Annotated in this window: 51 protein-coding genes and 2 pseudogenes (2 of these 53 running past the window's edge); 21 read left to right on the forward strand and 32 right to left on the reverse strand. The window is 68.9% G+C overall.

All coding sequences use genetic code 11. From position 1 onward, the window contains the following. Positions 1-894, forward strand: the final stretch of a protein-coding gene (locus tag QE449_RS04765) for an MDR family MFS transporter (RefSeq protein ID WP_307109678.1). The gene continues 990 nt to the left of window position 1, outside the view; only the last 894 of its 1,884 coding nucleotides appear in the window; its start codon lies off the left edge, out of view; it ends in the stop codon at positions 892-894. A gap of 189 nt (positions 895-1,083) precedes the next feature. Here the strand turns inward: QE449_RS04765 and QE449_RS04770 are convergent, their stop codons facing one another. The 10 genes from QE449_RS04770 to QE449_RS04815 form a co-directional block, all read right to left on the reverse strand. After that, entirely contained in the window at positions 1,084-1,551 is a 468-nt protein-coding gene (locus tag QE449_RS04770) for a heme-binding protein (protein ID WP_307108309.1), read from the reverse strand. Beyond that, positions 1,548-2,600, reverse strand: a complete 1,053-nt coding sequence (gene mgrA, locus QE449_RS04775; RefSeq protein ID WP_027504684.1) for an L-glyceraldehyde 3-phosphate reductase — start codon at positions 2,598-2,600, stop codon at positions 1,548-1,550. Before mgrA ends, QE449_RS04770 begins: the two co-directional genes overlap by 4 nt. Before the next feature lie 12 nt (positions 2,601-2,612). Continuing rightward, positions 2,613-3,224: a bifunctional 4-hydroxy-2-oxoglutarate aldolase/2-dehydro-3-deoxy-phosphogluconate aldolase gene (locus tag QE449_RS04780; protein ID WP_027504685.1), complete on the reverse strand. Its 612-nt coding sequence runs from the start codon at positions 3,222-3,224 to the stop codon at positions 2,613-2,615. Continuing rightward, the gene (locus QE449_RS04785; protein WP_027504686.1) at positions 3,212-3,955 is read right to left on the reverse strand and encodes an IclR family transcriptional regulator; all 744 of its coding nucleotides are present in this window, start codon (positions 3,953-3,955) and stop codon (positions 3,212-3,214) included. Before QE449_RS04785 ends, QE449_RS04780 begins: the two co-directional genes overlap by 13 nt. 34 nt (positions 3,956-3,989) lie before the next feature. Next, the gene (locus QE449_RS04790; protein WP_027504687.1) at positions 3,990-4,889 is read right to left on the reverse strand and encodes a sugar kinase; all 900 of its coding nucleotides are present in this window, start codon (positions 4,887-4,889) and stop codon (positions 3,990-3,992) included. Then, entirely contained in the window at positions 4,882-6,387 is a 1,506-nt protein-coding gene (locus QE449_RS04795) for a tripartite tricarboxylate transporter permease (protein ID WP_027504688.1), read from the reverse strand. Before QE449_RS04795 ends, QE449_RS04790 begins: the two co-directional genes overlap by 8 nt. Continuing rightward, positions 6,384-6,863 (reverse strand): tripartite tricarboxylate transporter TctB family protein, encoded by a 480-nt coding sequence (locus QE449_RS04800; RefSeq protein ID WP_307108310.1) that lies wholly within the window; start codon positions 6,861-6,863, stop codon positions 6,384-6,386. The genes QE449_RS04795 and QE449_RS04800 overlap by 4 nt, the downstream gene beginning before the upstream one ends. Before the next feature lie 26 nt (positions 6,864-6,889). Next, entirely contained in the window at positions 6,890-7,924 is a 1,035-nt protein-coding gene (locus tag QE449_RS04805) for a tripartite tricarboxylate transporter substrate binding protein (RefSeq protein WP_231476220.1), read from the reverse strand. Positions 7,925-8,188: 264 nt separating this feature from the next. Next, positions 8,189-9,685 carry a molybdopterin-dependent oxidoreductase gene (locus QE449_RS04810; protein ID WP_197027739.1) on the reverse strand — a complete coding sequence of 499 codons (1,497 nt, stop codon included), beginning with the start codon at positions 9,683-9,685 and terminating at the stop codon, positions 8,189-8,191. 13 nt (positions 9,686-9,698) lie between these two features. Then, positions 9,699-10,997, reverse strand: a complete 1,299-nt coding sequence (locus tag QE449_RS04815) for a D-arabinono-1,4-lactone oxidase (RefSeq protein ID WP_027504692.1) — start codon at positions 10,995-10,997, stop codon at positions 9,699-9,701. 53 nt (positions 10,998-11,050) lie between these two features. Here QE449_RS04815 and QE449_RS04820 point away from each other — a divergent pair. Beyond that, positions 11,051-11,170 (forward strand): annotated as a pseudogene (locus QE449_RS04820) (TetR/AcrR family transcriptional regulator); the annotation flags it as partial. A gap of 248 nt (positions 11,171-11,418) precedes the next feature. On the opposite strand, the gene QE449_RS04825 reads toward QE449_RS04820, so the two are convergent. Beyond that, the gene (locus tag QE449_RS04825; RefSeq protein WP_307108311.1) at positions 11,419-11,631 is read right to left on the reverse strand and encodes a hypothetical protein; all 213 of its coding nucleotides are present in this window, start codon (positions 11,629-11,631) and stop codon (positions 11,419-11,421) included. A 53-nt stretch (positions 11,632-11,684) separates the two neighbouring features. Between QE449_RS04825 and QE449_RS04830 the strand changes: the two genes are divergently transcribed. Then, positions 11,685-12,821: an amino acid deaminase/aldolase gene (locus QE449_RS04830; protein ID WP_307108312.1), complete on the forward strand. Its 1,137-nt coding sequence runs from the start codon at positions 11,685-11,687 to the stop codon at positions 12,819-12,821. 6 nt (positions 12,822-12,827) lie between these two features. On the opposite strand, the gene QE449_RS04835 is transcribed toward QE449_RS04830, so the two are convergent. Then, the gene (locus QE449_RS04835; RefSeq protein ID WP_307108313.1) at positions 12,828-16,241 is read right to left on the reverse strand and encodes a bifunctional RecB family nuclease/DEAD/DEAH box helicase; all 3,414 of its coding nucleotides are present in this window, start codon (positions 16,239-16,241) and stop codon (positions 12,828-12,830) included. A gap of 30 nt (positions 16,242-16,271) precedes the next feature. Next, the gene (locus QE449_RS04840) at positions 16,272-17,225 is read right to left on the reverse strand and encodes an alpha/beta hydrolase family protein (protein ID WP_307108314.1); all 954 of its coding nucleotides are present in this window, start codon (positions 17,223-17,225) and stop codon (positions 16,272-16,274) included. An 89-nt stretch (positions 17,226-17,314) separates the two neighbouring features. Between QE449_RS04840 and QE449_RS04845 the strand changes: the two genes are divergently transcribed. Then, complete coding sequence (locus QE449_RS04845; protein WP_307108315.1) at positions 17,315-17,926, forward strand: alpha/beta hydrolase; 612 nt, start codon at positions 17,315-17,317, stop codon at positions 17,924-17,926. A 2-nt stretch (positions 17,927-17,928) separates the two neighbouring features. Here QE449_RS04845 and QE449_RS04850 read toward each other — a convergent pair whose 3' ends face one another. Both QE449_RS04850 and QE449_RS04855 read right to left on the reverse strand, forming a co-directional pair. After that, complete coding sequence (locus QE449_RS04850) at positions 17,929-19,503, reverse strand: molybdopterin-dependent oxidoreductase (RefSeq protein WP_027504698.1); 1,575 nt, start codon at positions 19,501-19,503, stop codon at positions 17,929-17,931. 122 nt (positions 19,504-19,625) lie between these two features. Beyond that, entirely contained in the window at positions 19,626-21,416 is a 1,791-nt protein-coding gene (locus QE449_RS04855) for a long-chain fatty acid--CoA ligase (RefSeq protein ID WP_307108316.1), read from the reverse strand. Between the two features lie 146 nt (positions 21,417-21,562). Between QE449_RS04855 and QE449_RS04860 the strand changes: the two genes are divergently transcribed. Then, positions 21,563-23,257, forward strand: a complete 1,695-nt coding sequence (locus QE449_RS04860) for a DEAD/DEAH box helicase (protein ID WP_307108317.1) — start codon at positions 21,563-21,565, stop codon at positions 23,255-23,257. A 42-nt stretch (positions 23,258-23,299) separates the two neighbouring features. On the opposite strand, the gene QE449_RS04865 is transcribed toward QE449_RS04860, so the two are convergent. Continuing rightward, positions 23,300-24,586, reverse strand: a complete 1,287-nt coding sequence (locus QE449_RS04865) for an MFS transporter (RefSeq protein WP_081821135.1) — start codon at positions 24,584-24,586, stop codon at positions 23,300-23,302. A gap of 431 nt (positions 24,587-25,017) precedes the next feature. On the opposite strand from QE449_RS04865, the gene QE449_RS04870 reads away from it, so the two are divergent. Further along, positions 25,018-27,309 (forward strand): bifunctional diguanylate cyclase/phosphodiesterase, encoded by a 2,292-nt coding sequence (locus QE449_RS04870; RefSeq protein WP_222631621.1) that lies wholly within the window; start codon positions 25,018-25,020, stop codon positions 27,307-27,309. A gap of 4 nt (positions 27,310-27,313) precedes the next feature. Here the strand turns inward: QE449_RS04870 and QE449_RS04875 are convergent, their stop codons facing one another. Beyond that, positions 27,314-27,925: a histidine phosphatase family protein gene (locus QE449_RS04875; protein WP_051613109.1), complete on the reverse strand. Its 612-nt coding sequence runs from the start codon at positions 27,923-27,925 to the stop codon at positions 27,314-27,316. Between the two features lie 98 nt (positions 27,926-28,023). On the opposite strand from QE449_RS04875, the gene QE449_RS04880 reads away from it, so the two are divergent. Both QE449_RS04880 and QE449_RS04885 read left to right on the forward strand, forming a co-directional pair. Next, on the forward strand, positions 28,024-29,199 hold the full coding sequence (locus QE449_RS04880; RefSeq protein ID WP_027504702.1) for an acyl-CoA dehydrogenase family protein: 1,176 nt from the start codon (positions 28,024-28,026) through the stop codon (positions 29,197-29,199). 11 nt (positions 29,200-29,210) lie between these two features. Further along, positions 29,211-30,371 (forward strand): acyl-CoA dehydrogenase family protein, encoded by a 1,161-nt coding sequence (locus QE449_RS04885; RefSeq protein ID WP_027504703.1) that lies wholly within the window; start codon positions 29,211-29,213, stop codon positions 30,369-30,371. 58 nt (positions 30,372-30,429) lie between these two features. Here QE449_RS04885 and QE449_RS04890 read toward each other — a convergent pair whose 3' ends face one another. From QE449_RS04890 to QE449_RS04925, 8 genes are all read right to left on the reverse strand, one after another. After that, entirely contained in the window at positions 30,430-31,404 is a 975-nt protein-coding gene (locus QE449_RS04890) for a 2-hydroxyacid dehydrogenase (protein WP_307108318.1), read from the reverse strand. Further along, complete coding sequence (locus tag QE449_RS04895; RefSeq protein WP_307109679.1) at positions 31,401-32,714, reverse strand: enolase C-terminal domain-like protein; 1,314 nt, start codon at positions 32,712-32,714, stop codon at positions 31,401-31,403. The genes QE449_RS04890 and QE449_RS04895 overlap by 4 nt, the downstream gene beginning before the upstream one ends. 268 nt (positions 32,715-32,982) lie before the next feature. Continuing rightward, positions 32,983-33,699, reverse strand: coding sequence for a sulfite exporter TauE/SafE family protein (locus QE449_RS04900; RefSeq protein ID WP_307108319.1), 717 nt, complete (start codon positions 33,697-33,699; stop codon positions 32,983-32,985). Between the two features lie 10 nt (positions 33,700-33,709). Next, positions 33,710-34,741: an ABC transporter ATP-binding protein gene (locus tag QE449_RS04905; RefSeq protein ID WP_231476221.1), complete on the reverse strand. Its 1,032-nt coding sequence runs from the start codon at positions 34,739-34,741 to the stop codon at positions 33,710-33,712. Beyond that, on the reverse strand, positions 34,713-35,732 hold the full coding sequence (locus tag QE449_RS04910; protein ID WP_307108320.1) for an ABC transporter ATP-binding protein: 1,020 nt from the start codon (positions 35,730-35,732) through the stop codon (positions 34,713-34,715). Before QE449_RS04910 ends, QE449_RS04905 begins: the two co-directional genes overlap by 29 nt. After that, positions 35,729-36,712: an ABC transporter permease gene (locus QE449_RS04915; RefSeq protein WP_307108321.1), complete on the reverse strand. Its 984-nt coding sequence runs from the start codon at positions 36,710-36,712 to the stop codon at positions 35,729-35,731. Before QE449_RS04915 ends, QE449_RS04910 begins: the two co-directional genes overlap by 4 nt. Before the next feature lie 11 nt (positions 36,713-36,723). Beyond that, positions 36,724-37,650 carry an ABC transporter permease gene (locus QE449_RS04920; RefSeq protein ID WP_027504709.1) on the reverse strand — a complete coding sequence of 309 codons (927 nt, stop codon included), beginning with the start codon at positions 37,648-37,650 and terminating at the stop codon, positions 36,724-36,726. Positions 37,651-37,722: 72 nt separating this feature from the next. Further along, positions 37,723-39,270, reverse strand: coding sequence for an ABC transporter substrate-binding protein (locus QE449_RS04925; RefSeq protein WP_222631613.1), 1,548 nt, complete (start codon positions 39,268-39,270; stop codon positions 37,723-37,725). Positions 39,271-39,640: 370 nt separating this feature from the next. Here QE449_RS04925 and QE449_RS04930 point away from each other — a divergent pair, with 370 nt between their 5' ends. Continuing rightward, complete coding sequence (locus tag QE449_RS04930; protein ID WP_307108322.1) at positions 39,641-40,660, forward strand: 2-hydroxyacid dehydrogenase; 1,020 nt, start codon at positions 39,641-39,643, stop codon at positions 40,658-40,660. Next, positions 40,657-41,043, forward strand: coding sequence for a universal stress protein (locus QE449_RS04935; RefSeq protein WP_027504712.1), 387 nt, complete (start codon positions 40,657-40,659; stop codon positions 41,041-41,043). The genes QE449_RS04930 and QE449_RS04935 overlap by 4 nt, the downstream gene beginning before the upstream one ends. Positions 41,044-41,074: 31 nt before the next feature. Here the strand turns inward: QE449_RS04935 and QE449_RS04940 are convergent, their stop codons facing one another. From QE449_RS04940 to QE449_RS04960, 5 genes are all read right to left on the reverse strand, one after another. Further along, positions 41,075-41,968 (reverse strand): LysR substrate-binding domain-containing protein, encoded by an 894-nt coding sequence (locus QE449_RS04940; RefSeq protein WP_027504713.1) that lies wholly within the window; start codon positions 41,966-41,968, stop codon positions 41,075-41,077. Between the two features lie 33 nt (positions 41,969-42,001). Continuing rightward, complete coding sequence (locus tag QE449_RS04945; protein WP_056441958.1) at positions 42,002-43,264, reverse strand: glucarate dehydratase family protein; 1,263 nt, start codon at positions 43,262-43,264, stop codon at positions 42,002-42,004. Next, entirely contained in the window at positions 43,261-44,214 is a 954-nt protein-coding gene (locus QE449_RS04950; protein ID WP_222631604.1) for a 5-dehydro-4-deoxyglucarate dehydratase, read from the reverse strand. Before QE449_RS04950 ends, QE449_RS04945 begins: the two co-directional genes overlap by 4 nt. Positions 44,215-44,353: 139 nt before the next feature. Continuing rightward, complete coding sequence (locus QE449_RS04955; RefSeq protein WP_307108323.1) at positions 44,354-45,952, reverse strand: aldehyde dehydrogenase (NADP(+)); 1,599 nt, start codon at positions 45,950-45,952, stop codon at positions 44,354-44,356. Between the two features lie 184 nt (positions 45,953-46,136). Next, positions 46,137-46,934, reverse strand: coding sequence for a TspO/MBR family protein (locus tag QE449_RS04960; protein WP_051613111.1), 798 nt, complete (start codon positions 46,932-46,934; stop codon positions 46,137-46,139). Positions 46,935-47,296: 362 nt separating this feature from the next. On the opposite strand from QE449_RS04960, the gene QE449_RS04965 reads away from it, so the two are divergent. The 9 genes and pseudogenes from QE449_RS04965 (at position 47,297) to QE449_RS05000 (ending at position 52,808) form a co-directional block, all read left to right on the forward strand. Next, a complete protein-coding gene (locus tag QE449_RS04965; RefSeq protein ID WP_027504718.1) occupies positions 47,297-47,854 on the forward strand; it encodes an alternate-type signal peptide domain-containing protein in 558 nt (185 codons plus the stop codon). Positions 47,855-47,903: 49 nt separating this feature from the next. Beyond that, entirely contained in the window at positions 47,904-48,464 is a 561-nt protein-coding gene (locus tag QE449_RS04970) for a hypothetical protein (RefSeq protein WP_027504719.1), read from the forward strand. Continuing rightward, positions 48,461-49,021, forward strand: a complete 561-nt coding sequence (locus QE449_RS04975) for a signal peptidase I (protein WP_307108324.1) — start codon at positions 48,461-48,463, stop codon at positions 49,019-49,021. The genes QE449_RS04970 and QE449_RS04975 overlap by 4 nt, the downstream gene beginning before the upstream one ends. Before the next feature lie 8 nt (positions 49,022-49,029). Continuing rightward, entirely contained in the window at positions 49,030-49,578 is a 549-nt protein-coding gene (locus QE449_RS04980; protein ID WP_155956947.1) for a hypothetical protein, read from the forward strand. Positions 49,579-49,660: 82 nt separating this feature from the next. Beyond that, positions 49,661-49,987, forward strand: a pseudogene (locus QE449_RS21420) (signal peptidase I); the annotation flags it as partial. Positions 49,988-50,051: 64 nt separating this feature from the next. Continuing rightward, positions 50,052-51,095 (forward strand): hypothetical protein, encoded by a 1,044-nt coding sequence (locus QE449_RS04985; protein ID WP_307108325.1) that lies wholly within the window; start codon positions 50,052-50,054, stop codon positions 51,093-51,095. Positions 51,096-51,173: 78 nt separating this feature from the next. Then, complete coding sequence (locus QE449_RS04990; RefSeq protein WP_307108326.1) at positions 51,174-51,680, forward strand: DUF664 domain-containing protein; 507 nt, start codon at positions 51,174-51,176, stop codon at positions 51,678-51,680. A 62-nt stretch (positions 51,681-51,742) separates the two neighbouring features. Beyond that, positions 51,743-52,294 carry a hypothetical protein gene (locus tag QE449_RS04995; protein WP_307108327.1) on the forward strand — a complete coding sequence of 184 codons (552 nt, stop codon included), beginning with the start codon at positions 51,743-51,745 and terminating at the stop codon, positions 52,292-52,294. A 46-nt stretch (positions 52,295-52,340) separates the two neighbouring features. Beyond that, a complete protein-coding gene (locus tag QE449_RS05000; RefSeq protein ID WP_222632966.1) occupies positions 52,341-52,808 on the forward strand; it encodes a phosphoribosyltransferase in 468 nt (155 codons plus the stop codon). A 10-nt stretch (positions 52,809-52,818) separates the two neighbouring features. On the opposite strand, the gene QE449_RS05005 is transcribed toward QE449_RS05000, so the two are convergent. Both QE449_RS05005 and QE449_RS05010 read right to left on the reverse strand, forming a co-directional pair. Then, positions 52,819-54,129, reverse strand: coding sequence for an MCE family protein (locus QE449_RS05005; protein ID WP_307109680.1), 1,311 nt, complete (start codon positions 54,127-54,129; stop codon positions 52,819-52,821). A gap of 66 nt (positions 54,130-54,195) precedes the next feature. Next, a complete protein-coding gene (locus QE449_RS05010; protein WP_056441992.1) occupies positions 54,196-55,224 on the reverse strand; it encodes an NADPH:quinone reductase in 1,029 nt (342 codons plus the stop codon). 98 nt (positions 55,225-55,322) lie between these two features. Between QE449_RS05010 and QE449_RS05015 the strand changes: the two genes are divergently transcribed. Both QE449_RS05015 and QE449_RS05020 read left to right on the forward strand, forming a co-directional pair. Continuing rightward, positions 55,323-56,969, forward strand: a complete 1,647-nt coding sequence (locus QE449_RS05015) for an alkaline phosphatase (protein WP_222632964.1) — start codon at positions 55,323-55,325, stop codon at positions 56,967-56,969. 45 nt (positions 56,970-57,014) lie between these two features. Continuing rightward, on the forward strand, positions 57,015-57,671 hold the 5' portion of the coding sequence (locus QE449_RS05020) for a rhodanese-related sulfurtransferase (protein WP_307108328.1). It continues 192 nt past the right edge of the window; only the first 657 of its 849 coding nucleotides appear in the window; the start codon lies at positions 57,015-57,017; its stop codon lies off the right edge, out of view.

Consider the following 57,671-nt stretch of genomic DNA (forward strand, 5'->3'; position numbering starts at 1 on the left):
TGGAAGCCCTTCATCGTCACCGGTTCCTTCCTGCTGGTCATCGGCTTCGGACTGCTCGGAACTCTCGATCACGCCACCAACCTGTGGCTCGTGGGCGTCTTCATCGCCATCGTCGGCCTCGGTACCGGCATGCTGATGCAGAACCTGGTGCTGGCCGTGCAGAACACCGTGAGCGTGCAGAACATCGGTGCGGCATCGTCCACCGTCGCGTTCTTCCGGACGTTCGGTGGCGCCATCGGCGTCTCGGTTCTGGGATCGGTCCTCGCCACCCGCGTCGCCGACAACTCGGCCTCCGGACTCGCCGCCCTCGGTGTCCCAGCCGGCTCCAACGGCGGCGGCACCCTGGACATCGGATCGCTGCCCGACCCGATCGCCGCGGTCATCCGTACCGCCTACGGTGACGCCACCGGACGCATCTTCCTGATCGCCGGGTTCGTTGCACTGGTCACCGTGCTCGCGGTGCTGTTCATCCCGAACCGCCCGCTGCGCACCACGATCGACCTGAAGCCTCAGGGTGAGCAGGCCGTGCCCGTCGAGGACTCGGACGTGCAGGGCGAGACCGCCGTGGACATGCAGAAGGACGAGGCTCGCACCGACACCGCGGACACCACCGAGATCGCACCGGTGACCGCTCCCGTCGGCAAGCACGAGGCCGCGGAGGGCTTCCGCACCGTTCGACGGACTGAGCACCGATGCCCGCGACCGGCTGCTGTCGCTGCTGCTGCCCAAGCCCGCGGAGACCCTCGACGCACTCGAGGAGGCCGAGGTGCTGCGCGCCGAGGTCGCCGAGCTCCAGCAGGAACTCGACTCCAAGATGCTGAGCTTCGACGCCGTGTGCGAACGACTGCGCCGGTTGGGTCTCAGCGAGGACCAGATCGCTCGCGTTCTCGGTGACGTCCACGTGCCGGACGTGCACTCGCGATTCGACGCCTCGCACAACTAGTTCGACGACGACAGAGCGGACGCACCCGATTCGGGTGCGTCCGCTCTCTCGTGCGTGGGGTGCACGGGTTCCGTGATGTGCACACCCCTTCTATCCGGCGGACGAGGGTGTGCGGCGCGGGAACCTGTGTGCGCGAGCGCTCATCGGCTCAGTGCGTACTCCCGCAGCTGCTCCACGACGAACGCGTGATCGTCGCGGTGCGGTAGACCCGAGACGCCCGCGTACCCGACGACTCCGACGCCGTCCACCCGCAGCGGCAGCACTCCACCCGCGGCGGCGTGCCTCTCGGCGGGCAGGCGCGACTGCGAATCGAAGTCGCGGCCGGTGGCGGTGAAGAACTCGAGCACGCCCAGCGAGCTCCGCCCGTACCTCGTGGCGGTGTTGGTCTTGCGGGTCAACCAGTCGTCGCTCTCCGGATACGACCCCGGCAGAGCTGTGTGGAACGCCCGCTGGTGGCCGTGCACGACGCCGATGACGAGGGGGAGCCGACGCGTCGCCGCGGCCTCGCGCATCCGGCAACCGAGAGCCCAGGCGTCTTCCAGGTCGAACGAGGCGAAGCTGACCGCGGTCTCGTCGGCGATCACCGCGGCGAGTTCCGGGGTGCTCATGCGGTAGACGAGGCGAGCCAGATGTTCAGACCGCCGTCGACGGCGTACTCGTCGATGTCGGCGAGATCCTGATCGCTGAAGGGCGGGCTGTCGAGGGCTGCGACGCTGTCCGCGATCTGCGACGGCCGGGACGCACCGACGAGCACCGAGGAGACCTGTCGGCGACGCAGCACCCAGGCCAGCGCCATGTGCGCCAGCGACTGTCCGCGCCGCTCGGCGATGCCGTTCAGTGCCGCGACGTTGCCGAGGTTCTCCTCCGACAGCATGCCGTCACGCAGGGTCTTGCCCTGAGTCGCGCGGGATCCCTCGGGGATGCCGTCGAGATACTTGGTCGTCAGCAGACCCTGCGCCAGGGCAGAGAACGCGATGCAGCCGATGCCCTCCGCGTCCAGCACGTCCAGAAGTGACGGAACTCCCTGCTCCACCCAGCGATTGAGCAACGAGTACGACGGCTGATGGATGGCCAGCGGCGTGCCGAGATCCCGGAGAAGAGCTGCCATCTCGACGGTCCGCTCCGCGGAGTAGGACGAGATGCCCGCGTACCGTGCCTTGCCCGAGCGCACCGCGGTGTCGAGTGCACGGGCCGTCTCCTCGAGCGGGGTGTTCGGATCGAACCGGTGGCTGTAGAAGATGTCGACGTAGTCGAGCCGCAGACTGGTCAGCGAGTGGTCGAGGCTGCCCAGCAGGTACTTCGCACCACCGCCGCGGCCGTACGGTCCGGGGAAGAAGTCGTATCCCGCTTTCGTGGAGACGACGATCTCATCGCGGAGTGTCGCGAAGTCCTCGGCCAGGATGCGGCCGACGTTCTTCTCCGCGGAGCCCATCGGCGGGCCGTAGCCGTTCGCGAGGTCGAAGTGGGTGATGCCCAGATCGAATGCGCTGCGGATGATCTCGCGCTGTTTTTGCAGTGGCGTGTCGTCGCCGAAGTTGTGCCACATACCGAGTGACACGGCAGGCAGCAGGAGGCCCGAGGTCCCGACGGGCCGGTAGGCCATCGAGTCGTAGCGGGTCGACGCCGGGGTGTAGGCGTCACGGAGCAGGGAGGGCATGAAGGAGGGCTCCTATCGGGTGAGGGAGAGGTCTTTCAGAAGGGCGATCTGGGTGTCGTCCTCGAGGGCGGACCCGACGGCGACGACGTCGGCGCCGGCGGCGAGATAGTCGGGGGCGTTGCGGGCGTTCATGCCGCCCGTCGCGACGAAGCGCATCGCGGGGAAGGGGCCCTTCATCGCGGCGAACCAGCCGGCGCCCAGGACGGATGCGGGAAACGCTTTGACCCATCCGAGCCCGAACGCGGCCGCTGCCTGGACGTCGGTCCCGGTGGCGACACCGGGAAGGTGCGGCATACCGGCGTCGATGCTCGCCCGCGCGACGGCGGGGTCGAAGCCGGGAGCCACCGTGAAGGCGGCACCCGCCTGCTGTGCCGTCCGCACGAGGTCGGGAGTGACCACCGTCCCCGCCCCGACGGTCATGCCGCGCTCGGCTCCCGCACTCACCACCGCGGCCAGGGCGTCCACCGCGGCGGCGGACTGCACCGGCACCTCGATGCAGGTGATGCCGGCGTCCCAGCCGCGCTGGGCGAGCGCGACCGACCGCGCGGGGGAGAACCCCCGCAGAATGGCCATCACGGGTCGCGACGAGAACGCGTCGTCGAACCAGTCGTTCACGGTCTCCATCCGAGCTCCTTCGACACGTTGTCGGTGACTGCCCGGAGGTCGGGCAGCAGTTTCTGCAGGGCGGCGAGGTCCGCGCGCCCCTTCAGCGAGGTGATGGACACCGCCGCGACGACGCGATCACTCGCGTCTCGCACGGGCATCGCCACACAGTTGACGTAGTCCTCGTACTCGGCGTCGTCCACCGACCAGCCGCGCTCGGCGACGACTCGCAGTTCCTCGTCGAACTGCTGCCGCGAGGTGATGGTGGTGGCCGTGTGTCGCGAGAAGTCCGCGCCGTCGAGCACGGCATCGACCACCTCGGGGTCCTGGAATGCCAGTACCGCCTTGCTGACGCCGGCCGTGTGAAGGCACACGGGAGCGCCGATCTGGGAGAACAGCTTGATCATGCCGGGTTGTTCGATCTTGTCGACGTAGATGATGCGGCCGCCGTCCAACTGAGCGAGATGCACTGTGTGCGAGCATTGTTCACCCAGTCCGACCAGATACGGGCGAGCGGTGTTCGCGAGGTCGAACTGGTCACGCGCAGCGTGAGCCAGCCCGGCGATGCGGTACCCGACGCCGTACTTCCCGTCGGCCCGCTTGCGGGTCAGGCCGTGGTCGGTGAGGGTCTGCAGCACCCGCAGTGCCGTCGACCGGTGGATGTCGAGATGCGCCGCGACCTCGCTCTGGGTCCGCGGCTGGACGGCGACGAACTCCAGGATCTCGACCGCTCGTTCCACGCTCTGCGACATCGTTCACGCTCCTTCGACTGTGGGGCTCGTGCCGTCAGGCATCGAGCGCTGCTGCGGGGACGAAGTCGGTGGTGCTCGACAACGCTCTCGAGGCGAGATCGTGCCCCATGGACAGCCTGCCGTGTGCGTCCTTGCCTGCACGCAGTCCGGACAGGTATCCCGCCGCGAACGCGTCACCGGCCCCGACCACCTCGACCACCTCGACGGTGTGCGCCGGTACGAAGACGTCGCCCGACAGGGTGAACTCCGTGGCACCGACGTCGCTGTCCTTGATCACCACCGTTCCCGACGTTCCGACGAGGGAGGCGATCGACCGGGCGTCCTCGGTGCCCCACAGGTCGGCAGCCTCGTCGCGGCCGACGAAGACGATGTCGGCGCGTCGGGCCAGATCGAGCAGGATCGGCGCGGCCCGCTCACGCGACCAGACGCCGGGCCGGTAGTTCACGTCGAACGACAGGATCGTCGACGTGCCGGCGCAGAGGTCGAACAGTCGATCCGTCATTGCCGCACACGTCGGCGACAGCCCCGCGGTGATACCGGACGTGTGGACGACGTCGGTCCGATGCAACGGCAGTCCGTCCAGAGTCGCCGGGGACATGCGCGACGCAGCAGAGCCCCGCCGGTAGTAGTGGACGGTGGTGACACCGTCGTCCGGGTCCTTGAAGTACACGCCGGTGGGCGCGTCCTCGCGGACGGTGACGTGGGAGGTGTCGACGCCGTGGGACGCGATGGCGTCGACGATGCGACGGCCGAGCGGGTCGGCACCCACCGCGCTGGCCCACGACACCTCGTGTCCCAGTTCGGCCAGGTAGAGAGCGACGGTCGATTCGGCCCCGCCCATGTGCAGGGTGAACAGATCCGCCGTGTGGAGTGGGGTGGCGTCGACCGGTGCGACGAGCGTCATCGTCTCTCCGATGCAGAGGAACTCAGGCATCGACGCTCTCCTTCGGGGCGCGGGTGCGACTCTTCTTCAGGCCGGCACGCAGGTACGGGCCGACGACGGCCAGCGCGCTCAGCATGAGCAGACCGACGGCGATACCGCTGGTGTAGATGCTCGCGGCGCCGTCGATGAGGAACGCCCGACGGATGTTGCTCTCGGCCAGCGGACCCAGGATCAAGCCCAGGACGAGCGGACCTGCCGGAAAACCGTTGCGTCGCAACACCAGTCCGAGTAGCCCGAAGACGAGCATGAGTCCGACGTCGAATGCGCTGTTCTGCACCGCGTAGGTCCCGACCATGCAGAAGGTGATGATGACGGCCCACAGGTACTGCTGCGGGAGGTCGAGCAGCTTCACCACGCCGCGCATCCGGACGAGTGCGAGAGCGAGTGCACCGAACGTCGCGAGCAGCATGATCGCCGCGAGGCTGTAGACCAGGTCGGGGGAGTCGACGAACAGGGCCGGGCCCGGCTGCAGGCCCCAGATGACCATCGACCCGATCATGACCGCCATCACCGCGTCGCCTGGAACACCCAGTGCCAGTGTGGTGGTGACCGATCCGCCCATGGTGGCCGTGCTGGCGGTGTCCGCGGCCGCCAGGCCCTCGAGTGAGCCCTTCCCGAACTTCTCGGGATGCTTGGACGCCCGCCGAGCCTGGTCCCACGAGACGATTCCGGCGATGTCGCCGCCCGCCGCGGGGACCACACCGACCACCGACCCGACGCCGGATCCGATGAGTGCCGGCTTGAGAAGCTCACGGCGCTCCGCCTTGGTCGGCCACCACTTTCCGAGCTGTGTGATCGGTGCGGGGAGTAGACCGGGGCGGCGGCAGATCATCTGATTGAACACCTCGGCGATGCCGAACAAGCCGACGATCGCCGCGATGAAAGGTATGCCGGAGCTCAGTTCGTTCAGTCCGAAGGTGAAGCGGCCGTCGCCGGTGATGGGATCGCGGCCGATGGCCCCGAGTCCGAGGCCGAGGATGCCGGCGAACAGACCCTTCACGACGCGCCCACCCGAGACGCCGATCATCATCGTCATGCCGAACACCACGAGGGCGAACATCTCGGCCGGCCCGAACCGGAGTGCCACACTCGCGATGGGTTGTGCGGCGAAGACGAGGATGCAGATGCCCACCACGGATCCGATGGCGGACACGAGCGCCGAGCTCGTCAGTGCGATCCCGGCCCGCCCCTGCTTGGCCATCGGGAACCCGTCGAAGGTGGTGGCGATCGACGCCGGGGTGCCGGGCGTGTTGATGAGGATGGACGGCACCCGATCGCCGAACTGGGCGGCGACGTAGATCGACAGGAGGACCGAGAGGCCCTGCAGCGGTTCGAGAGTGAGCGTGAAGCCGGCCGCGAGTGCGACTGCCATCGCCGCGGTGATGCCCGGCACGGCACCGACGAGTGTGCCGAGCAGGATGCCGATGAGAAGGCACAGCCCGATGCTGGGGTCGAGGAGGGCGCTCAGTCCCTCGCTGACGGCGCTCACAGCGGCACCTGCAGGAGCATGCCGAAGATCACCCAGAGAACCGCCGTGGTGACCACCGGGAACACGAGGAGCGCCTTGATTCCTCGGCCGCCGAAGATCGCGACGAGCGCGGCGAGCAGCACCACGGTGACGACCCGGAAGTCGAGGTACTGCCAGGCGGTGCCGTAGACGACGATGACCAGCAGCGTCGCGGTGAGGGCGACACCGCCCGATCGGGTCATCGCGGCCTCGTCGGAGACGATGCGTCCCGTGAAGGCCTGCACGACGAGGACGAGTCCTGCGATCACCATCGAGATCGCGAGCGCGGTGGGCCACCAGCGCGGACCGAAGGCCTGCCCCTCGCGGGCGAGATCGATGTTCCGTGCGGCGACGAACAGGGCGCCGCCGACGAGGGCCACGACGACGCCGATGACCGCTTCGTAGGTGCGGCTCGTGTGCCGCACGTCCTCCTCGGAGGAGTCGCCCGGGATCGTCACGGACGAATCCGTCAGGTCGTGCGTCGTCATTCCTGTGCCGCCAGATCCGCGAATCGATCCGACTCGGATCCGACGAAGGTGGTGGTCTCGTCCGCGGAGCGGTACAGCGGCAGGTTGCCGCCGGACTCGATCAGATCGATGTACTCGTCTGTCGCGGAGGCGCTTTCGATGGCGTCCTCGATGCGGGTGGCCACGCCGTCGGGCAGGCCGGTCGGCGCCGCGATGACGGCCCAACTGCCGATCACCACGTCCTGACCGAGCTCGGTGGCGGTGGGGACTCCCGGCAGCGCGGGGGCGGGCTCCTCGGTGAAGACGGCGAGAACGCGGAGTCGCCCGTCGGCATGAGCGGGTGCCGTCTCTCCGATCCCGGCGACGACGGCATCGACCTGGGAGCCCACGGCCGCGGTGACCGCGGGTGCGCCGCCGTCGAAGGGGACTCCCGTGAACTCGACACCGGCGACCCTGCCGAGTTCGACGGCGCCTGCTTCCCAGATGCTTCCGGGTCCGGCGTTCGACACGGTGATGCCGCCCGGATCGGCCTGTGCGGCGGCGAGGAGGTCGTCGAGAGTCTGATACGGGCTGTTCGCCGGCACTGCGATGGTGCCGGGCTGGGAGTTGACCTGTCCGAGGAAGTCGTAGGACGCCGGATCGATCGAGTAGCCCTGATGACCGAGCAGGCTCACCTCGACCGGGAGAACACCGATGGTGTATCCGTCGGGATCCTGATCGGCGAGGTACTGCATGCCGATGGATCCTGCTCCGCCCGGTCGGTTCTCGACGATCACACTGACACCGAGGGATTCCTCCATCTGCCGGCCCAGTGTGCGCGCGGTGAGGTCGGTCGCGCCGCCCGCTGCGGTCGGCGTCAGCAGGGTGATGTTGCCGGTGGGGAAGTCCTCGCCGGACTCGGCGCCGCCGGACGATCGATCCGCGCAGCCCGCCGCGACGCCGGCGATCAGGGTCGCTGCTGCCACGACGCCGAGCGCCCGGTGCGAGGAACGAGAGGGTGAGATGCGCACGCATGCCTCCAGGATGGGATTGTGTTGCACTGTCTGCAACACGGTTGCTGAGAGTGCACTCACCATAACCCATATGTGAGCCAGTGCATACCAATTGTCCGTTTGTGATCGAGGCGTCGTCGACGCGGCGGTACCCGCGCGGCGGGCACGACGAGTGCACCCCTTCCGTCGAGCCGGAAGGGGTGTGTGGCGCCGAAACCTGTGCGCGCAGTGGCAATGGGGCACTGCGCACCGGTTCCGCGACGTGCACACCCCCTGCAGTCGGCGGAGGGGCGCGCGTACCGCGGAAGCCCGCGCAGATGCGACCTACTGCACCGTCACGGGCATGCTCGCGTACCCGCTCGCACCGTCGGGAACGGTGTCGACGCGCACGTCCGTCTGCACCTCACCGGTGCCGTCGGTGGCCCGAGCCTCGATGCGGTGCTGGCCGGAAGTGGCGGTCCAGGCGTACGACCATTGGCGCCAGGTGTCGCGCGAGTACTCGTCGGAGAGGGTGGTCTCGGTCCAGGGGCCGTCGTCGACGCGGACCTCGACACGGGAGATGCCTCGATGCTGGGCCCACGCGACGCCGGCGATCATCACCGTGCCCGCCTGGACGTCCTTGCTGCCGACGGGGGTGTCGATACGGCAGGCTGTCTTGATCGGTCCGCGCTCGGACCATCCGCGGTCGGTCCAGTACGCGCGAGCCTGGCTGAACTTGGTCACCTCGAGGTCGGTGACCCACTTGGTCGCCGAGACGTAGCCGTACAGGCCGGGGACGACGAGGCGCGCCGGATAGCCGTGCTCGATCGGCAGCGGCTCCCCGTTCATGGCGACGGCGAGCATGGCGTCGCGCCCGTCCATGAGGACGTCCAGCGGGGTGCCGGCCGTGAAGTCGTCGTGCGACGAGGACAGCACCATGTCGGCCGATGCCTGCGGACGTGCTTCCGCCAGAATGTCTTTCAGGGCGTAGCCGGTCCACGTGGCGTTGCCGACGAGGTCGCCGCCGATGGGGTTGGACACGCAGGTGAGCGTCACCATCCGTTCGATGGACACACGCTGTTCGAGATCGGCCAGCGTCAGCGTCATCTCGTTGTCCACCATGCCGTGGATGCGCAGACTCCAGTCCTGCGAGTTCACCCGCGGCACCACGAGAGCGGTGTCGATCCGGTAGAACTCGGCGTTCGACGTGACGTACGGGGACAGGCCGGGCAGCCGGAGATCCGCGGCGGCGGGCACGGGCGGCGCCGGGCTGTCGGGCACCGGGACGGTGAAGGCGTTGCGGTCCTGCGTGACCGCCCGCGTGGAGGCGCCGAGCACCCGTCCCGCGGCGCCGGTCGCGACGGCCGCGGCAGCGCTGATCCCGGCGAGCATCACGAAGCGTCGACGGGAGAACCCCTCCGACGCGTCCGGGTCCGCGCGCTCGACGAGCGACCGTAGGACGAGGACGCCGACCGCGACGCCGACGACGGTGGGGAGCGCTGCGATCGATCCACTGCCGGAGCGCGAGATCGCCGCCAGGACCCCGAGTACGCCGAGAACCACGAACAGTGCCGATCCGATGGGTCGCCGAGCACGTTCGAGGATGCCTGCTCCGGCGGCGAGGAGGGCGATGACGACACCCATACCGATGAAGAGGGCGAGCTTGTCGGAGGTGCCGAACGTGTCGATGGCCCACTCGCGGACGCCTGCGGGGGTGTTGTCCACCGCGGCCGACCCCACAGCGACGATCGGTGACGAGTCCGGGCCGACCACGGCGGCGAGGAGTTCACCGACACCGAGCACGAGGGCGGCCGAGAGGATTCCGGACAGGGCCCTGCGCATCACGTTCACTGTGTCACTCTAGTCGCGCGAGCACCGTGTCCGAATAGTCGTTTCCGAAGGTGCCGTGGGGATCCACTCGCTCGCGTTCGGCCACGACGTCGTCGAAGCGCGGGTACAGCGAACGAAGTGTGCCCGCGGTGAGGGAGTGCAGCTTGCCCCAGTGCGGTCGTCCACCGACATCACGAGCGATCGCCTCCACCGCGTCGAAGTACCCACCCACCGGCCGCCGGTGGTACTGGTGGACCGCGACGTAGGCGGTGTCACGGCCGTGCGCGGTGGACAACCAGACGTCGTCGGCGGCGGCGCAGCGGACCTCGACCGGGAAGGTCACGCGGTAACCGGTCCGCGCGATCCAGGCCTCGATCGCGCGGATCACGCTCGGCACGGACTCGGGCGGCACCGCGTACTCCATCTCGCGGAAGCGGACCCGACGGGAGGACGCGAACACGGACGAGCTGCGATCGGTGAACGTGCGACCCGACCAGGCCGCCGCCGACACCGTGTTCACCCTCGGGATGATGGACGGGATTCGCGTCGTCACGCGATTGATCACCTCGAAGGCGCTGTTGGACAACAGTTCGTCGTCGATCCAGGACGACACGCGGCCCACGGGAGACAGTGGCGTGTCGGCGGGCAGCCGCGTGTTGCGCTTGGTCAGCACCCGATCCGTGTGCGGGAACCAGTAGAACTCCGGATGGTCGACGTCGCGCATGTCGTCGGGGAAACGCTCGAGTGCCTCGCCGAGGCGACCCGGGGTCTCCTCGGCGTGCAGCGCGAAGGCCGGAACGCACCGCATCGTCACGGCGGTCAGGATCCCGAACGCCCCGAGGCCGAGTCGCGCGCACTCGAACAGCGGCCCGTCCGACACCGTGACCTCCGTGCCGTCGGCGAGCACCAGTCGCGCCCCGACCACGTGGGCGGACAGCCCGGCGAACCGCGCCCCGGTGCCGTGCGTGCCGGTCGAGATCGCACCCGCGAGTGTCTGCACGTCGATGTCGCCCATGTTGGTCAGCGCCAGCCCGCGGGCGTGCAGGAGATCGTTCAGGGTGTGCAGCCGCGTTCCGGCGCGCACGGTGACGTCGGTGGTGCCGTCCGGTCCCGCGGCCACACCCTCGATGCCCGTCAGATGGTCGAGCGCCACCAGGACGCCGTCCGTCAGCGCGGCGCCGGTGAACGAATGGCCTGCTCCGACCGCGTGGACCCGGCCCTGCGCGCGCACGACGACGTCCCGGATCTCGTCGGCGCTGTGCGGTCTCACGATCGACGCGGGCCGTGCGCGCTGGTTTCCCGCCCAGTTCGTCCATTCGGTCATGGATGGATACAAGTACTGGACAACCGTCCAGGTCAACCCCCTAGACTTCGACCATGACCGTGCGCCTCCCCGCCGATCTCCGGCGTTCGCAGCTGATCGAGGCCGGGCTCACCGTGGCAGCGGAGGCGGGGATCGCCGCCGTCACCGTGCGCGCCGTCGCCGAACACGCGGAGGTCTCGCTCGGCGTCGTCCACTACTGCTTCGAGAACAAGGAAGCGCTCGTCACGGCCATGGGCGAGGCGTTGGTCCAGGAGCTCGGCGCCGCCGTCGGCACGGCCCTGCACGCTGCCGCCGCCGACGGTCGGCGGGACTGCGCCGGCCCCCGTGCGCTGCGCGAGATACTGCACCGCGGCGTGGCCGCACTCTGGTCGGTCATCGAGAGCACGGCCGACCGGCAGCTGCTCACCTACGAGATCACCGCCTACTCGGTGCGCTCCGCGGGAGCCGGACCCGGCATCGGCACGTTGCAGTACCGCGTCATGGACACCGAGACGGAGAGCTTCCTCGAGGCGGCGGCCGAGGCATCACGGATGCGGTGGACCGAACCGATGGCGTCGTTGACGCGTTCCGCACTGGCGACCATCGACGGGGTGGTTCTCCGGTGGCTCGTCGACCAGGACACTCTCGCCGTCATCGCGGAACTCGACGACCTGGCCGCGCGCATCGCGGGGCGAAGGCGGTGCCGTCGTGACCGTGCTCGATCGGCTCGGTGCCGCGACGGCAGAGCTCGACCCGCCGCTGCTCGCGATCGACGAGGAGTCGCTCGAGGCCAACCTCGCGGATCTGGTGCGACGGGCCGGCGGTACGCCCATCCGTCTCGCGTCGAAATCCGTCCGTATCCGCGGTGTCCTCGAGCGTGCGCTGGCCGTTCGGGGGTTCGCGGGCGTCATGGCCTACTCGCTGCGAGAGGCGTTGTGGCTGAACGAGGTACCGGACATCCTCGTCGGCTATCCGACCGTGGATCGACAGGCGCTCGCCACCCTGGCCGCGGACGCCGACGCGTGCCGCCGCATCACTCTCATAATCGACTCGCGAGCACACCTCGACGTGATCGACGCCGCCGGTCCGTGGGCAGCTCCGGTGCGGGTGTGTCTCGACGTCGACGCGTCGCTCCGCATCGGACCCGCTCACATCGGCGTTCGTCGGTCGCCGCTACGTCGTCCGGCCGAGGTGGCCGCGCTGGCGCGGGAGGCGGTCCGGCGCGGCGCGTCCGTCGTCGGCGTAATGTTCTACGAGGCGCAGATCGCGGGGCTGCCCGATTCCGGACGAGCGGTGCGGTGGATGAAGCGGAAGTCGGCGTCCGAGTTGGCCTTCCGGCGACGCGCCGTGGTCGATGCCGTGCAGGACGAGGTGGGCGTGCTCGAGATCGTGAACAGTGGCGGCACCGGGTCGATCGAGGTGTCGGCTGCGGATCCGGCGGTGACCGAGGTGACGGCGGGATCCGGCTTGTTCGCGCCGACGCTGTTCGATCGCTACGACGCGTTCACTGGACGACCGGCGCTGTTCTTCGCACTCCCCGTCGTCCGCACGCCGACGCGGACCATCGCGACAGCGTTCTCGGGTGGGTACATCGCCTCGGGACCGACGGGGGCCTCTCGTGTGCCGTCACTGATCGGACGCGGGGCGTTGATCCGCACCGAGGGGGCCGGGGAGGTCCAGACGCCGGTGGCGGGATCCGGTGCGGCGGTGGGGGATCGGCTGTGGTTCCGGCACGCCAAGGCCGGTGAGGTGTGCGAGCGCTTCACAGAGGCACACCTCGTGTCCGCGGACGGTTCCCGCACGACACTGCCCACCTACCGCGGTGAGGGTCGGGCCTTCGGCTGACCGGCATCATTCGTCGGGGCTCACCCGCATGAAGGCGCCGACCAACGACAGCTCCGCCGGTGTCGAGGGCAGATAGTGCGTCAGCGCGGGTGAGCGGACGACGTATGCGGCCCACTGCCCCCGCGACAAGGCGACGTTGATGCGGTTGCGCGACAACAGGAACTGCATGCCGCGCGGCACGTCCTCGGGGGCCGACGCGGCCATGGACACGATCACCACGGCGGCCTCCCGGCCCTGGAACTTGTCGACGGTGCCGCACGAGGCCTCGTGCAGTCCGGCATCGTCGAGCGCCGCGCGCACGGTGGCGACCTGGGCGTTGTAGGCCGCCACCACGAGCAGGTCCGAGGCGCCGAGCGGCCGTGTCTCCCCGTCACACGTCCAGGCCGATCCCACCAGTGACCGTGCGAGTCGGACGATCTCGACCGCTTCCTCTCGCGAGGACGTCGCGTTGCCCTCGTGGTCGACGAGAACTGTGTGCACTCCCGGGTCGACGCCGTCCAGGTGCCGTCCCAGCACTGTGTCGTGCGAGCGGAGCCGTCCGTCGTAGGACAGGTCGGACACCACGGAACACAGCTCGGGGTGCATGCGGCGAGTGGTGGCCAGGAAGTACCCGAGGTCGGCCGGGAGCGTGTCGGAGCCGTCCGCGAGCCAGCCCAGAGCAGAGGTGTCCACCGGTTCGGGGTGGCTGCCCTGGCTCACCTGCGGCAGCTGCTGCGGATCGCCGAGCAGCAGGAGGTTGCGTGCCACCCGCGCCACCGCAATGGTGTTGGCGAGCGAGAACTGGCCCGCCTCGTCGACGACCAGCAGGTCCAGCTCCTGCTCTGCGAACTCCTTGCGGTTGGTGAACGGCCAGGCCGTCGCACCCACGACGCATCCGCCGGTGTGTGTGGCCAGGTACCCGGAGTACGAGTCCACGCCGAGCCACGAGTGCGTGCTGTCGGACGACCCCTTCTTGGCGACGCTCTCGGGATCGAGCCCGGCGGCGACAACACCGTCGAGAAGGTTCTCGATCACCGAGTGCGACTGGCCGACCACCCCGATGCGCCAGCCGTGATCGCGTGCGAGTGCGGCGATCACTCGCGATCCGGTGTAGGTCTTCCCCGTTCCCGGCGGCCCTTGGACCGCGATGTAGGAATCGTCGAGATCGAGGAGCGACGCCGTGATGGCCGCAGCGACCTGCTCGTCGACGACCTCGGCGAGCGGTGCGCCGGACCGGGTCCGGGGAGGATCACGACGCAGGAGGTCGACCACGGCCGAGGCGCGGACTTCGGGAAGGCGATCCGCTGCCTCCGCCGCGGTGGCGGCGATGGCCTCCCGCAGCGTGGTCGTGTTGACGAAGGCATCGGGCGTCGTGGCGACCGGTGCGACATCGTGGGGTTCGGCGCCCTTGGACAGCGACTCCTCGAGCGTGAGGTGGGCGCCGTCCTCGGACACCTCGACGATCGTTCCGGGCATCGTCCAGCGATACTGCGGGTTCGCGCGTCTGTCGGGCGCGATCCAGTCCGGAGCAGGCGGCGCGTAGAGCACGGTCACCTTCGACCCCACGCGCCCACTGCCGGGCCCGAACTCACCGCGCACCACGCTCGTGCGCCGCTGGACCCGCTTGCCGGGCGGTGTCGCCCACTCGGTCATGGACTCCACCTCCTCGACCATGAACACGTCGCGGGTGTCGGCCCACTCGTCCATCGGCGAGGCCAGTCGGTCGAAGTGCGCCCACCAGTAGGGCTTCTCCTCGCGCTGGTGGTAGCCGACAGCGGCCGCGAGCAGGGCGATCGCCTGCTGGTCGGTCGTGCGTGAGACCGATTCACCGGCGAACTCCCACAGGGCGTCTCGCACCGCGTCCCGGTCCTCGTCGACCGGTTCGGCCGCGTCGAGCGGACCGCGGGGCACCACACCCGCGCGTTCGGCGTGACCGAGCAACCAGTCGCGCAGTTCCAGTGTGGAGCGGCAGTCGTACTCGTTGTAGTCGGCGATCTCGGCGAGGACGCCGGCCGCCTCGTCGAGGTCGCCACGGTCGCGCAGATCGCACCACCGCGCGTACTCGGTGATGGAAGCGACGGCGTCTGCCACGTCGCCGCGGTGATCGGTCATGTACAGCGGTTCGAGCTTCTTGATGCTGTAGCTCGGTGCGCCGATGCGCAGGGCGGACCGCACGACGGGATACAGGTCGACGAGGATCTGCTGCCGGAGAAGGTCGTCGACCTCGTTCTCGTACACCCCGTACCGCGAGGCCAGACGCAGCAGAGCCGACTTCTCGTATGCCGCATAGTGATACACGTGCATGCCGGGGAACGCCTCGCGGCGTGCACGCACGTACTCGACGAAGGCGACGAAGGCGGCCCTCTCCTCGTGCCGGTCGTGGGCCCAGAACGGCCGGAACGCGCCGTCGGACTCCATGACGCCGAAGAGGTACTCGAGCCCCCAGTCGGAGGAGCCGCGTTCGGCGTACAGCGGGTCGCCCTCGAAGTCGAAGAAGATGTCGCCCTCGTCCGGAGCGGGCAGTGCACCGAGAGCACTCGGGGTGTGCACGTCGACCACCGGTGACCCCGACTGCTCCTGCTGAACCTGGGCCAGGGCCTGCGCGCGCAGGGTGCCGAGGGACCGCTCCGAGAGGTCCGCGACGGAACCGGTGTGTGCGGCCAACTCGTCGACGGTCGTGATCCCCGCGGCGTGCAACGTGGACCGCTGGGAGACGCGCATCCCGGCGACCAGCAACAGGTCGCGCTGTGCCTCGACCTCGGGGGTGCAGTGCTCGCACCGGAAGCAGGCGCGAATGTCGAGGTCGGCCCAGGATGCCGGGAGCAGTTGCGTCAGGTGGCCGGACAGCAGGGCCACCATCTCGCGCCGTGCGCGGCGGTAGACGGGGAGGACGTCCGGCAGGTGCACGAGATGGTCGGTGCCGTCACCGAGGACGAGGTGGCCCGTGGCGGACGTGGGAACTCCGACAGCCTCGAGCGCGTCGGCGTACGCCGCGATCTGCAGGACCGACGGGACGCGCTCGGTGCGCGACAGCTTGGTGTCGTGCACCGCATAGGTGTCGGTCGACAGGTCGTGGATCAGGAAGTCGCTGAACCCGAGGAACTCGCCGTCGAAGAACGTGCCCTGGTAGATGACGGGGACGCGCTGCTGCGCCGCGGCGAGGGTGGCCTGTGCGGCGGCGGCCAGCTCGGACGGGATGCTCTCGGCCGGCCGTTCGATGGTCACGACGCCGTCCGGATGCTCGCGCTTCAGTCTCAGCAGCTCGCGGGCCTCGTGTTGACTGCCGAGGCGCGCGAGCCGGGCGAACATCGCGTCGTCGACCTGCTCGGTCTCGATGCGGCCGAGGTTCGCGTCGAGCGTGCGCAGGAGTGCGTACTCGCACCGGGACGCCAGCGCGAGGTCGCCTGCGCTGTGGACGAGGGTGTCTCCGGTGACGAACATGCCGCCACCCTAACGAGACCGGCCGACAGGTCAGCGGGTCCCGAGAGCCGGTGCGATCGTCGTGCCCCACGCTTCCTTCAGCTGGTCCTCGAACAGTGCCCAGCTGTGCGAGCCCTCGCCGCGCATCGAGATGGTCGCAGGCACGCCCGCCCTCCGCACCGCGTCGGCGAAGATGCCGGTGCACGTGTTCACCATGGCTTCGACGGCTGCTCCACCGAACGGGGGAATGCTGCCGGGCGGGATGCGGTCGACGGGGCCGGGAACACCGCTCGCGGATCCTGCGTAGACAGCCGTTCCGCGGAGGCGGTCGGCGTGGAGGGACGGGTCGTGCTGCGCCCATGCGGGAGCACCGGGAGGGCCCCACATGTTGAAGGGATTGTTCAGGGCGCCGCCGATCATGATCGAGATCGCGGCCTGGGCGAGCGGGTTCGACGAGGCGGGGCACCCGCTGATGGATGCCGCGGCACGGTAGAGGCCGGGCGCCTGCACGGCGAGATCGAGTGCCGGACCGCCGCTCATCGACACCCCTGCCACCGCGTTGCGGCGCGTACTGCCGAAGTGCTGGTCCATGACGCCGGGCAGTTCCTGCGTCAGATAGGTCTGCCATTTGTTGGATCCGAGGATCGGATCGTCGGCGAGCCAATCCGTGTAGAAACTGAGACGCCCACCGATGGGGAGCACGACGGTGACGTTCTTGTCGGCGAAGAATCCCGGGGCGCCGGAGTTGTTGATCCAGCCGACTCCGTCCTCGTTGCCCAGGGCGCCGTTGAGAAGGTAGAGCGTGGGGATCGACCCGCCGCGAGCCGGGCGGAGCACGTCGTTCGGCACGACGCGGTTCATGGCGGGGGAGTAGACGTCGACGACCGAGTGTGTCGGCGAGAGCTGCCGCACCCCGACCACTCGGGCAGGCTCCGCAGCGGTGGCGGCGGGCGCCCCGAGAAGAGCCGCGACGACGGCGACGACGATGACGAAAACCAACCTCATGGTCCGATGCTCGCACGGCGGAGAGAACCGTGGGGTTCGGTTCTGTGTCGAACCGGTGACTATTGAGTCACATCAGCCACAATGGCCACATGCCGTTCTTCGAAGGACCCCGAGGTCGCGCCCACTACCGCCAGTGGGGACCCACCGAGGACCCTGCCGCGACCCTCGTCTTCCTGCACGGGCGGGGACAGCACACCGGCCAGTACCACCGGTTCGGCGCTGCCCTGTCAGCACACGGCATCGCCACCTGGGGCCTCGACCACATCGGCCACGGCTTGTCCGAAGGAGAGGCGGCCGACGACGCCGCCTACCTCGACGCGCTGGCGGAGAACGCACGACATCTCCTCGACGTCGTGGTCGAGGCCGGCCACCGACCTGCGGTGATGGGCCACTCGCTGGGGTCCGCGACCGCGGTGCGGATGCTCGCGACCGGCGGGAGCGCGCCCGCCGTCGTGCTGGTGGCGATGCCGCCGCGCGCGATCTCCCGCGAGGATCTGACGGCAGCGACCCGGTCGCCCACCCTGGCACTGCACGGTGTGGACGACCGCATGGTGCCGATCGACGGCGTCCGAGACCTCGTGCGCGGCATCCCGACGATCACCCTGCGCGAGTACGCCGACGCCGGACACGACCTGCTGCACGAGAAGATCCACCGCACCGTGACCGACGCGGCCGCGGACCACGTCCTCGCGAACGCCTGACGTCAGCTGACGATGATGGTGCGGGTGTGCCACCCGGTCGAACCACCGGGGATCGGCGGGGTGCGCTCCTCGACCTGCGTGTTCCCGTCCTGATCCGTCGCGCGGACCTGGATGTTGTGGTTGCCCGCAGTGGCGTCCCAGTCCCAGAACCACTGGCGCCAGGTGTCGATCGTGTACTGCTCGGCGAGCGTCGCCTCCTGCCACGGTCCGTTGTCGACACGGACCTCGACGCGCTCGATGCCACGCTGCTGCGCCCAGGCGGTACCTGCGACACGGACGGGACCGGGTGCGACGGGGGCGAAGGCGGCCGGCACGTCGATGCGTGACGCCGTCTTGATCGGTGCCTTGTCGCCCCAGCCGCGGTCGGTCCAGTAGGCCGTCGCCTCGTCGAAGCGCGTGAGTTCCCAGTCGACGACCCACTTGGTGGCGGAGACGAATCCGTACAGACCGGGCACGACCTGACGCACCGGGTAGCCGTGCTCGACGGGCAGCGGCTCGCCGTTCATCGACACCGCGAGCATCGCGTCGCGGCCGTCGGTGAGGGCCTCGACCGGCGAACCGATGGTCATGCCGTCGATGCTCGTGGACAGCAGCATGTCCGCGTCGGCCTGCACACCCACCTCGTCGAGGATGTCCTTGATGGGGAACCCGATCCAGGTCGCGTTGCCGGCGAGCGGTCCGCCGACCTCGTTGGACACGCACGTCAGCGTCACGACGCGCTCGATTGGAGTGCGAGCCATGAGGTCGTCCCAGCTCAGCGTCATCTCGCGGTCGACCTTGCCGTGGATCTTGAGCTGCCACTCGGCGGTGGTCAGCTGCGGGACCTGCAGAGCGGTGTCGATGCGGTAGAAGGTGTTGTTCGGCGTGACGAAGGTGGTCGCGCCCTCGACACCGATGTCGGTACCGGCCGGAATGGCGGCGGCTTTCTCGCCGGCCGCGACCGTGGGGAGGCGGAAGTTCTTGATGTCCTCGGCGACGCCGGCGACACGATCGCCGAGGTACCGGCCGACCGTGCCGGCTGCGACTGCCACCGCGGCGGCAGCGCCGAACAGGACGAGGAACTTGCGACGCGGCATGAACCCGTCGACCGTGCCCGCCGGCACCTCGAGCGCTCGCGTGAGGGCTTGCAGGACCGCGATGCCCAGGACGACGCCCACCACGGTGGGGATGACATCACTGAGCGAGGACGTCGGCCGCTGCAGCACCGCGTAGACGCCGACGGCACCGAGCACCAGCAGGATCACCGATCCGATGGGACGGGACGGGCGCTCGAGCAGGCCGGCGATGGCGGCGATGATCGCGATGCCGATGGACATGCCGACGAACAGGGCGGCCTTGTCGTTGGTGCCGAAGGTGTCGATCGCGAACTCGCGGGCGAACGCGGGCGTGCGGTCCACGGTGGTGGAGCCGACGGCGAAGAACGGTGACGACGCCGAGCTGAAGAGGAGCGAGAGGATCTCGCCCACGCCGAGCACGACGCCGGCGGCGACCACTCCGCTGAGCATGCGTGCGAAGGGGTGGACGCGCGTACGCGCGGAGTCACCCGAGGTCTGGCGTTCGGTGGTCGTCGTGGTCATGACTGCTATTCGTCACGATGGCAGTGTCGGCTTGCTCCGGTGGGCGTGTTGACGAGCCACAACGAGCGAGGCGCGCCCGTGAGGAGTTCTCACGGGCGCGCCTCGGGTGGGTCGGACGAGTGTCAGCCTCCGTAGATGTCGGCCACCTCGCTGGCGTGCGACTCCAGGATGACGTTGCGCTTGAGCTTCATGGTCGGCGTCAGTTCTCCCGACTCGATCGTGAAGTCACCGGGCAGGATCGTGTATTTCTTGATCTGCTCGGCTTTGGAGACCTTCGAGTTGGCCGTGTCGACGGCCTTGTCGATCTCGGCGATCAGGTCGGCGTTGGTCGTCAGATCACTCGCGGACGTGCTCTTGTCGAGACCGTGACGCTCGAGCCAGCCGGGCAGAGCCTCGGGATCCAGCGTGATGAGCGCCCCGATGAACGGCTTGGCGTCGCCCACGACGAGGCACTGGCTGACCAGCGGGTGCGACCGGATGGAGTCCTCGAGGCCGGCGGGCGCGACGTTCTTGCCACCTGCCGTCACGATGATCTCCTTCTTGCGACCGGTGATCGAGAGGAAGCCCTCGTCGTCGAGTGAGCCGAGGTCACCGGTGTGGAACCAGCCGTCGCGGATCGATTCCTCGGTGGCCTTCTCGTTGTGCCAGTACCCGGAGAACACGACGGGACCCTTCACCAGGATCTCGCCGTCCTCCGCGATCTTCACGGCGTGCCCCGCGAGCGGGCGGCCGACGGAACCGATGCGCTGCTTGTCGGTGGTGTTGACCGTGACGGCGGCGCTGGTCTCGGTGAGTCCGTAGCCTTCACGCACCGGAACGCCGATGCCGCGGAAGAAGTGGCCCAGTCGAGCGCCGAGGGGGCCGCCGCCGGACAGCGCACTGGTGCACCGTCCACCGAGCGCGGCGCGGAGCTTCGAGTAGACCAGCTTGTCGAACAGGGTGTGCTTCGCCTTGAGCACCAGGCCGGCGCCGCCCTTGTCCTGCGCGATGCTCCACTCGATCGCGACGTCCGCGGCCTGATCGAAGATCTTGCCCTTGCCGCCGTCGTGCGCCTTCTGCTTGGCCGAGTTGTAGACCTTCTCGAACACGCGCGGGACCGAGAGGATGAAGTCGGGCTGGAACTCGGCGAACTGCTCGACCAGCGTCGTGGTGTCGGACGTGTGCGCCACCGTGACCTTGGCCTCGAAGGCGCCGAACGACACAGCGCGAGCGAACACGTGCGCCATCGGGAGGAACAGCAGGGTGCGCTTGCCCTCGGTCATCTGGTCGTGCAGCGCCACCTGGGTGGCCGTCGTCTCGGCGTAGAAGTTCGAGTGCGTGAGCTGGACACCCTTCGGGCGGCCGGTGGTCCCCGAGGTGTAGATGAGCGTGGCGGCCGACGACGCGGACACCTGCTGACGACGGGCGTGCAGATTGTCGTCGGACACGGAGGCGCCGCGGGTGGTGAGCTCGTCGATCGCACCGCCGTCGAAGCTCAGCGTCTCGCGGAGATCCGCGGCGCTGTCGGTGACGTCCTTCATGCGGGTGAGATGTTCGGAGGTCTCGACGACGAAGAGCTTGGTCGCGGAGTCCTCGAGGATCCACTGCGCCTGATCGGCTGCGGACGTCTCGTAGATGGACACGGTGCAGCCACCGGCGGTCCAGATCGCGTAGTCGAGCACGACCCACTCGTAGCGGGTGCCGGCCATGATGGCGACGCGGTCACCGAACTCGATGCCGGAGGCCATGAGGCCCTTGGCCACGCCCGCGACCTCGTCGGCGAACGTGCGCGCCGTGACGTCCTTCCACGAGCCGCCGACTCGCCGTTGGAACGCCACCCACTCCGGGGTCTCGCTCGCGTAGCGGAACACGGTGTCGGCCATCGAGACGTCGTCCGGGATCGTGTAGGACGCGGGTACCGAGTATTCGTGCACGGTGTCTGTACCTTCCAGTAGCAGCAGGTTTGTTGTGTATTGGATCACATGAAGCGATGCTGCGGTGATCGTAGTGCCGTATCCGCTTTGTCCTGTTCGAACAGTTGTCGTTCTGCAGGTGGTCGCTGGACTAGACTCTGGTGCACATGAGCACTTCCGAGTCGGAAACGGTGTCCACCGACACCCCCTCGTTCGTCGATCTCGGTATCGACGAGCGTGTGCTGAAAGCCCTCGCGGACGTCGGGTACGAGACGCCGTCGCCCATTCAGGCAGCCACCATCCCGCCGTTGATGGCCGGGAACGACGTCGTCGGCCTCGCGCAGACCGGCACCGGCAAGACCGCCGCGTTCGCCGTGCCGATCCTCTCGCGCCTCGACGTCGCCAACCGGGTGCCGCAGGCGCTGGTCCTCGCGCCCACCCGCGAGCTGGCCATCCAGGTGGCCGAGGCGTTCGGCAAGTACGCCACCCACATCGAGGGCCTGCACATCCTGCCCATCTACGGCGGGCAGGCGTACGGCACCCAGCTCTCCGGTCTGCGGCGCGGCGCCCACATCGTCGTCGGCACGCCCGGTCGCGTCATCGACCACCTCGAGAAGGGCACGCTGGACCTGTCGCACCTCGAGTATCTCGTGCTCGACGAGGCCGACGAGATGCTGAAGATGGGATTCCAGGAGGACGTCGAGCGCATCCTCGCGGACACCCCCGAGTACAAGCAGGTGGCGCTGTTCTCGGCCACCATGCCGTCGGCGATCCGCAAGATCTCGCAGCAGTACCTGCACGATCCGGTCGAGATCACGGTGAAGACGAAGACGTCCACCGCCCCCAACATCACGCAGCGGTACGTGCAGGTGGCGCATCAGCGCAAGCTCGACGCGTTGACGCGGATCTTCGAGGTCGAGGACTTCGAGGCGATGATCATCTTCGTCCGCACCAAGCAGGCCACGGAGGAGCTCGCCGAGAAGTTGCGGGCGCGGGGCTACTCGGCCGCCGCCATCAACGGTGACATCGTGCAGGCGCAGCGCGAGCGGACCATCGGTCAGCTCAAGAACGGTGCGCTCGACGTGCTCGTCGCCACCGACGTCGCGGCCCGCGGTCTCGACGTCGAGCGGATCTCGCACGTCGTCAACTACGACATCCCGCACGACACCGAGTCGTACGTGCACCGCATCGGGCGGACCGGTCGCGCCGGGCGCGCGGGCGAAGCGCTGCTGTTCGTCGCGCCGCGGGAGCGTCATCTGCTCAAGGCCATCGAGAAGGCGACGCGGCAGCCGATCACCGAGATGCAGCTGCCGAGCGTCGACGACGTCAACGCGCAGCGCGTGGCCAAGTTCGCCGACTCCATCACCCAGTCGCTGTCCTCGACGTCGCTCGGGCTGTTCCGTCGACTCATCGAGGACTACGAGCGCGAGCACGACGTGCCGCTCGCGGACATCGCCGCGGCGCTGGCGACGCAGTCGCGGGACGGCGACGCGTTCCTCATGTCGCCCGAGCCGCCGCCCCCGCCGAGGGAGAAGCGCGAGCGCCCCGAGCGCAAGTTCGACGATCGGGACGCACCGCCGTTGCGCAAGTCTCGCAAGGGCGATCAGGATCTGGCGGTGTACCGGATCAGCGTCGGCAAGCGGCACAAGGTGGCGCCCGGTGCCATCGTCGGTGCCATCGCCAACGAGGGCGGGCTGCGGCGCAGCGACTTCGGGCACATCAGCATCCGGCCGGATCACAGCCTGGTCGAGCTCCCGGCGGATCTCGCGGACGAGACGTTGGAAGCGTTGCGCCGCACCAGGATCAGCGGCGTGCTCATCCAGCTGCAGCGCGACGGCGGACCGCCCCGCGGCAAGCACTGATACCAGCGCACCCCCGCGAGAGTCTCGCGGGGGTGCGGTGCGTCAGCTCTTCTGCAACGCCGAGGGATGCGCGTCGGTGTCGACACCGGGGACTCCGCGGCCGCGGATCGACGCGCCCGCCGTCTCGGCGACGAAGAGCAGTGCGATCAGTCCGACGACGCAGGCGCCCATCATGTAGAACGCCGGGACGAGGTCGTTGCCGGTCCGTTCGACGAGCCACTCGTTGGCCGCCGGCGCCGTGCCACCGAACAACGAGGTCGACACGTTGTAGGCGATGGCGAAGCCGGCGAACCGGACGTGCGTCGGGAACATGGCCGGGAACGTCGCCGAGATGGTCGAGAGCTGCAGGACGTAGAGCAGGCCCAGCACGGTGAACGCGACGATGGCCCAGCCGAAGTTGACCGTCATCAGCATGTACATCGGGATCGCGAAGATCAGCAGTCCGACCATCGAGACGAGCCACAGTGGCTTGCGCCCCACCTTGTCCGACAGTGCTCCGGCGAACGGAATGACGAGCATCATGGCGAACTGCCCGATGACGACGAGGAACAGCGACGACGTGCTCGACAGGCCGATCCGGCTCTCCAGATAGGTCGGCATGTAGCTCAGCAGGGTGTAGTTGCAGACGTTGAGCGCGACGACGAGGCCCATCAGCGTGAGGATCGGTCGCCAGTAGGTGGCGATCAGTTCGCGGAACTGGGTGGACGTCTTGTGCTCCACCGCGTCCTCGTTCTCGAGTTCACGGAACACCGGGGTGTCCTCGAGCTTGGACCGCATGTAGAGCCCGATGAGCGCCAGCGGCCCGGCGACGAAGAACGGCAGGCGCCAGCCCCACGTGTCCATGAACGCGTCGGTGGAGAGCAGGTCGACGGCCAGCACCACGAGGGCGCCGAGGGAGAAGCCGCCGAGTGTGCCGAACTCGAGGAAGCTGCCGTAGAAGCCGCGCTTGCGGTCGGGGGAGTACTCGGCCATGAAGGTGGCTGCGCCGCCGTACTCACCGCCGGTGGAGAAGCCCTGGATCATCCGCAGGATCACCAGCAGAACCGGTGCCCAGAAGCCGATCGAGGCGTAACTCGGGATGACACCGATGAGGAAGGTCGCGGTGCCCATCAGGATGATGGTCAGTGCGAGGACGTGCTTGCGGCCGAGACGGTCCCCCAGTGGTCCCCAGACGAGGCCGCCGAGCGGACGCACGAGGAAGGACACCGCGAAGATGCCCAGCGTCAGCAGGGTGGCGGACTCGAGGTCGTCCGGGAAGAACGCGCGGGAGATGTACGTGGCCGTGTAGGCGTACACGCCGTAGTCGAACCACTCGGTCGCGTTGCCCATCGCCGAGGCGCCGATCGCGCGCCGGAGAACCCCGGGCGGAGCGTCCTTCAGCGCCGGTGTCGGGTTGTCGACAGAACCTGATTCGGAAGTACTCACTCACCCAGACCTACCGAAGTAGTGGCCGAACCTCAGCATCGAGAGGGGCGATCGGTCTCTTCGTTATCGAGTCGTTACGGCGCCCGGGCTGCCGCGACAGTGGCCGTTCGGCACCGGAAACCACCTCTCACCTGGCCCTCGCACGGACCGTCGTCGTCGGTGTCGCGGCGCGGGAGCGGCGGCATCCGATCTCGGGCACTGTCGGCAGCGTCGGCGCCGTCCGCGCAGGCATGACTGCTGCCTCGGCGCTGCTCGTCTTTCCACTGCTCAGCTAGGTTGTGGACGGATAGATTGTGGTCGGACAGGTCGTGGTTCGGGGGACACGCTCACGCGCGGTGGTCGAGGAGGACGAGTCGATGGTGTCGACGCCCGTTCCCCCACGAGTGACCGCTGCGGCGCTGGACCGATCGCGCCTCGGTGGGCCCGTCCGGTCGCCGGGGCGCTACCTGGCGGCGTCGTTCACGGTGGCCGCCGTGGTGCTGGCCGTCTACCTGATCGTGCCCGCATCGATCCGGACCGGCGTCTTCGCGGTGGGCGCCATCGGCTGCATGGTCGTGGTCCTGGTCGGCCTGCGGCGCAACAGCCCGACCGACACGTACGCCTGGCGGTGCATGCTCGGCGCGGCGACGTCCTTCCTGGTGGGCCTGTCCGCGCGGAGCGTGCGCGCGGACCTGCCCTCGGCGATCCGGCTGCTGCCGGAGGTACTGGTGTTGCTCGGCTACCTGCTGCTCGTCCTCGGCATCGTCGGCTGGTCGCGGCGAGGGGGCAACTCGCGGCCCACCCCGACCATCATCGACGCGGTCCTGGTCACGCTGGGCATGACGTTCGTGTCCTGGGTGCTGCTGGTGGCTCCGGTCCTCTCGACCACGCGGGACGTGCCGTCCGTGGTGCTCAACGGGCTGTTCCCCGCGATCGACGCCGGCCTGTTCACGATGGCGTTCTTCCTGCTGTTGTCGAAGAGCCGCTTCAACGTGTCCCTGGTTCTCCTCGTCGCCGCACTGCTCGTCACCATCGTCGGCGATCTCGGCTACGCGATCGCGACGGCCCGCTCGGTCGCCCCGCCCGCGGTCGTCCTCGACGCGATGTATCTGCTCGCGTTCGTCCTGCTGGCCGCCGCGTCGCTGCATCCGTCGATGGCGTGGGTGGGCCGCGCGGGAGGTGTGACGGCCGCGCTCACCCGGCAGCGGATGACGGTGTCCGTCGCGCTCGTCGCCACCTGCGCCGCGCTGCCGCTCGTCGGCGACGCGGTGGGGACCGCGGACGTGGTGGTCCGCTCGACCTTTCTGGCCGTGATCCTGGTGGGAATGTTCGTCCGCGGTGAGCGGGCGCTGAGCCGGGTGCAGCGCAGCGAGGACAAGGCCCGCCACGACGCCACCCACGATTCGCTCACCGGTCTCCCCGATCGGTCCATGCTCGAGTCGATCCTGGAACGCGCTGCGCGGAGGCCGTCCTCGTCGGCGTCGGCCACCACCGTGCTGTTCGCGGACCTCGACAACTTCAAGGTCGTCAACGACTCGTACGGCCACCGCGCGGGCGACGAGCTCATCCAGGCGGCGGCGCAGCGCATCCGGCGCGTGGTCTCCGCCGACGAGGACGTGGTGCGGTACGCCGGCGACGAGTTCGTGGTGGTGGCGCACTGTGACCGGGCCCGTGCCGAGGAACTCGCGGAACTGCTCCTGGCCGCGTTCGCGGAACCGTTCGAGTTGAGTGTGGCGTCGCTGTACGTGAGCGTCAGCATCGGCATCGCGACGTCCTGCGGTCCCGCCGGGCTCGCGGACGATCTGGTCCGCGAGGCCGACACGGCGATGTACGACGCCAAGTTCCGCGGGCCGGCGGCCTACGCGTTCTTCGACGAGTCCCTGCGCACCGCGGCGACCCGGTCGGTCGAGCTGGGCAGCGCGCTGCGCGGCGCGGTCGCGCGCGGGGAGATGGCGGTGCACTACCAACCCATCGTGTCGCTGCGGACCCACGACGTGCTGGTCTACGAGGCCCTGGTGCGGTGGAAGCATCGCGGCCGCTGGGTGGGGCCGGACGAGTTCATCCCGGTCGCCGAGGCCACCAACATGATCTCCGAGATCGGGACCTGGGTACTCGACACGGCTCTGGGCGATCTGGTGCGACTGCGGGCGGCGGGAGCGCCGCGCATGTCGATGTCGGTGAACCTCTCCGTGCTGCAGCTGCGTGACGAGCGGCTCCCGGACGTCGTCGCGGACCTGCTGGCGTCGCACGGTCTGGACGGGTCGGTGCTCGGGCTCGAGGTGACCGAGAGTGCCCTCATCGCCGATCCGGTGGTGGCCAATCGGGTCCTCGCACGTCTCGCCGAGCAGGACATCGTGCTGGTGCTCGACGACTTCGGGATGGGGTACTCCTCGCTCGGTCGCCTACGAGATCTGCCCATCACCGTCATCAAGATCGACAAGTCGTTCATCGACCGCGTCCCGGTCGACGACGCGTCGGTGTCCATCGTGACGGCCATCGAGGCCATGGCCACCGCGCTGACCATGCGCACCGTCGCCGAGGGCGTGGAGACGACGGAGCAGGAGCGCATCGTCACCGAACTCGGCTGCACGTACGCGCAGGGGTACCTCTACGGGCGCCCCGCGCCCGTGGAGACGTTCCTCTCCTGACGCGTCAGCGGAGCCGTCGGCCGTGGCGGACGGGAACCGAGTTGACGGTGCGGACCGACCAGCCGTCGTCGTCGCGGACGACGATGCTCACGCCGGCGTTCGCGATGCGCGGCGCAGGGTGGCCGGTGATGGACCTCAGCACGGCCCGGATGATGCCGCCGTGGGCCACGGCGACGAGGGACCTGCCGGGGTTCTCGTCGGCCAGCAGGTCGAGTCGACGACGCCCTCGCTCGGCGAGCGCCTCGTGCGACTCGGCGCCCGGGTAGTCACCGTCGGGCCAGTACGCCCACGCCTCGTAGCCGGTCATGCCCTCGGCACGTCCGAAGCGACGTTCCATCAGGTCCTCGTGGTCGGCCGAGCGGGTGAGCCCGATGACGTGGCCGATGATGTCGGCGGTCTCCGACGCCCGCGAGAGCGGCGAGCTGACGAGGGTGTCCCACGAGTCGTCGGCCAGCGCGGCGGCCGCGGTCCGGGCCTGGCTGCGCCCGATGTCGTTGAGCGGGATGTCGGAGGAGCCCTGCAGACGCCCCTCGACGTTCCAGTCGGTCTCGCCGTGGCGCACGAGGGCCACTCGGACAGAGGTGCTCCGCGCCCGGGAGTCGAGGTGATCGGTCATGGTCGGGCCCAGAATATCGGTCGACGGCACCCCTGTCCGAGCCTGGTTACCGGAGAGTACGGTGCTAGAGATCAGCGAAGGACTTCGAAAGGTCACAGATGAACCTGGCACTCACCGATGAGGAAGCTGCGTTCCGCGACGAGATGCGAACTTTCTTCCGTACCGAGATCCCTGCCGATATCCGCGAGCGCAACGCGGCAGGCGAGGAACTCGAGCGCGAGGACATGATCACGACGCTGCAGATCCTGAACAAGCACGGCATGGCGAGCCCGCACTGGCCCGTCGAATGGGGTGGCAAGGACTGGACCCCGATGCAGCACCACATCTGGTTGGACGAGCTGCAGCTCGCGTCGGTGCCCGAGCCCCTGGCCTTCAACATCTCGATGGTGGGGCCCGTCATCGCGACCTTCGGCAGCGAGGAGCAGAAGCAGAAGTTCCTCCCGCCCACGCAGAACCTCGACATCTGGTGGTGCCAGGGCTTCTCCGAGCCCGAGGCGGGATCGGACCTCGCGTCGCTGCGCACGGTCGCTCTGCGCGACGGTGACGAGTACGTCATCAACGGTCAGAAGACGTGGACCACGCTCGGCCAGTACGCCGATTGGATCTTCGTGCTGGCGCGCACCAACCCGGACGCGCCGAAGAAGCAGGCCGGTATCTCGTTCATCCTGGTCGACCTGAAGACCCCCGGCATCACCGTGCGCCCGATCAAGCTGATCGACGGCGGCCACGAGGTCAACGAGGTCTGGTTCGAGGACGTCCGCGTCCCCGTCGAGAACCTCGTCGGCGAGGAGAACGCCGGCTGGACCTACGCCAAGTTCCTGCTGAGCAACGAGCGCACCGGCATCACGCGACTCGGCTTCACCAAGACCAAGCTGGCGCAGGCCAAGGCGCTCGCGGCCGAGACCACGGTCGGGACCGGCACGCTGCTCGACGATCCGGTCTTCGCCGCTCGGTTCGCCGAGCTCGAGAACCAGGTGCTCGCACTCGAGCTCACCCAGCTGCGCATCGTCTCCAGCTACGTCTCCGGCAAGGAGAACCCGGCGTCGTCGGTGCTCAAGCTCCGGGGCAGCGAGCTGCAGCAGCTGGCCACCGAGATCCTCACCGACGTGGCGGGACCGGACTCGCTCCCGTTCGCGGCCGGAGAGGACTCGCCGACACCGGTCTGGGCGCAGCGTGCGACCCCGACCTACCTGAACTTCCGCAAGACATCCATCTACGGCGGCTCGAACGAGGTGCAGCGCACCATCATCGCGTCCGGCATTCTCGGTCTCTAGGAGCGCACGACATGCAGTTCGAACTGGACGAAGAACAGAAGCTGCTGCGCGACACGGTGCGTGACGTGCTCGCCCGCAGTTACGACAACGAGAAGCGCAAGGCAGCGGTGGAGAGCGAGCGCGGCTGGACCGAATCGGTCTGGAAGCAGTTCGCCGAGCTGGGCCTGCTCGGCCTCAGTTTCGCCGAGGACGACGGCGGCATGGACGCCGGACCGGTCGAGACCTTCGCGGTCATGACCGAGATCGGTCGCCGCCTCGCACCCGAGCCGCTGCTGGACTGCGTGCTGATTCCGGGTGGTCTCATCACCGAGGTCGGATCGACCGATCAGCGTCAGCGCATCCTGCCGGGCGTCGCGGAGGGGCAGACCCTTCTCGCGTTCGCGCATTCCGAGCCGGGCACCCGCTGGCCGGCAGCCGAGGTGTCGACGTCGGCCACCGAGGACCTGCGTGAAGGCCGGAGGCCGGCCGGATCGGGTGGCTCGTGGGCACTCTCGGGTGTGAAGAACCCTGTGCTGCACGGTGACTGCGCCGATCACTTCGTGATCAGCGCGGCGCTGCCCGGCGGAGGCGTGGGCCTGTTCCTGGTCGCGGCCGATGCCGAGGGACTCACGCGCAAGACCTACCGCACCCACGACGGACTGCGCGGCGCGTCGCTCGAGCTGTCGGACGTCGCGGGCGAACCGCTCGGTGACGGCGGCGACGCCAGTGCCGCCATCGTGGCGTCCAACGTCCGTGCGCAGGCGGCTCTCGCTGCCGAGGCGCTCGGTGCGATGGAGGAGTCGCTGCGACTCACCACGGAGTACCTGAAGCAGCGCAAGCAGTTCGGTGTGCCGCTCGCCAAGTTCCAGGCACTGACGTTCCGCGCTGCGGACATGTACGTGCAGCTCGAACTGGCACGCAGCATGGCGCTCTACGCGACGATGTCGCTGGCCGACGGATCTCCGGATCCCACGGTCGCGTCGCGGGCGAAGTTGCAGATCGGACGCTCCGCCCGGCAGATCGGCCAGGAGTCGATCCAGCTGCACGGCGGAATCGGGGTGACGGACGAATACCCTGTGGGACATTACTTCTCGCGTCTCACGGCCATCGAGCACACGCTCGGCGGGGTCGATGACCACCTCCGGGTGATCACGTCGTCGCTGAAGGATCACGAGATGCTCGGCGTCTCCTAGCACCGTCTCGACGAAGGCCGGTCGCCCGCGTGGTGACCGGCCTTCGTCCTGTTCGGGGTCAGCCGACCAGGTTGATCAGCGGGGTCCCGTCGGCGAGATGCCGGATGTTGGCGACGATGTCGCGGCAGCGGCCCTCGAACGTTCGGCGCGTGATGCCGGACGAGTGCGGCGTCATCAGCACGTTCGGCAGGCTTCCGAACGGGAGTGCACTCGGCTCGCCTCGCCCGTCCGGGCCGGGGTAGCTGTACCAGACGTCGATGGCCGCGGCGCCGAGCTCGCCGGTCGCCAGCGCGTCGTGTAGCGGCCGCTCCTGCACCAGCGGCCCGCGGCCGACGTTGATCAGGACTCCCGCCGGCCCCAGCGCGCGGAGCTCGTCCGCGCCGATCATGCCGGTCGTCGCCGCGGAGAGAGGTGCCGAGACGACGACGATGTCCGACTCCGCCATCAGCCGCGGAAGTTCCGTGGCATCGCCGGCCCAGTCCAGGCCGTGAGCGGCCACGTCGACGGCTCCGCGTCCGGTCACGGCGGCGCCGAGGCAGCCGAGGGTGCGCAGCAGCGACCACGAGCGCTGCCCGATGTGGCCGAAGCCGACGAGGCCCACGCGGGCGCCCGCTGTCGCGGACGGCTGGGGCAGCGTGTCGTCGTACACCGAGGTCGACCAGACACTCTGTCGCAGTGCGTGATCCTGCGTCAGGAAGCCACGCCGCAAGAGCACCGCAGACGCGAGCACGTACTCCGCGATGGAGTCCTCGTGGTGGAACGTGTTGGCCAGCAGTGTGGTCGATGGAAGGGCCGCACGGGCGACGTTGTCGACGCCGGCTCCCGCGACCTGGACGAGTCGCAGGCCCCGGCCCGCCTGCGCCATGGCCTCGGTGACCCGGCCCCCGACATGGACGTCCGCATCGGCGAGGTCGGCGACGAGCGCGTCCTCGTCGAAGCGTTCGTGCCACGACACGACGGTGCCGTCCGGCATCACCGCCTCGACGGCGTCCCGATGCGGGAGGAGGTTGCGGTCCGCGACGACGACCTTCATGCGCGCTGCAGGCAGGGGCGCTTGCTGTCGAAGGTCCAGTTCGGCACCAGGTACTGCATGCCGACCGCATCGTCGCGGGCCCCGAGGCCCTCGCGCTGGTACAGCTCGTGTGCGGCCTCGACGCGCTCCATGTCGAGGGTCACTCCGAGACCCGGCACGTCGGGGACGGTGAGGTACCCGTCCACGATGGGGAACGGATTCGTCGTGATGCGCTGCCCGTCCTGCCAGATCCAGTGCGTGTCGATGGCGGTGATCTCACCGGGAGCGGCAGCTGCGACGTGCGTGAACATGGCGAGCGAGACGTCGAAGTGGTTGTTGGAGTGCGATCCCCACGTCAGGCCCCAGGCATCGCAGAGTTGCGCGACGCGGACCGATCCGTTCATCGTCCAGAAATGGGGATCCGCGAGCGGGATGTCGACGGCGCCGGATCGAATGGTGTGTCCCATCTCGCGCCAGTCGGTGGCGATCATGTTGGTGGCGGTGGGGAGGCCGGTCGCGCTCTTGAACTCGGCCATCACCTCGCGCCCGGAGAATGCGCCCTCGGGTCCGACCGGGTCCTCCGCGTAGGCGAGCACGTCGCGCAGACCACGGCACGTCTCGATCGCGTCCTTCAGGAGCCAGCCGCCGTTGGGATCCAGCGTGATGCGTGCCGCGGGGAAGCGCTCCGCGAGTGCGCGCACGGCGTCGGCCTCCTGCGCTGCGGGGAGGACACCGCCCTTGAGCTTGAAGTCCTGGAAGCCGTACCTGGCGTGCGCCGCTTCCGCGAGTGCGACCACGGCGTCGGGCGTCAGTGCCTCCTCGTGGCGCAGGCGGGACCAGGCGTCGGCGGAACTGCCCTCGTCCGAGGGTGCGCGGTACGCGAGATCCGTCTTGTTCCGGTCGCCGAGGAAGAAGAGATACCCGAGCGCCTGCACTCGGTCGCGCTGGCGGCCGTCGCCGAGCAGGGCCGCGACGCTCACACCCAGGTGCTGGCCGAGCAGATCGAGCAGTGCGCTCTCGACGGCCGTCACGGCGTGCACGGCGATCCGCAGATCGAAGGTCTGGGCGCCGCGTCCACCGGAGTCGCGGTCCGCGAACGCGCGGCGCATCGCGTTGAGCACGGCGTGGTGGTCGCCGACCGAGGCGTTCTCGACGAGAGCTCGGGCGTCCTCCAGACAGCGGCGGATGGGCTCGCCACCCGGCACCTCGCCCACACCGGTGCGCCCGTCGGAGTCGGTCAGCACGACCAGGTTCCGGGTGAAGAACGGTGCATGGGCGCCGCTGAGATTCAGCAGCATGCTGTCGTGGCCGGCGACGGGAACGACGCGCATCGCGGTGACGACGGGGGTGGCATGGGAGGTTCGGACCTCGGTGACGGTGCTCACGTCGACGAGCCTAGGGCGGGTGATTCATTCCCGTCCAACACCATTTGTGGATGCAGCGATGCAGGGTGAGTATCGATCGAGTGCGCCGGTGCCGAGTGCGCACATCTGCCATGAAGCGCACACCCCGTCCAGCCGGCTGTAGCGAGTGTGCGCTCACCAGAGGGTGTGTGCGCTCCCGGAAGCGCTAGCGCCGCACCCACCGCAACCGCACACCTCACACCACCGCATCGACCAGCAGCACGAGCGCACCACCCGCCGACACGACGATGGACACCCATCGCAGCCGACGACGGTCGAGTACGCGGTTCACCCAGCGCGAGGCCATGTACCCGAGCGCGACTGCGGGCAGGAGCAGGGCGCCGGTCGCCAGGGAGTGCGCGTCGAGGGAGCCGGTGACCCCCAGCGCGGCGAGCGACATCAGGGAGCCGATCAGGAAGAAGCCGCTCATGGTGCTGCGCAACGCGGCGCCGCTGCTGCCGCTCCAGATCAGCGCCATGGGTGGCCCGCCGATGGAGGTGGCGGTGCCGAGCAGTCCGGACGCGGCGCCCGCGGTCATGAGCGATCCGCGTCGCGGTGTCGGCGACCAGCCGATCGCCGTGGCCACGACGCCGAACAGCACCACTGCGCCGAGCATGATGGAGACTCCCCGCTCGGGCAGTACGACGAGCAGCGCGGCGCCGGCGATCACGCCGGGCACCCGTCCCACCAGTGCCCAGCCGGCCCCGCGCACGTCGATGCTCGTGCGCTCCCGCACCACCACCAGCGCGGTGAGCGCGGTGGCGAGCAGGATGATCGTGCCGGGCACCATCCGCGGATCGATGATGGCCAGGACGGGCGCCGCGACCATCCCCATCCCGAAGCCGATGGACGACTGGAGACACGACGCCGTGAAGATCGCGACGCCCACGACCAGCCATTCGAGGCCGGTCACGCGAGCACGGTCATACGGCCACGGCGTCCGATCTCGGGTGGTGGCACTCGGCGATGTGCAGGTTCCCGAGACGCCCGACCGACGGGGGGATACCCGTGGCGCAGACGTCCGTCGCGTGCGCGCAGCGCGTGCGGAAACGGCAGCCCGACGGCGGGTTCAGAGGCGACGGGACCTCTCCCTCCAGGAGGATGCGCGAACGCCGGGTCGAGGGATCCAGCGTCGGGGCTGCCGACATCAGCGCCTCGGTGTACGGGTGCGTGGGATGGTCGAAGACGTCGTCGGTCGGCCCGGTCTCGATGATCCGGCCGAGGTACATCACGGCGACCCGGTCGGCGACGTGTCGCACCACCGACAGGTCGTGCGAGATGAAGACGTAGCTGATGCCGAGCTCCTTCTGCAGATCCGAGAGCAGGTTCAGCACCTGCGCCTGGACCGAGAGGTCGAGGGCCGAGACGGGCTCGTCGCACACCACGACACTCGGATCGAGTGCCAGGGCCCGCGCGATGCCGAGACGCTGGCGCTGACCACCGGAGAACTCCTGCGGGTAGCGGTGCTCGTCGCTGGGACGCAGACCGACGAGGTGCAGCAGCTCCCGGACGCGGGCGGCGCGGTCGCGCTTGGTCTTGTACATCGTGCGATGCGTGTGCCACGGCTCCGAGATTATCTCCGCCGCCGACATCCTCGAGTTGAGCGATCCGTACGGGTCCTGGAAGACCATCTGGATCCGACGACGCCACGCGAGCAGTTCCTTGCCCTTCAGGCCGAACGGATCGACGCCGTCCCACGACACGGTGCCCGTGTCGGGTCGTTCGAGCATCATCAGCGTGCGCGCGAGTGTGGACTTGCCGCAGCCGGACTCACCGACGAGGCCGAGGGTCTCGCCGCGTCGCAGCTCGAGGTCGATGCCGTCGAGTGCCCGCAGTTTCTTGTGGCCGCCGCTGCCGGCGGCGACGTCGAACGTCTTGGAGACTCCACGGACCTGGAGCAACGGTGCAGCCTGCGTGGCCGCGGCCTCACTCGCCACTGTCGTCGTAACGGACACCGGACACCTCCTCGGGGAAATGGCATGCGGTCGCACGGCTGGTGCCGGCGACACTGCGGAGCTCGGGGCGCTGCGCGACGCAGACGGCGCGCGCGATGGGGCATCGGGCCTGGTACACGCATCCCGGCGGGATGGAGTGCAGATCCGGCGGGGTGCCGCCGATGGACTTGAGGTGCTCGCCGCGCACGGTGGCGACGGGGACCGAGTCGAGCAGTCCCTTCGTGTAGGGATGCTTCGGGTCGCCAAACACCTCGGCGACGGGTCCCGTTTCGACGACGGTCCCCGCGTACATCACGGCGACGTCGTCGGCTTCCTCGGCGACGAGGGCCAGATCGTGCGTGATGAGGATGACGGCCATGTCGTGCTCGGTGCGCAGGTCGCGCAGCAGGGACATGATCTGCGCCTGCACGGTGACGTCGAGAGCGGTGGTGGGCTCGTCCGCCAGCAGCACGGTGGGCCCCAGGGCGACGGCCATCGCGATGAGCAGGCGCTGACGCATACCGCCCGAGAACTGGTGCGGGTAGGAGTCGGCGCGCGACTCGGGCTCCGGGATGCCCACCCGCTCCATCAGCGAGATCGCCTCGACACGTGCAGCTTTCGCCGACATGCCGCGGTGTATGCGGAACGGTTCCGCCAACTGTGTGCCCACGGTGTAGACGGGGTTCAGTGCCGTCAGCGCGTCCTGGAAGACGATGGCGAGCTCGGTGGCGGCGATGCGGCGTCGAGTCCTGGAGTTCGCCGTCACCAGATCGGTGTCGCCGAGCATGACGGTGCCGTCGACGATGTCGGCGATCGGCTCGAGCAAGCCGACGAGGGCCTGGGCCGTCATGGACTTGCCGCAGCCGGATTCGCCCAGCAGTGCGAGTGTGCGGCCGCGCTTCGCGCTGAACGACACTCCGTCGACGGCACGCACGGTGCCCGACGGGGTGCGGATCTCGACGGTCAGACCGTCGACCTCGAGCGCGGTGCGGGCGAGAGCGGGAGCACTCATCGACGTGCCTTTCTCTTCGAACGCGGGAGGGTGAGGCGCCAGCGCTGCGCCGGGTCGGTGGCGATGCGGGCCCACGCGGCCAGCACGGTCGCGGACACGGTGGTGATGACGATCGCGAGTCCGGGGAAGAACGACAGCCACCAGGCGCTCTGCAGGTAGGTGCGGCCCTGGGACACCATGAGGCCCCAGCTGATGTCGGGTGGCTGGATCCCGATGCCGAGGAAGCTGAGCGACGACTCGGCCAGCATCACGAAGCAGAAGTCGAGCGTGGCGACGGTCAGCAACGTGGGCAGCAGAATCGGCACCACGTGGCGACGGATCACCGCGCCGCTGCCGGCGCCGAACGTGCGGGCCGCGTCGACGAAGACTCGCGATCGGAGTTCCGCGCTCTCGGCGCGGGCCGTGCGGAGGTAGATCGGGATGCGGGTGATGGTCAGGATCAGCACGATGTTCGCGGCGCTGGGGGAGAAGACGTACAGCACGACGACGGCCATCAGCAACGACGGGAAGCTCATGATGACGTCGGCGACGCGCATGGCGGCGGTCTCGCGCCAGCCGCGGTGGTAACCGGCCCACATGCCGATGATCGAGCCGATGATGCCGGACAGGATGACTGCGGGGATCGCGACCGACAGCGTGGTCCGGCTGGCGACGATCAGGCGGGCGAGCATGCTGCGGCCGAGCGGATCGGTGCCGAGGATGTTCATGAAGCCGGTGTCGAGGGAGAACGGCGCCAGGTTGGATCGATCGAGGTCCTGACGGGTGGCGGCGTCGCCGACCAGCATGGGACCGAAGATCGCGGTGAGGAAGACGAGCACCAGGATGCTCGCCGCGATGGTGGCGACGCGGTCCCGCAGCAGCAGACGCCACAGCGGCATGGAGGTCGTGCGCGAGGGCGCCGCGGACGCGGCGTCCGGGGTGGGCGGCAGCACCGGGGGAACCGGAACGCCCGAGCTGTCCTTGCTTGCTTCGAGTGTCATGGGTGTACCTCTCAGACCTTGGCCTTGTCGCGAACCCGTGCGTCGAGCAGCGCGTAGCACGCGTCGATCACGATGTTCAGAACGAAGATGCTGACGGCCGTCAGGAGGACGGCTGCTTGGAGGACGGCGAAGTCGCGCTGCAGGATCGCGTCGATCATCAACTTGCCGATGCCGGGCCACCCGAAGATGGCCTCGACCACGACGGCGCCGTTCACCAGGCCGACGGTGAGGTCGCCGGCGACGGTCAGCGCGGGTGCCGCGGCGTTGCGCAGCGCATGGTGGGTGACGACGCGCAGGTCGCCGGCACCCTTGCTGCGAGCGAGGCGGACGTACGGGGCGGAGAGGGCGGAGACCATCGCGCCGCGGACCACCTGGGTGAGCACGCCGAGCGGACGGATGAGCAGTGTCGCGATGGGGAGCACCCATGCGACGGCGCCCCCGGTGCCGGAGGTCGGCAGGACACCGAGCACCACGGCGAAGATCCAGACGCCGGTGATGGCGAACCAGAAGTCGGGGATGCTCGCGGCCGTCATGGACAGCAGGCTCGAGAACCGGTCGGCGAGAGAGTTGGGACGGTACGCGGCCCAGCAGCCGATGACGATCGAACCGATCACGGCGAGGAGCATCGTGACGAACGCGAGCTGCAGGGTGGCGGGGAAGGCGCGCAACGCCATGGTGGACGCGGCTTCGCCCGTCCGGAGCGACTCACCGAAGTCGAGGTGCAGCACGCCGCCGAAGTAGTCGGCCATCTGTGTCCACACGGACTGGTCGAAGCCGTTCTGGGCGGCGAACGCCTCGCGCTGGGCGGGTGTCGCCGACTCGGGAAGGTAGAGGCTGGTCGGATCACCGGTCAGACGAGCGAGGAAGAAGACGCCGATGAGGACGACCAGGAGTGGGACGAGGCTGGTGTAGACGCGGCGTCGCAGAAAGGCGAACATGGCGGTCACTCCCTTCCGGAGGAGGGGCTGGTCGGCCTCTCGATCGAGGTGGGCTGCTGGTCGGGGTCGTGATCAGTCGGTCGCATCGGAACTCCGGGTCATCTCGGCCAGTCGCATCTCGTCGACGGTGGCGGAATCGGGGGTGTAGTCGATGCGCGGGTCCTTGGCCAACACACCGTTCATGTGCGCGATGTACGCCATCTGCGTGATCTCCTCGGGTTCACGGGCGAAGAGATCGGCGAACGCGGTCTGTCGCTCCTCGTCGGTCAGCGATTCGGCCTCGTCGATTCCCTCGTCGAAGTCGGTTGTGCCGTAGGAGCTCTGGAAGCCGTCGCTGCGCATGTACTGATCCATCGTGAACGCGGCGTCGCCGGCCTGATTGCCGTGCTGGATCACCAGCAGGTAGGGCCCGACGTTCGGGAACGGCCGTTCCTGGAACTCGGCGGTGGCCGCCGTGTCCTTCATCTCGATCTTCACGTTCAGGCCGATGCCGGCCAGCGCGTTCTGGATGACCTCGACGGTCTCGTTGATCTTCGGGAACTGCCCGGTGCGGCCGATGAGGCGGATCTCGGTGTCGACGGGAACACCGTCGGCGCGAGCCTCGTCGATGAGGGCCTTGCCCTTCTCCATGTCGTACGGCCACGGGGTGAGCTCGTCGTTGTAGCCGACGACGCCGTCCGCGATGAGTTGCGCAGCGGGCGCTCCCATTCCGCGGAACAGTGCCTTGACGATGCCCGCACGGTTGATGGCGTAGTTGATGGCCTCGCGCACGCGCTGATCGTCGAGTGGCGGTGTGGTGGCCTGCATCCGCAAGGCGGTGGTCTCGTTGTTCGGGAAGGCGACACCGAGGTCGCCGGCTCCGTCCTCGGGGCCGAGGCCGGTCGCGATGTCCGCCTCGCCGTTGGTGACCATGGCGGCGCGGACGCTGCCCTCGGTACGCCACTGGTAGACGGCCCGCGTGAATTCCGGTGCGTCGCCCCAGTAGGTGTCGTTGCGCACCAGGGAGAGTCGCTGGCCGTAGTCCCACGAGTCGATGCGGTACGGGCCGGTACCGATCGGCTCGCGGGTTCGCTCGGCGCTACCGACCTCGCTCTTGACCATCTCGATGAACGAGAGCCGAAGCGGCAGAATCGGATCGGGAGTCGGCGAGGCGACGGTCAACGTCGTCGGATCCACGGCGCGGACGGTGAGGTCGTCGTCGCCGAAGACGTATCCCTCGACGTTGCAGGCCAGATCGGAGTTCACGGCGCGATCGACCGACACGGCGGCGTCCTCGGCGTCGAACGGTGTGCCGTCGCTGAAGGTGACGTCGTCGCGCAGGCGGATCGTCCACTCGGTGTCCGACGTGCGCTCCCACGACGTGGCGAGCTTCGGTTCGAGGTCACCCGTGGTGGGGTCACGCTCGATCATGGGTTCGGTGATGTTGGACCGCGTGACCACGCCGATGGCCGTCAGCGAGACATCGCACGGCTCCAGGGTCGGTGGTTCCTGCGGCAGCACGATCCGGACGGTGTCGGGACTCGCGGCGTCTCCGCTGTCCGAGTTCGCGACGGTGCATCCGGTGAGGAGTGCGGACGCGGCGATCACCGACACCAGGGATGTGGCGCGGGTGGATCTCATGGATTCCTCCAAGCTGAGGGGGCTACACCGGGTGCGAGGTGTCGGGGCTGACGACGCACGCCGAGTGGAGCCGATGGACCGCCTGTGACGGTAGACACACGGTAGGAGTGGGGGGAGTGACCGTCAACAGACGATCGGCCGGGAAATCGCAGTTCGGGGCCGATTTCGGGCTCGCCGTGACGGCGTCGAGCGGTCCGCATCACACTGCCGAGGCTCTGACCTGCTGCGTCACGAGAAGACACGATATCAATACCGGAAGAGTATGGATCCATGCTAATTGCGTGTTGGACCGGTATTCGTCGGCCGACATACGATCACCGCAGACGATGGCCGTCGCTCCCGGTGGCCGTCGCACGGTGAAGGAGGCGGCATGACCGACGGTGGAACGCCGAGCTCGAACGGATCGGCATCGAGTCCCGATGAGGCGCAGCGATTTTCGCGCGTTCTCCGGGTCGGCGGACTCAAGCCTTCGCTCATGGAGACACTCGAGGCCGGCGGCGCGCTGGTGCTGCCGGACGACGATCGCGACGAAGTGCTCGGCCGGCACGCCGACGAGATCGTCGCCGTCGTGACGTCCGGCCGTGTCGGCGTCAAGGCGGACCTCATGGACCGCCTGCCCGCGCTGCGCGCGATCGTCCACTTCGGAGTCGGGTACGACGGCACCGATGCCGAGGAGGCCCGCCGCCGCGGGATCGGTGTCAGCAACACTCCGGACGTCCTCACCGACGCCGTCGCCGACACCGCCCTCGGGCTGCTCATCGACACCCTCCGCGGCTTCTCCGCCGCCGACCGCTACGTGCGCGCGGGCGAGTGGACCACCAAGCCCATGCCGCCGTTGGCGCGGCAGGTCAGCGGATCTCGGGTCGGCATCCTCGGTCTCGGGCGCATCGGCGGCGCCATCGCGCACCGCCTCGAGGCCTTCGGCTGCACCATCGGCTACCACAACCGCAACGTCGTCGAGTCGAGTCCGTACCGGTACCACTCGTCTCCGCGGGAACTCGCTGCGGCAGTGGACGTTCTGGTCGTGGCCGCAGCCGGCGGACCGGAGACGCAGCAGCTCGTCGACAGGGAGACGTTGGACGCACTGGGGCCGGACGGCTTCCTGATCAACGTGGCTCGCGGCAGCGTCGTGGACGAGGACGCCCTCGTCGAGGCGCTGCAGAGCGGACGGTTGGCCGGCGCCGGGCTCGACGTCTTCGCCCACGAACCCGAGGTGCCGGACGCGCTTCGCGCCCTCGACACCGTGGTGCTGCTTCCCCACGTCGGAAGTGCCACGGTGCAGACTCGCGCCGCGATGGAAGCACTCACCCTCGAGAACCTGAACTCGTTCCTCGCCGACGGCACGCTCGTGACGCCGGTCTTCCAGCCCGATCAGAAGGAGACCCGATGAGCGTCGTCGTGGGATACGCGGACACCGTCGAGGATCGCAACGCACTGCCGTTCGCGTTCCGCGAGGCCAAGATGCGCGGTACCGACGTCACCGTCGTGGTCGACGGTGATCGCAGTGCGGTCGACGAGCTGATCATGGCTGCCCGCACCGACTCCGGCGCCGACGGCGTGGCGGCACGGGTGGCGGAACCGGTACCCGGCCGCTCGCACGCCGACAACCTCGTCGACATGTCCTACGAGCCGGACGTCGAGCTCCTCGTCATCGGCGTGCGTCGCCGCTCACCCGTCGGAAAGCTGTTGCTCGGCAGCCTGTCTCAGCGTGTCCTGCTCGACGCACACTGCCCGGTCGTGGCCGTCAAGCCGCCGGTCGAGGTCGCGCACTAATTCGCGGACGCAGCAGCCGCCGGCCGTGATCTCACTGCAGTGAGGTCACGGCCTTCACGTCCGTCAGCACACGGTGCAGGGCGGGGTTGGCGGCGTCGTGACGCCATGCGGCGTTCAGTCGCACGGGTTCCTCGGTGCTGGAACGGATCTCGCGGAACACGACGCCCTCGGTGTGCATCGTGCGTGCCGAGGCCGGCACCAGTGCGCAGCCCAGGCCGGAGCTGACGAGCATCAACATGGTGTGCACCTGCGTCACGTACTGCACGTATCGAGGCGTGACCCCGGCGACGGTGAAAGTGCTGATGAGGAGCTCGTGGAAGTAGCGGGCATCCACCGGCGAGTACATGATCACGGGTTGATCGTCGAAGTGCGTCACGCTCAGACGCTCCACGTCGAGGAGTTCGTGCCCCTCGGGAAGCGCAGCGACGAGTGCCTCGCGGTGGATGGGCCGCGTCAGGATTCCCGGTCGCGTGACGGTGGGACGGACCAGACCGAGATCCAGTTCACCGCTCGCGAGGGCGTCGATCTGAATCGACGACACCATCTCCCGCAGCACCAGTTCGACGTCCGGGAGAGCCGCGCGCACGTCCGAGAGCAGCCGAGGCAGGACGGCGTGCGCGGACGCCGCAGTGAAGCCGATGACGACGGTGCCCAGATCACCGGCGGGGACACGCTTGACGGTCAGTGCGGCGCTCTCGGCCAAGCGGACTATCCGGCGGGCGTCGGGCAGGAACGCCACGCCGGCGGCCGTGAGGGTCACCGAGCGTGACGTCCGATCGATCAGCTGCACGCCCAGTTCACTCTCGAGCTGCTGGATCTGCCTGCTGAGCGGGGGCTGGGTCATGTGGAGCCGCTCTGCGGCTCGGCCGAAGTGCAGCTCTTCCGCGACGGCGATGAAGCACGTCAGGCGCGAGAGCGAGAACATCGGCTCAAGATAGCCGACCGTGTGAACGGCCGGTCACCATCGCGGCGAGGAGTTGACGAAGTCGGGTTCGAGACTCTGCCGGTAGCCGGTGTCGTCACGGTCCCTGATCCCGCAGTCGAGGTACTGCTGGTGCAGCCTCGCCAGCGCGTCCTCGTCGAGTTCGACGCCCAGCCCCGGTCCCGTGGGTACCGCGACGGCGCCGTTCTCGATGCGCAGAACGCCCGGGACCACGACGTCCTCGGTCTTCCACGGCCAGTGTGTGTCGCAGGCGTACGTGAGATTCGGCGTGGCGCCGGCGAGGTGCACCATCGCGGCGAGCGAGATGCCGAGATGGGAGTTCGAGTGCATCGACAGGCCGAGTCCGAAGGTGTCGCAGATGCCGGCGAGCAGCCGTGAGCGTTGCAGTCCACCCCAGTAGTGGTGATCGGACAGCACGACCCCGACCGAGTCGCGTCGGACCGACGGCTCGAGCTGATCGAACGCCACGACACACATGTTGGTCGCCAGCGGCATGGCGGCCTTGCGGGCCACCTCCGACATTCCGTCCAGGCCCGGTGTGGGGTCCTCGAGATACTCGACGACACCGGTCAGGGCCGACGCGACCTCGAGGGACGTGTCGACGGTCCACGCCGCGTTGGGATCCAGCCGCAGTGGGAGATCGGGAAACGCCTCGCGCAGCGCGTGCATCGCGGCGATCTCCTGCTCGGGTGGGAACACCCCGCCCTTGAGCTTGATCGCGCCGAAGCCGTACCGGTCGATCATCCGTCGGGCCTGCGCGACGATGCCCTCGGGATCGAGCGCGGCACCCCACTCGTCGTCCGCGGAGCCGGGGTGCCCGGCCCACTTGTAGAAGAGATAGGCACTGAACGGTACGGCCGTGCGCACCAGGCCACCGAGAAGATCGGAGACGGGCCGCCCGAGGATCTTGCCCTGGATGTCGAGGCACGCCACCTCGAACGGCGAGAACACCCGATCGGTGGTGCTGGCCGTCGTGATCATGCCGGCCACCCCGTCACCACCCGTCACCGTCAGGCCACCCAGGCACTCGTCCACGACGGCGCGCAGCGTGTGGAGTGCGAAGACGTCCACCCCGACCATGGCCTCGGCAGCAGCGTTCAGGCGAACGAGATGCGCGGTGTCGGCGTAGGTCTCGCCCAGACCCACGGCGCCGTCGTCGGTCCGGATCTGCACGATCGCGCGCAGAGCGAACGGCTGATGGACTCCGACGGTGTTGAGCAGCGGCGGGTCGGCGAAGGCGACGGGGGTGACGGTGACGGAGGTGATCCGGGCGCTCACGAGTGCACGGCCTCCTTGGTGACCGAGTCGGCTGCGAGGGAGTCGGCGAGCACGGCGCGGCCGGCCGCGATGATCGCGGTGAGCGCCTCCACGTCCGCGGGGGCGGCGTCGATCAGCGGTGCCCGAACGGGGCCGGCGGCAACACCTTCGAGCGTGACGCCCGCCTTGATCAGGGAGACGGCGTAGCCGGGTACCGAGTCGCGCAGACGCACGAGTGGGTGGAAGAACTCGCGCAGCAGGGCGTCGGTGAGCGTGACGTCGTCGTTCTCGAGCGAGGTGTAGAACGCCAGGGCCAGCTCCGGGGCGAAGGCGAACGTGGCCGACGAGTAGAGCGTGACGCCGATGGCGCGGTAGGCCTGCTGCGAGACCTCGGCCGTGGGCAGTCCGTTGAAGAACTGGAACGCCTTGCCGGTGGGCGCCAGGGAGTCCTCGACCGCACGCACGATACGCGAGACGCGATCCAGATCGCCTGTGCCGTCCTTGAATCCGACGACGGTGGGGAAGTGGGCGACCTCGACGGCGGACGCCTCGTCGTAGCGCGCGTTGCCGCGGTTGTAGACGATCACCGGCAGGTCGGTGACGGAGGTGACCTCGCGGGTGTACTCGACCAGGCCGGCCTGCGGCATGGTCACCAGGTAGGGCGGGAGCAGCAGGATGCCGTCGGCACCGTTGTCACGAGCGGATCGGGCGAAGATCTTCGCCTGGGCCACCGAACCACCCGCGCCCGCGTAGACCGGGACGCGGCCGGCGACGGTACGCACCGCGGTGGCGACGATCTCGCCGAACTCGACGGCCTCGAGAGCGTGGAACTCACCGGTGCCGCAGGCGATGAAGACACCGCCGGGGCCCGCGTCGACACCCTTCGCGATGTGCTCGGCGAGAAGTGCGTGGTCCACCTCGCCGGAGTCGGTGAAGGGGGTGACAGGGAAGAAGAGGACGCCGTCGAGCATGAGATCTCCTGGTGTACGAGGGTGTGGTGCGGGAAGGCCGGAGGCCGGCCGGGGTGGTGCGGGAAGGCCGGAGGCCGGCCGGTGTGGTGCGGGAAGGCCAGAGGCCGGCCGGTGTGGTGCAGGAAGGTGAGTGGCGGGGTCAGTCGCGGGAGAGTTGGCCGTCGACACGCCGCCAGATGCCGTCGGGGTTGCCGTCGGCGATGGCGCTGGGGAGCAGCGCGGCGGGAACGTCCTGGTACGCGACAGGGCGCAGGAACCGCTCGATGGCGAGCGAGCCGACCGAAGTCGAGCGTGAGTCGGACGTCGCCGGGTAAGGGCCGCCGTGGACCATCGCGTGGCCCACCTCGACGCCCGTGGGCCACCCGTCGAAGAGGATGCGTCCGGCCTTCAGCTCGAGGACGCGGAGCAGGCGTCCGGCGTGGGCGTGATCGGCGGCGTCGGCGTGGATCGTCGCGGTGAGCTGACCTTCGAGAGCGCGGGCCACGGCGGCGACCTGCTCGGCCGAGGTGCAGCGGACGACGAGCGCGGATGCGCCGAACACTTCGGCCTGCAACACGTCTCGGTCGAGGAACGTCGCGGCGTCGGTGCTGAAGAGTGCCGCGCGGCCGGCGTTGGGTGCGTCGGTGACGGTGCCGCGGGCGACCTCGTCTGCGGCGGCGCTCAGCGCGTCGACACCCTTGCCGTAGCTGTCGGCGATGTTCGGCGTCAGCATGGTGGTCGGGGTGCTGGCCGCGACGGCGTCCGCAGCGGCCGCGACGAAGGCGTCGAGTTCCGGTCCGTCCTGCGCGATGACGAGGCCGGGATTGGTGCAGAACTGTCCGGAGCCGAGCGTCAGGGAGGCGACGAAGGCGCGGCCCAGATCTGCGGCCCGCGTCTCGAGGGCGTGCGGGAACAGGAACACCGGGTTGATGGAGCTCATCTCGGCGTACACCGGGATCGGTTCCGGTCGACCGGCTGCGGCGCGTACCAGAGCGGTGCCGCCGGAACGGGATCCGGTGAAGCCGACGGCCTTGACGCGCGGGTCGGTGACCAGAGCGGTGCCGATGGTGCGGCCGTCGCCGTAGACGAGCGAGAACACTCCTGCCGGCATGCCGGTCGACGCGGCGGCCTCGGTGATCGCGCGGCCGACGTACTCGGACGTACCCGGGTGGGCGTCGTGGGCCTTGACGATGACGGGGCATCCGGCGGCGAGTGCCGATGCGGTGTCGCCGCCGCCGACGGAGAAGGCGAGCGGGAAGTTGCTGGCGCCGAACACGACCACCGGTCCGAGTGAGACCTTGCGCTGGCGGATGTCGGCGCGGGGAAGGGGTGCGCGATCCGGCTGTGCGGGGTCGATGCGGGCACCGTTCCAGCTGCCCTCGCGGAGCACCGAGGCGAACAGGCGGAGCTGTCCGCTGGTGCGGCCGACCTCACCGGTGATCCGACCGACGGGCAGGCCGGACTCGGCCACCGCGCGCTCGATGAGCGTCTCGCCCAGCGCCTCGATGTTGTCGGCGATGGCGTCGAGGAAGTCGGCGCGTGCCTCGGACGTGGTGGAGCGGTAGGCGTCGAAGGCCTCGTCCGCCGCCGCGCAGGCCGCGTCGACGTCGGCCATCGTGCCGTGCCGGTAGGCGGGCTCGAGATCCGCGCCGGTGGACGGATCGATGCCGTGGACGGTCGTGCCGGTGCCGGGGACGGTGGACCCGGCGATGATCAGCTCCCCGGTCAGAGGAGCGGTCGTCGTCACCGTTGCAGTCATCAGTGCATCAGCCCTTCTCGCAGTGCGTGGTTGTACAGACGACGCTAAGGCGCGGTGTCATACAAGTCCAAGTCAAAATTGCACTGCAGCGATGCACTGTCGGTATCGACAGGGGTGACGCCTCGGTTCCCGCGGGCGTTGTGTGTTCCCGTGGTGGTTGCAGCGGCCGCGGGAACACGGAACGTCAGCGGGAGCGCACTCGCACGGCGACCGTGCCCACGAGAACGACGACTGCCGCCGTCGCGGCAGTCCACCCGACGGTGGTGTTCAGGACCTCGCCGGACAGGCGCCCCTGCGCGACCCACCCGAGTCCCCACGCGAGAGACAGTGCGGGCGCGATCCGTCCGGCGGAGACGGTGGCCAGGAACAGTCCGACGAGCGCCGCGACGACGAGAACGAGAACGGCCCACAGGGTGGCCGCCGACTCGACGCCCGTCGACGCGAGCCATGCGCTGACGTTCGCGACCGTCGCGATCGCTACCCACCCGAGGTAGAGGCCCATCGTCCCATCGGTGATCAGCGTGTCGACGGCGGTGGTCCGCGGTGCCGCGATCAGCCGAGCGAACACGAACGCCAGGCTCGCGAGCAGCGCGACGATCACGACGACGCTCAGAAGTACCTGCCCGAACTGCACCACGGTGATCCACGCGGCATTGAGCAGCATCGTCACGGCGATGGGTACGCGGAGTGCTCGTTGCCGCTCGGACCGGCGCTGGGCGGGCAGTGCCTGCCACACCGCGTAGGCGATCAGTCCGAGGTAGATGACCGACCAGATGGAGAATGCGGGCCCCGCCGGGGCGACCAGGGTGGCGGTCGCGCTGAGGGCGCCGTCGGCTGCTTCGGCGATCGGTGTGCCGACCACGGCGCCGGAGCCCAGAAATCCTCCGACCACGGCGATGATCGCGCTGACGACGACCAGGAGAACCTGGCCCGACGATGCGGGCTCGGTGCGCTGCCGAGGTGTGGCCGTGTCATGGGTCATGGGAGTCCTTCGAGCGAGTGGATGGTGGCCGTGGAGTGCCCGAAACCGCGATCCGAGAAACAGGGTGAAAGATTTGTGTGACCCACCATTCCAGTATCGGCATCCGGGATTGGCCGGTATTGCGTACTGGAACCGCTCTTACACAATGGCGCAGCAATGGCTAATAATGGCTGGCTGGGGCCATTTCGCCGGGCCGCGCACGGTGTAACTCCCCGGGCGCGAACGGTTTTGAGTTACGTCCCAAGTAGCTTCCCGGATCCCCCATCCGCTTTGGGACATGTAACGAATGGGTAATCAGCTATCGAAGCAATGGTTGAACCGCGCCGACCTCCGGCGTGGAGGACACGACGGAAGTGAACCCCATGAACAAGACCACGAAGGGTGCCCTCGCTGCGGGTGCCGCCGGTATCCTCCTGCTCGGTGGCGCGGGAAGCTACGCGCTGTGGAGTGACGCCGAGACCGTCCAGGGCGGCACCATCACGGCGGGCAACCTGGACATCTCGCCGGTCGCCGCAGGTGTGTGGACCGACGTCTCGCCGGGACCGGTCAAGACGCCGGGCCCCCTCGACATCACCACGTTCCGGATGGTTCCGGGCGACGTCCTCCAGTACAAGGCGCAGTACCGAGTACTCGCGGACGGCGAGAATCTTCGTGCGACCATCGCCGCGGATGCTCAGAGCATCCAGCGCACTGGCGAACTGACCCCGACGAACACCCCGGTCTCGTTGGTCAGCACGTACAACGGCACCCCCCTCGCCAACAACCAGATCACGGAGGCGGACAACAACCGCCTCGTCGATGTCACGGTGACCGTCACGTTCGTCGAGACGACGCCGAACCAGGTGGGAACCGAGGACTCGGTGAACCTGTCCGCCTTTCGGATCAACCTGCAGCAGGCCGCCCGCACGACTGCTCCCTGACGCGCCGATCTGCCTGATTCCGAACACCTATCCAGCGAGGTGAACTGACGTGCCGCGGAAAATGTGGCTCGGGGCGGCGGTCGTGGGGGCCGCCGCCCTGGTGTTCGGCTCGGTGCAGAGCACCGGGGCGCTCTGGCGTGACGACGTGACGGTGGCCGGTGCGACCGTTCGGACCGGAACGTTGTCACTGGCCGCCGGATCGCCGTCCGGGTCGGACTACGTGTTCAGCGAACTGACCAAGAACCCGGTGGCTCTGAACGAGGCGGTGCAGGCGCCGCTGGTGATCACCAACACCGGTGACACCCCGCTACGCTTCCGGTTGTCCGCTGCGGGCCCGGCCGTCTCCACGGCGAACGCCGCCGCGACGGTGTCCCTCGCCGGCGCGGTGCTGTCGTCTGGCGCCACGTGCTCCGCGACCACTCCGATGGGGACGGCCTTCGGAACCTTGTCGACGTCCGCTCCGACCACCGCGGTTGCCCCGTTGTGGCAGAGCCTTGCCAAGGGTGCGAGTCAGACCTGGTGTATCAGAACGACTCTCACTCAGGTCACGTCGACCAGCGCGGTGGCCTACACCCACCGCTTCGCCTTCGCAGTGGAGCAGACACGATGACGACACACGAGGACGCGACCGAGCGCCGCACCGGTCCGTTGTGGTGGATCGGCACCGTTCTGTCCTGGGTGCTGCTGATCGGCGTGGTGGGTGTACTACTCGCCGCCGTGGTCGTGCCGAAGGTTGCCGGGGCGCAGCCGTACACGATCCTCACCCAGTCGATGGAACCCACCTACCCTCCTGGCACCCTCGTCGTCGTCAAGCCCAGCGAGCAACTGAGCGTCGGATCATCGATCACGTACCAGATCCGCTCGGGCGAGCCCGACGTCGTGACACACCGCATCATCGCGACCGGTCTGGACAAGGACGGCGCTCGGGTCTACACCACTCAGGGCGACAACAATCCGCAGCCCGACCCGGATGTCGTGGAGCCGGGCCAGATTCGCGGCGCAGTCTGGTATGCCATCCCTTACCTCGGCTACGTCAACAACTGGCTCACCGGTCAGACGCGCACCCTCGTCGTGGGTGCCGGCGCTGCACTGCTGTTCCTCTACGCCGCAGCACAGTTCGTCTCGGCAGCGCGGGACCGACGACGTACGGGTAGGCACGCGTCGTGATGTTCTCGGTGAGCACCCCCACCAGCGTTCGTCTGCGAGCGATCCTGGCGTCCGGCCTGGTGTTCGGCCTCGGCACCGTCGGGACCCTCGCCGCGTGGTCGACGTCCTCGACGACGACGTCCGGCCAGTTCCTCACCGGGTCGGTCGACATCACCGTCAACGGAACAGAGGGCGCACCTACGCCCGCCACGATCACCCTGCCCGCGGGAAACATCCTGCCCGGCAGGTCGACTGCGGCGCTCGTGAACGTCCGGAACGCGGGTAATATCGCCTTCACCTACACCCCCACCGCGGTGACGTCGACCGGTGGCCTCGGTACCAGCCTGACCACCACGGTGAGAGCGGGCACAGGTGTCGCCGTCAGTTCTGTCACGACCGGTCTCACGTGCACTGGGGGTACGACGCCCGTCCTGACCACGTCACGCCCGCTGGCTGTCGGCGCGACCGAGTCGCTGTGTGTGCAGTTCGATCTGTCGATCAACGCAGCCAACACCCTGCAGGGTGTCAACAACACCGTGACGTTCACCTTCGCTGCGACGGGGGTGGGAAGTGCCTGACCACTCCGAGACATCCGATCGGCGGCGCCGGGTCGCCGACCGCGCACTCACCGCCGCCGCCGTGCTCGGCGCCCTCTGCATCGTGTTCGCGGTCTGCGCCTCCGTGTTCTCGTTGACACCCTTGGTCTTCCGATCGGGCTCGATGGAACCGTCGATTCCCACCGGATCGCTGGCGCTCGCGCGGGAGACTTCCGCGGTGGAGGTTCAGGTCGGAGATGTGGTCAGCGTTCTGCGATCCGACGGGTCGCGCATCACTCACCGCGTGGACCGCGTCGACTTCGCCGAGGGGGAGACCGCCGTCCTGATCCTGAAGGGTGACGCCAACTCCACACCGGACGCCGATCCGTACATCCTGTCTTCCGTCGACCGGGTCGTCGCGCACGTGCAGTACGCGGGCTACGCAGCGTCCTGGTTGTCCACACCGTTCGCGTGGGTCGTCGGCGGTCTCGCCGCGGCAGCTCTGCTGTACGTCGTTGTACGGCCGACAAGTCTCCGCAGGGAATCGCCCGTCCCGCCTGGTCGTCATCGGGTGCATTCCGGGGGTCGCGGCAGCACTGGTGGCGGTCGTGGTGGTCCCCGGATTCGCGGCGACGCAGGGTACCGAGGCAGCCCTGAACGACACAGCGCAGGCGCGGGCCGTTCCGACGGCCGCGACGATGGTCCGGCCGACGAGCTTCACCTGCACCGATTCTCTCCAAGGAAGCAACCGAGCAGCGCTGCTGTCCTGGCCGTCCGTCGATCCGCTCTACGGCTACCGGCTCGTGTTCCAGTCGGAGGCACTGCTCGGTCAGTCGCGCACCGTCAATCTGCCGGCCGGCACCCTGTCGAGTTACCCGCCGGCCGAGATCCTCTCCCTGTTACAGAACTTCACCGTCTCGCTCTACTCGCGCGTCGGAGAATTCGTGTCGACTCCCGCTCTGACGCGCCGTATCTCGGTCACCTCGCTGGGATCGAACGGGATCTCGACGTGCGTCACCCCGGGAACGGTCACACCGACGACGACCGCGCCGCTCGCCGCCGCCCGCGTCGCACCGACGACGACGGCAACGGCACCATCGACGACGCCTGCAGCCGGCACCACGACTCCGGTTCCCGCATCCACGACAACCGCGCCCCCGGTCACCTCGACCACCACCACGACCGTCGCCCCGGCTCCGACCACCACACCTCCTGTGACGACGACGGCAGCCCCGCCGCTGCCGCCGACGAGCACCACCCCACCGCCCCCACCGGCGAGCGCGTTCGTGGCCGACGGAGGCTCGGCGACGAGTGGCGCGACCACCGCGTCGGTCGCGGGGAACACCCTGACGCTGACCGGACCGGACGGCACGTCGCTGTACTCCCGCACCCTCACGCCGAGTGCGCGGTACGGCTCGGGCGTCGTCTTCTCGACCACGGGTGACCTGTACGTCCTGGCAGATTCCGGGGTGTCGCGCATCGTCGTGGCGAACGGTGTCGCCACCGAGAGTGCCGCGTCGACGGCCGAACTCCCGGCTGACATCGGCGCCCTTCTCTGACCTCTCGCGAGAGAGGTCCGGCGTTTCCGTGTCCGGGGGCGCGGGCACACTGGGGCCACCGACCGAAGGAGACCACCCGTGGACCACAGAGGCGTGCTCATCGACGCGTACGACCGCATCAAGGAGACCGTGCACACGACGCTCGACGGCCTGGATCGGGAGGCGCTGACCTACCGCATCGATCCGGAGGCCAACACCATCGCCTGGCTGGTGTGGCATCTCGCGCGGGTGCAGGACGATCACGTCGCGGGTGTGGCGGGCAGCGAGCAGGTCTACACCGCGGACGGATGGAACGCCCGCTTCGCACTTCCGTTCGACGACGACGCCATCGGGTACGGGCAGTCGACGGAGGACGTGGGCAAGGTCGACGTCGACGCTGAGCTCCTCGCCGGGTACGTCGATGCCGTTCATGCGCGCACCGTCGAGTACCTCGACACCCTCACGGCAGAAGACCTCGACCGGGTGATCGACGAGAACTGGGATCCGCCGGTCACGCTGGCCGTCCGCCTCGTCAGTGTCGTGTCCGACGATCTACAGCACATCGGCCAGGCGGCCTTCATCCGTGGAGTCGTCGAGCGGCGGTGAGAGAGCCCCGTGTCGGACGGCCGTGACATCGTGACGGCACTCAGCACGAGAGGACCCGAACGATGACCACCACCACCTGGCCGCTGCGTTGGCCGGCGTCCGCACGCGATGTCGCCGACGGCATCGTCCGACTCTCCGCGGCGCTGCGAGAGTCCGATGCCGACGCGGTCGACGATACTGTGTCGGAACTGGCCTCGCAGAACGGTGTTCGCGTCGAGGACGTCTACGCCGCGATCCTGCGGATGCTCCTCGAGGCTGCTCATCCCGACGGCCTCGACGGTGACGACGTGGGCGCCGTCGTCCGCGAGGCGGCCGCGAAGGACACCGGGTCGGATCCGTCGGACGTCGTGGCCGTGGTGCTCGGCACCCTGGGGGTCCATCCGGAACCGGAGCGTCGGACGAGCGGGTCGAGGGCCGAGGACGAGAGTCAGGACCCCGACGACCGGCGAGACGACGGCCAGGTGGTCGTGGCGAGAATGGCCGCGGCGCCTGCGATCCGCGCGTCGGCGGCGGTCACGGGCGTGCTCCTCGCCCGCATCGGATCACCGATCGAGGCCGTGGTGACCATGGTCGTCGACGACATCGCCGCCGCGGAGACCATCGAGTGGCCGTGATCGCTCGTCCGATCCGGTGGCACCGGCACGGGTAACGTGAGTCCCCATGCGCGAGACACTGACGTGGGACCTGTTCGGCACGGCGTCGCGTGAGCTCACACGCACCGTCGTGGACAGTGGCTTCCGGCCGGACATCGTCATCGCGATCGCACGCGGCGGACTCATCCCGGCCGGGGCTCTGGCCTACGCGATGGGTGTGAAGGCCGCCGGCACGCTCAACGTCGAGTTCTACACCGACGTCGAGGAGACGCTGCCGGATCCGGTGGTGCTCGCGCCATTGCTCGACACCGATGCACTCGTGGGCAAAAAGCTGCTCGTCGTGGACGACGTCGCCGACTCCGGGCGCACTCTCGCGCTGGTCGTGGGCTTGCTGAAAGAGCATGCGGCAGAGGTGAAGTCCGCCGTCGTCTACACCAAGCCCCGCACCATCATCACGCCGGACTTCTCGTGGCGGGAGACCGATCTGTGGATCGAGTTCCCGTGGTCCTCGGAGCCGGTCATCGAACGGAATTGACCTGCTGCCGTCAGCGGATCGCCACCTCGGCGCCGCGGAGTGCGGGTGCGCCGATCAGCGTCGTCCAGGACGGGACCGCGGTGGGCTCGACGCCGCTGCCCTGTCCGTAGATGACGGCCAGCGTGTCTCGCTCGGCGTCCGATCCGGCGTACGACGCGTCGGCCGGAACGGGTGACTGCTGTGGGAGCGATGCGTACTCGATGTCCTGTGGGCCGGGATTGCGAGAGGGCACCTGGTACGACCCGTCGTTGAGTCCACTGCCCGGGTACTGCGGGAAGAACCGTCCGGGTGCGGTGACGTCCTGATAGCAGGCGGCCGGCCTGTCGTCGAAGAGGCGCGGTTCGTCCTGGTTGGGGAGGTAGCCGCCGCGCGGGTTGACGAAATTGATGGTGGCGCGCGCACCGGGGTACGGATCACCCACTCCCAGAATGCGTCTCGCCTCCCCGATCAGGCCCGCGAACTTGGGCAGCATGCACCCGAACGTGGGGGAGAACTCGGCGAGCAACTCCAACGTCTCTCTGCTGCCGTCGGCGATGGTGATGATCGACTCGGCGTTCGCCGCGAGCAGGTCCGCGGTGCTGCCGGACGATGCGGACGCCGACGTCAGAAGCGTGTCGACGGCGGGACGTCGCTCGACGAGCGTGTTGCCCGTGACGGTGAGGTTGTCGAGCGCGTCGAGCAGATCCGGAGCCGCGGTGGAGTAGGTCTCCGTCAGGGCGGCGAAGTCGACGAAATCCTGCTGCAGCGCGGGCAGTTCACGGCTGAGGCCGGTGACGATCTCGTCGAGTCGGTCGAGGGTGCGACCGAGTGCCTCGCCCCGCCCGTCGAGGGCCTGCGACAGCGCGCCCAGAGTGGTGGCCAACTTGTCCGGGGGAATGGCGTCGAGCAAGGGCAGCAGGCTGTCCAGTAATTGGCCGACCTCGATGGCGTTGCCGCTCGTGTCCTGCTCGATGACGTCGCCTTCCGCGATGGGAGTGCCCGTCCCTCCCCGCGGAATCTGGAGTGCGACGTAGCGCTCGCCGAACAGCGTCTTGGGCAACAGACGCGCCGTCACGGACGCCGGAATCATCGGTGCCGAGTCCTCCTCGAGCGCGATGCGGGAGATCACGACACCGTTCTCCGTGGTCGACGATCGCACCTGGCCGACGATGACTCCCCGCACCTTGACGTCGGCGTCGGGTGGCAGCGCGTTTCCCACCGAATCGGTGCGCAGTTCCACCGTCACCACGGACTCGAATGTCCGGGCGTACACCGCGGTGGTGAAGCCGACGAAGGCCACCACGGCCAGAAAGAACGCGAGACCGGCCAGGCGGCGCACCATCATCCGGGAATGGTGACCGCGATCACACCATTTGTCAATGGCCTCTCGACCGTTGACACGAAAGGATCACGGGGCGCTGATGTCGATGAGCACCTTTCCGGTCACCCCGGACTCGACGGCGGCATGAGCGTCGGCCGTGGCACCGAGAGAAAAGCGGTGCAGCGGCAGCCCGTGCGACTCACCGACCGGAAGTGCACCGGCCCGAACAGCCTCGGTCACGTCGTGCTTCGCGGCCTCGAGAGCGGCGGTTCCCACGGTGTACAGCAGCACGAACTGGTACCGGATGTTGCCGACCATGCTCGGGCGGATGTCGATGGAGACCGCGTCGCCGCCGTTGTTCGCGTAGATCGCGACCGACGCGCGGGGTGCGGCGACGGCGGCATCGAGCTCCGCGTTCTGGGCGGGAGCCACCTCGACGATGATGTCCACACCGTGCGGAGCCAGTTCGCGGATGCGAGCCACAGCGTCGCCGGACTTGTAGTTGACGATGTGGTGCGCACGGGCTGCGGTGGCCAGACCTGCCTTCTCCGGGCCGCTCACCGTCGTGATGACGGTGGCGCCGGCCCAGCGGGCCAGTTGGATCGCGGCGTGGCCGACCGCACCTGCACCGCCGGCGACCAGGACGGTCTTGCCGTCCAGTGCGCCCGGATGGAGACGGGACGGTCCGTCCTCGGACACGGTGAGCGCGCGATGGGCGGTCACCGCCGGGACGCCGAGCGAGGCGCCGAGGTCGAAGTCGGCGTTCTCGGGCAGCCGGACCACGCGATCCGCCGGGACGACGGTGAACTCCTGGGCGGTTCCGGTGGGGCGCTCGTGCTGGGCGAGCAGCAACCACACCCGGTCACCGGTGGCGATGCCCTCGACCTCCGGGCCGACCGCGTCGACGACACCGGCCCCGTCCTGGCCCGGAACCACCTCGTCGAACGCGGGCTTCTGCCCCGGACCCGCGCCCGTCCGCGACTTCCAGTCGGTGGGATTGACCCCCGCGACGACGAGGCGCACCCGCACCTCGCCGACGCCGGGCTCCACGATGTCGCGGTCGACTGCGGTCAGGACGGAGGGTGCACCGGTCTCGGTGTAGACGATTGCCTTCATGTGTGGGGCAACGATTCGACCGGGGGGTCCTGTTCCTGAGAGGGCGCCGCTCGAACGTTCACTTGACCGATCGGCCCCCATGGCATGGACTCACGGGCGTGCACGAGACTTCTCTGAACCGCCGCGGCTTCCTCCGGACCACCACCCTCGCCGCAGGGGTGGGCGCCGCGGCGACCCTCACCGCGCGGACCGCGGCGGCGCAGTCGTCGTCCGTCTTCCGACACGGCGTCGCCTCGGGCGACCCACTCGAGGATGCGATCCTGCTGTGGACCCGCGTCACGCCGACCCCCGACGCGACGCCGGGGTCCGGCCGTGGACCGGCCACCACCGTCACGTGGGAGCTGGCGCGCGACGCCGCGCTGACCGACGTGGTGCGCTCGGGCAGCGTCGTCACCTCTGCAGACACCGACCACACGGTGAAGGTCGACGTCACCGGTCTGAGCCCGGCGACGACCTATCACTACCGCTTCACGGCGGCGGGCGAGTCGTCGACGGTGGCCACCACCCGTACTGCCCCTGCCGCCGAGGCCGACGTCGCGCGCCTGCGATTCGGCGTCGTGTCGTGCGCCAATTGGGAGTCGGGGTACTTCTCCGCGTATCGCCATCTCGCCGCCCGCCAGGATCTCGATGCGATCATCCATCTGGGCGACTACATCTACGAGTACGAGACCGGCGGCTTCGAGGGCAAGAACGGCGTCGTGCGAGTGCACGATCCAGTGCACGAGATCGTCTCCCTCGCCGACTACCGAATCCGGCACGCCCAGTACAAGTCCGATCCGGATCTCCAGGCCGCTCACCGAGGTGTTCCGTGGATCTGCACGTGGGACGACCACGAGTCGGCGAACGACGCCTACGCCACGGGCGCCGAGAACCATCAGCCGGACACCGAGGGGGACTGGGCCTCGCGCAAGGCCAACTCGGTTCAGGCCTACTACGAGTGGATGCCCGTGCGCGCTGCGGGAACCGCGAACAACCGGCACCTGTACCGCCGACTGCGGTTCGGGACGCTGATGGAGCTGTCGATGCTCGATCTCCGCACCTACCGTTCGAAGCAGGTGCTGCCGTTCCAGGGCCCGGCGGTGGACTCGCCGGATCGCACCATCACCGGCGCCGACCAGATGGCGTGGCTGACGGCAGGTCTGACGTCGTCGCCCACGCAGTGGCGCATCATCGGCAACCCGGTGATGATCACGCCGACTCTGATTCCGCCGCTGGACCCCGAGGCGGCGCGAGGTGTCACCCAGCTGCTGGGGCTGCCGGCCGCCGGCGTGTCCTACAACGCCGATCCGTGGGACGGGTACACGGCCGACCGTCGTAGGCTGCTCGACGCGATCCGTACCGCGGGAGTCGACAACACCGTGTTCATCACCGGCGACATCCACTCCTCGTGGGCGTGCGACATCCCGGTCGACGCCGCGGCGTACCCGGCGGCGGGAACGGTGGCGACCGAGCTGGTGGTCACGTCGGTCACCTCGGCGAACATCGACGACTTCCTGAAGGTCCCGGAGCACACGGTAGGACGGGTGGCGGAGGAGGCGTTCAAGGCCTTCAACCACCACGTCAAGTACGTCGACCTCGACACGCACGGGTTCGGTGTCTTCGAGGTGACGCCGTCGGGCGCGCAGATGGATCACTGGTACGTCACCGCCAAGGAGGATCCCGCGTCGACGGCCTACTTCGGTGCGGGTTTCCGCGTCGGGTCGGGCACGCAGACGGTGGCTCCCGCCCAACCCCTGGCTCCCTGACCGCCGTGACTTCAGGCCGGCTCGAGGAATCTAGACTGTTCCTCCGTGTCGACGCCCAAGATCGTGCTGTTCTACGTGTTCACGCCGCTGCCGGACCCCGAGGCGGTCCGGCTGTGGCAGCACACCCTGGCGTCCGCACACGGGCTCACCGGCCGGATCATCGTCTCCCCGCACGGCATCAACGCGACTGTGGGCGGCGACGTCCGCGCAGTCAAGAAGTACGTCCGCGGCACTCGTGAATACGCGCCGTTCGCGGCCGCGGACGTGAAGTGGTCGGACGGCCGCGGCGGCGACTTCCCCACACTCAGTGTCCGGGTGCGTCCCGAGATCGTGACATTCGGAGTACCGGACGAACTCCACGTGACCGCGGACGGCGTCGTGGGGGGTGGCCGCCACCTCGCACCCGAGGAGGTGCACGACCTGGTGGCCGAGCGGGGGGACGACGTCGTCTTCCTCGACGGCCGCAATGCCTTCGAGGCCGCGATCGGACGTTTCGACGGCGCTGTGGTTCCGGACGTCGAGAACACGCGAGAGTTCGTAACGCAGTTGGATTCCGGTGTGTTCGACCACCTGAAGTCGAAGCCCGTCGTCACCTACTGCACCGGGGGCGTGCGATGTGAGGTGTTGTCCTCCTTGATGCGCTCGCGCGGCTTCGAGGAGGTCTACCAGCTGGACGGCGGCATCGTGCGCTACGGCGAGAAG

It is taken from the genome of Rhodococcus sp. SORGH_AS_0303 (genome assembly GCF_030819335.1).
In the GTDB taxonomy this organism is placed as follows: domain Bacteria; phylum Actinomycetota; class Actinomycetes; order Mycobacteriales; family Mycobacteriaceae; genus Rhodococcoides.

What these genes read in the sequence shown, in the direction of transcription:
- QE449_RS04770 (WP_307108309.1), bottom strand. Translation starts at nt 1,551, where the DNA reads ATGAGCACCCCGGAACTCGCCGCGGTGATCGCCGACGAGACCGCGGTC.
- mgrA (WP_027504684.1), bottom strand. Translation starts at nt 2,600, where the DNA reads ATGCCCTCCCTGCTCCGTGACGCCTACACCCCGGCGTCGACCCGCTAC.
- QE449_RS04780 (WP_027504685.1), bottom strand. Translation starts at nt 3,224, where the DNA reads ATGGAGACCGTGAACGACTGGTTCGACGACGCGTTCTCGTCGCGACCC.
- QE449_RS04785 (WP_027504686.1), bottom strand. Translation starts at nt 3,955, where the DNA reads ATGTCGCAGAGCGTGGAACGAGCGGTCGAGATCCTGGAGTTCGTCGCC.
- QE449_RS04790 (WP_027504687.1), bottom strand. Translation starts at nt 4,889, where the DNA reads ATGCCTGAGTTCCTCTGCATCGGAGAGACGATGACGCTCGTCGCACCG.
- QE449_RS04810 (WP_197027739.1), bottom strand. Translation starts at nt 9,685, where the DNA reads ATGCGCAGGGCCCTGTCCGGAATCCTCTCGGCCGCCCTCGTGCTCGGT.
- QE449_RS04815 (WP_027504692.1), bottom strand. Translation starts at nt 10,997, where the DNA reads ATGACCGAATGGACGAACTGGGCGGGAAACCAGCGCGCACGGCCCGCG.
- QE449_RS04825 (WP_307108311.1), bottom strand. Translation starts at nt 11,631, where the DNA reads ATGACGGCGAGAGTGTCCTGGTCGACGAGCCACCGGAGAACCACCCCG.
- QE449_RS04835 (WP_307108313.1), bottom strand. Translation starts at nt 16,241, where the DNA reads ATGTTCGTCACCGGAGACACCCTCGTCCACAGCGCAGGCGACCTCGCG.
- QE449_RS04840 (WP_307108314.1), bottom strand. Translation starts at nt 17,225, where the DNA reads ATGAGGTTGGTTTTCGTCATCGTCGTCGCCGTCGTCGCGGCTCTTCTC.
- QE449_RS04845 (WP_307108315.1), top strand. Translation starts at nt 17,315, where the DNA reads ATGCCGTTCTTCGAAGGACCCCGAGGTCGCGCCCACTACCGCCAGTGG.
- QE449_RS04850 (WP_027504698.1), bottom strand. Translation starts at nt 19,503, where the DNA reads ATGACCACGACGACCACCGAACGCCAGACCTCGGGTGACTCCGCGCGT.
- QE449_RS04860 (WP_307108317.1), top strand. Translation starts at nt 21,563, where the DNA reads ATGAGCACTTCCGAGTCGGAAACGGTGTCCACCGACACCCCCTCGTTC.
- QE449_RS04865 (WP_081821135.1), bottom strand. Translation starts at nt 24,586, where the DNA reads ATGGGCAACGCGACCGAGTGGTTCGACTACGGCGTGTACGCCTACACG.
- QE449_RS04875 (WP_051613109.1), bottom strand. Translation starts at nt 27,925, where the DNA reads ATGACCGATCACCTCGACTCCCGGGCGCGGAGCACCTCTGTCCGAGTG.
- QE449_RS04880 (WP_027504702.1), top strand. Translation starts at nt 28,024, where the DNA reads ATGAACCTGGCACTCACCGATGAGGAAGCTGCGTTCCGCGACGAGATG.
- QE449_RS04885 (WP_027504703.1), top strand. Translation starts at nt 29,211, where the DNA reads ATGCAGTTCGAACTGGACGAAGAACAGAAGCTGCTGCGCGACACGGTG.
- QE449_RS04890 (WP_307108318.1), bottom strand. Translation starts at nt 31,404, where the DNA reads ATGAAGGTCGTCGTCGCGGACCGCAACCTCCTCCCGCATCGGGACGCC.
- QE449_RS04895 (WP_307109679.1), bottom strand. Translation starts at nt 32,714, where the DNA reads ATGCGCGTCGTTCCCGTCGCCGGCCACGACAGCATGCTGCTGAATCTC.
- QE449_RS04910 (WP_307108320.1), bottom strand. Translation starts at nt 35,732, where the DNA reads ATGAGTGCTCCCGCTCTCGCCCGCACCGCGCTCGAGGTCGACGGTCTG.
- QE449_RS04915 (WP_307108321.1), bottom strand. Translation starts at nt 36,712, where the DNA reads ATGACACTCGAAGCAAGCAAGGACAGCTCGGGCGTTCCGGTTCCCCCG.
- QE449_RS04920 (WP_027504709.1), bottom strand. Translation starts at nt 37,650, where the DNA reads ATGTTCGCCTTTCTGCGACGCCGCGTCTACACCAGCCTCGTCCCACTC.
- QE449_RS04925 (WP_222631613.1), bottom strand. Translation starts at nt 39,270, where the DNA reads ATGAGATCCACCCGCGCCACATCCCTGGTGTCGGTGATCGCCGCGTCC.
- QE449_RS04930 (WP_307108322.1), top strand. Translation starts at nt 39,641, where the DNA reads ATGACCGACGGTGGAACGCCGAGCTCGAACGGATCGGCATCGAGTCCC.
- QE449_RS04935 (WP_027504712.1), top strand. Translation starts at nt 40,657, where the DNA reads ATGAGCGTCGTCGTGGGATACGCGGACACCGTCGAGGATCGCAACGCA.
- QE449_RS04940 (WP_027504713.1), bottom strand. Translation starts at nt 41,968, where the DNA reads ATGTTCTCGCTCTCGCGCCTGACGTGCTTCATCGCCGTCGCGGAAGAG.
- QE449_RS04950 (WP_222631604.1), bottom strand. Translation starts at nt 44,214, where the DNA reads ATGCTCGACGGCGTCCTCTTCTTCCCTGTCACCCCCTTCACCGACTCC.
- QE449_RS04955 (WP_307108323.1), bottom strand. Translation starts at nt 45,952, where the DNA reads ATGACTGCAACGGTGACGACGACCGCTCCTCTGACCGGGGAGCTGATC.
- QE449_RS04960 (WP_051613111.1), bottom strand. Translation starts at nt 46,934, where the DNA reads ATGACCCATGACACGGCCACACCTCGGCAGCGCACCGAGCCCGCATCG.
- QE449_RS04965 (WP_027504718.1), top strand. Translation starts at nt 47,297, where the DNA reads ATGAACAAGACCACGAAGGGTGCCCTCGCTGCGGGTGCCGCCGGTATC.
- QE449_RS04975 (WP_307108324.1), top strand. Translation starts at nt 48,461, where the DNA reads ATGACGACACACGAGGACGCGACCGAGCGCCGCACCGGTCCGTTGTGG.
- QE449_RS04995 (WP_307108327.1), top strand. Translation starts at nt 51,743, where the DNA reads ATGACCACCACCACCTGGCCGCTGCGTTGGCCGGCGTCCGCACGCGAT.
- QE449_RS05000 (WP_222632966.1), top strand. Translation starts at nt 52,341, where the DNA reads ATGCGCGAGACACTGACGTGGGACCTGTTCGGCACGGCGTCGCGTGAG.
- QE449_RS05005 (WP_307109680.1), bottom strand. Translation starts at nt 54,129, where the DNA reads ATGGTGCGCCGCCTGGCCGGTCTCGCGTTCTTTCTGGCCGTGGTGGCC.
- QE449_RS05010 (WP_056441992.1), bottom strand. Translation starts at nt 55,224, where the DNA reads ATGAAGGCAATCGTCTACACCGAGACCGGTGCACCCTCCGTCCTGACC.